Origin of the sequence: Mycolicibacterium arenosum, from assembly GCF_024320865.1 — a bacterium.
In the GTDB taxonomy this organism is placed as follows: Bacteria; Actinomycetota; Actinomycetes; order Mycobacteriales; family Mycobacteriaceae; genus Mycobacterium; species Mycobacterium arenosum.
The window spans coordinates 56,847-112,764 of record NZ_JANDBD010000003.1 but is presented as its reverse complement, the minus strand read 5'-3'; the positions used below and the strand labels follow the sequence as shown (position 1 = coordinate 112,764).

The following is a 55,918-nucleotide window of genomic DNA, read 5'->3' as shown; positions in this document are numbered from 1 at the left end:
TGTGGATGGTTGCTGAGGGGGGCCCGACATTTCGGGCACGGCAATCGACAAGGGGGGATGACGCGTGAACGCGTCTCGGGGATTTCGCAAGCAGATGGCCACGTTCGCGGTAGCCGTGAGCGTTGTGGTCGCTCTCACCACACTGCCGGGTGCGGCGCTCGCCGAGCCGGATCCTGGTGGCTCCTCGTCGTCGTCCGGTTCCTCGTCGTCCTCGGGTTCGTCGTCCTCATCCAGTTCGTCGTCGGGCACGACGTCTTCCTCTGGCACGACGTCTTCCTCCGGCACGACGTCTTCCTCCGGCACGACGTCGTCGCCCGGCACGACGTCGTCGTCGGGCACGACGTCGTCCTCCGGCACGACGTCGTCGTCCGGCACGACGTCTTCCTCCGGAACCACCTCGTCTTCGGGCACCACGTCGAGTTCGTCGTCGGGATCGTCAAGTTCGTCGTCGACCTCTTCGGGTACGCCCAACAAGACGACGCAGATTAAGAAGACCAGGGCGCCTCAGCCTCCCCCGAGCCCTGCGCCCCCGCCTGAGCCGACTCGAACACAGACGGCACCGCGCCCTGCGCCCACCACGGCGCCACCGCCGTCTCCGACACCGACACCGGCACCCGTGGCCGTTCCGCGTGTGGTACTCCCTCCGCCGCCTGCTCCGCGAATCGAGCTACTGACCGTAACCAAGGCAATCGCGGGCGTCGCAGAGGTACACGGGCAGGGGTGCGCTGCGGGCGCTCCCGTCACCGTAACGGTCAACAGCGAGCCGGTGGCTAAGACCACCGCCAACACCGACGGCGACTTCACGACGCAGTTCAGCACGGGTACGACTCCTGCCGGCCAGCACTCGGTGCAGGCGGTCTGCGGTCCAACGTTGAACGCGCTCCTCGACATCGTGCTGGTGTCCGAGGTCGGCACGCAGGGACCCGCGGTCGTAATGATCATGCTCTTCCTACTTGTTTTCGGCTGGGTGCTGCTGCGCGGCGGCGCTCCTTCGAAGAAGGGTTCGGTGCGGTGATGGTGCCAAAGTTGATCGCGGTGCTCGCGATGCTGCTGATTGGAAGTTTCTGCGGCGGCGGGGTCGCGCACGCCGCTCGCGGGGACGTGACGGTGGCCGCCACGTTCAACGACCAGAACGTCGCGACCGCGAGCACAACCGCCCCTTTGCGTCTTGAACCCGGCACGCTCGCCAGGATCGAACTCGACGTGACCAATGGCGGCAACGAGCCAGTCGTCGTCAAACGCGTGGAACTCTCCGGCAACATCCTCGGTCTGAACTTCTACCGGTACGTCGCCTCGACCGAACTCACCGTGCAGGCGGGCACGACGGGTGTGTTGAGCTACCAGGTCGACCTCACCGATCTCGACCGGCAGGCGACGGGCTTGATTCGAGCCGATCTGAAGATAAGCGATGACGCGGGCAGAACCATCACGACCATTCCCACAGTCACCGACGTCGAAGGCTCACTGTGGTCGGTCGCCGGTCTGTTCGGTCTCATCCTCGTGATCTTCACGGCCGTGGCGTTCGTTCGTGTGGCGGTAGCGGTCGCCAGTCACCGATTGCCGGCGAATCGTGCTCAGCGGGGTCTGCGCTTCCTACTGCCCGGGCTCGGACTGCTTCTCGTCCTCGGCTTCACGGCCTCGATTCTGCGACTGTGGAGTCCGTCGGCTGGGTTCTGGTACGCCGCCGTCGGTGTCGCTTCCGTCGTGTTCTTCGCGTTGGGCTTCTTCTCCCCGGCGCCGGGCGACGACGACGAATTCGACTACGACCAGTTCACCGATCAGTACACGGACCAGTACACCGACCAGGACCCCGACGGTGTGACCGACGGCCAGTTCACCGTCGACCTGTCCGATGAGGTGGCGACTGATGGATTCCTCGAAGCCGGCGTAACCACGGAAGACCGCGTCGACAGCGAGGCGGGTCAGGTGCCGTCCGACGTGATGCAGCCCGCGAAGGTCGGCGCGGGTGACGTCAACAAGACGGCCGGCGACGAGGCCGGGCCGTGACGTCGGATGTGTTCGAGCGTGTGCGTGCTGCGCTGCCGGGCTACGAGATCGGCGGTGAGATCGCACGTGGGGGCTTCGGCGTCGTGCTGTTCGGAACCCATCAGCGACTCCAGCGCAAGGTCGCGGTCAAACTGCTGCCTTCCGAGGTGGCTCACGACGTCGACATCCGACGGCGGTTCGCCGCCGAGGCGCGTCTCATGGCCGCTATCGACCACCCGCACGTCGTGCCGATCTACGACTACGTCGAAGACGAGGAGTTGTGTCTCTTCGTCATGGAGTACCTGTCGGCCGGAACCGTGCTCGATCGATTCCTGTCGCAGGGATTCGCACCCGGTCCCGCAATCGGCGTCGCACTGGCGTGTTCGTCGGCGTTGGAAGCCGCCCACCGCCGGGGAGTGCTCCATCGCGACGTGAAGCCGGCGAACCTCATGTTCGCCGCGAACGGTACGGTCAAACTCAGCGATTTCGGCATCGCGAAGATCGTCGGAGGAGATTCGGGCAAGACCCGCGCCGGAGACGTTCTAGGTACGGCGTATTACATTGCGCCGGAACAGGTTCTAGGGACTCCGGTGACGCCGGCAACCGACGTCTACGCGTTGAGCATCACCCTCTACCAATTGCTTTCGGGAACCTTACCCTTTCCGACAGAGGTGGACAGTACAGCGCTCTACATGATGCACGCCTACAGTCGCCCGACGCCCCTTATCAAGGTCGCTCCTAAGCTGCCGCCTCCGCTGTGCGACGTCGTCATGCGCGGTCTGACAACCGATCCGAGGCAGCGTTGGCAGACGGCGGAGGAGTTCGGTGTTGCTTTGGCGTCCACCGCCACCCAGTGCTGGGGGCGCAACTGGCTGGCACAAGCCGGCGTCCCGGTACTCGGTACGAATCGATCGCCGCGGCCACCGCGGCGATCAGTGTTCCGGCGACGGCGAGCATCAACGCCTGGCCGCCGGACCTCGTTGCAACGCAACGGGATTCGGCCGCGAGTAGCGAACGTCCGGGAGCGCGGACGCCGTACATCATCGCCGGGGTACTCGCTGCGGCCGCCGTTGTGGCGGCACTGGTGGGCGTGGGATCTCCTCCGCGCGGGGGCGACCTGAAGCCCGGCGAAGTGACGATCGCAGGTGTCGATCCGGTGACCGCAGGGGTGGTCGCTATCGACATGACGAAGCCGATCGAGGTGACGGTGAAGGACGTCGATGGTGACACGGTCGCGCTCGAGCAGAAGGCGCTTGGTGCCGATATCACCTCACATACCGGGCGGATCGTCCCCGACCGTGCTGGCGGGACCGCTGAGCTCGATCCGCCGAATCCGTATATCGTCGCGGGTCGCACGTCGGCCGAACTCGTCGTGAGCGATGGCGAGAAGGTCACCGCGTCATATCGATTCGGGATGCGCAGCACGCAATCTGCGTGGGCGACCGCACTAGCCGGCGGCGTCTTCTTCGTCGCCCTGTTCGCGGTGGCCTACGTCGAATCCTTCAACCGAACTCTGCGACGAGGACGCAGGGAGATGTCCGCCAGAGTGGGACTTCCGGTCGCCTCGGCTTTCCTCGCCGTTGCAATGGTCGGAGCCGTCTGGATCGCCGCGGGACGTGAGCCGACTCCGGCCACCCTCATCCTGTGCGCGCTGCTGGGCACAGGCGCCGGCGTGAGCGTCTCCATCGCGGCGATGAGACACGGCTTGGCCAACCGGAACTCCCGCAGTGGACGAGATTCTCGTCCTACCGGGCCGAACAGTCGACCGGCTCGACCGAGCGGCCCTCCCAAGGCGCAGCCGCCGAAGCGCCACGGCTCGACACCCGCTGGCGGATCGAAGCCGTCGTCCTAGGTGGACCCTGCACGTCCGCCGGACGCCGACTGGCCTCAACCGCACCCATTGCACGAATCGCGTCGCCGTCTCCGGGGAAATGAAGGCCAGGTACCCGGCGATCATCAGCAAGCCGAAGAAACCCACCATGATCGACCAGTTGATGCCCACGTGGAGCAACACACCGAGCGCCAGCACCCAAGGGCGGAATGTGCGGTTCCAGACCAGCACGCCGAGAGCGAACTCGAGAAGCAGCGTGCCGAGAGTCAGTGCGCCCGTGATGAAGACCGAGTTTGCGAGGAAACCGGGGGTGGTGAATCGGTGGATGTCCTCGACACGGAGCGCATACCACACCGCCTCCTCGTTCCTCCACAGTTGGCCGCCCGATTTCTGCCACACGGATGCCAGATACCCGACGCTGATCTGGATCTGGATGAGTCTCAGGCCCCAGGGCGAATGTAACGGGAAGTCCCAGAAGCGTAGGTGTGCAGTGCGATACCGGTCGACCGAGAGGGCCGCCCCGGCCGGCGTCAGAACGAGTAGGAATGCCAGGTTCCGAAGCAGCGAGTCACCCCCGTTCGTGATGAACACGTTTCGCTGCTCGAGGCACATCAGGCCGAGTGCGAGCATCACAGAGGCGGTGCGCGTGTACGCACCGAGCATCACCGCGGCGGCTGCGACCAGCGTGACGGCGATAACGGCGATGACCACCGGCGGGTCGGGAAACCAGAACAGGAGCCCCCACTCGAAGGGCTGTCGGGCTGGTGGGGACGGCATAACGCCCTGCGGTCCGTAGAACGCCATGGCGTTGGGCGCCAAGCTCGCGGTCCAGCACACGGCGAGGAACCCGAATGCTATTCGAAACAGTGCAAGGCTGGACGTCGACTGTGGTTCGAACCAGAACCGATTCCAGTGCTCTGTCGTTGAATGTGCGATGAAGGCAACCTTTTTCACTCGTGCAGATCCAGTACGTAGATCGGGGTCTCAGTCCAGGGGCCGCGCTGTGGGTCGCTGCCCGGCGGTAGGGTGTCGGCCGAGCGCCGAATCAGGATCACGCGCAGCGGTTCTCGTCCATCGGCACGCGCACGGTTGGCGAGGTAGGCGGCGTACGCATGCCACAGAGCGTCACCGGTCCACAACGACTCCTCGAGCTTCTGCCACCGGTAATCCACGTAGGCGCCCAGCCCGCGCCGCGTGACGATCGGATACGTGGTTGCGCCGCCGTCGACGAAGTCCACCCGCCCATCGACGTAGGTCGAGTTGGTTCGCGGATCCGGAGCGAAGGCGTCCCAGTGTTGATTCAGCCCGGTCACCGTGCGGATCGATTGGGTTGCGCGTTTAACCTTGCCCTGAAGTCCGACATCGGCAAAGTTTCCCGAGATTATCGCGGCGACGAGAACGATGATCAACGCGCTCAACGCGGTTCGCGAGGCGAGTATTTCGGTGTGGTCTCGATCGAACTCGTCGACATTCCGACTGCGCTTCACCAGACAGCCCCCCGCCTGCACCGATCCCTCGGTAACCTAACCTCCAGGGGCGGCGGACGCAATGTCCGCAGGCTGAGCTAGCTCTCCGGCGCGGGTTCGCCCGGCGCTGGTTCGCCCGGCGCGGCGCCTGCGTCCCGAGCCGCGCGGCGGCGTTTGTACCACTCCCAGCCGATCGGAGCGATGGACGCGACCACGATCAGGATGAAGATCGGTTCGAGCAGTTTCTGGATGATCTCGAACTGGCCGAGCCAGTACCCGAGCAGGGTCAGGCCGACGCCCCATACGAGGGCGCCGACGACGTTGAACAGGGTGAACACGCCGTAGTTCATCCGCGCGGCGCCGGCGGTGATCGGCACCAGCGTCCGCACGATCGGCACGAACCTGCCCAACACGACGGCGAACGGCCCGCGTTGCTCGAAGAAGAGGTGGGCCTCGTCCAGGTACTTCTGCTTGAGTACGCGATTCGTCGGCTTGAACATCGTCGTGCCGACGCTGCGGCCGATCCAGTAGCCGACCTGACTGCCCAGCACAGCGGCGATCGGGATGAACACCAGCAGCTGCCACAGGTGGAAGTTCGCCGTGGCCGCGACGTCCTGCGCCGCGGTGCCCGCCGCCAGCATGCCGGCCACGAACAGCAGCGAGTCGCCGGGAAGGATCGGGAACAGCACACCCGACTCGATGAACACCACGACGAGGATGCCCACCAGGGCCCACGTCCCGAAGTAACCGATGAGGTTGATCGGGTCCATGTAGTCGGGCAGCAACGCGAGGTTCGTGGTCGTCACGGGGCCCAAGGCTACCGAAGTTCGGTTGAGGACCCGCTCAGCCACGTTTCCCGGCGACCGCGCACCCATTCGCTCCTCTGCATGATTAGGGTCGGAGCATGCCCACTCACACCGCCGTTCACATCGCCGCAGCCGATGGCGCACTCACCCTCGCCGAGGTCGATACCGTGGCCCCGCCGCGCGACCACGTCCGCATCGCCGTCGCAGCGTGCGGCGTGTGCGGCACCGATCGCGAGTTCCACGCCGGCCACTTCCCCGGCCTGGAGTGGCCGCTCACGCTGGGTCACGAGATCGCGGGCACCATTGCGGAGCTCGGCGACGGGGTCGAGGACTTCGCCGTCGGCGACCGGGTGGCGATCGGCTGGTTCGGCGGAAACTGCAACCGCTGCATCCCCTGTCGCGGTGGCCATTTCATGCAGTGCGAACGCATGCAGGTGCCCAGTTGGCACTACCCCGGCGGCTATGCCGAATCCGTGACCGCGCCCGCCACGGCGCTCGCCCGCATTCCGGAAGGACTCTCGTTCGTCGAGGCTGCGCCGATGGGCTGCGCGGGGGTCACGACGTTCAACGGTTTGCGCAAGACGCGGGCCAAGGCGGGCGACGTCGTCGCGGTGCTCGGCGTCGGAGGGCTCGGCCACCTCGGCGTGCAGTTCTCGCGTGCCATGGGATTCGAGACGGTCGCCATCGGCAGGGGAACGGGCAAGGCCGACGAGGCGAGGACGTTCGGTGCGCACCACTACATCGACTCGACCGCGGCCGACGTCGCCGCGGAGTTGCAGAAGCTCGGCGGCGCGGCCGTGGTGCTGGCCACCGCGAACAACGCGGCGGCGATGGCCGCGACCATCGGCGGACTTGGCCCCGAGGGTGAGCTGGTGACCGTGGGCGTCACCGCCGAGAACCTGCCGATCAGCCCGCTACAGCTGATCAACTCCGGGTTGTCGGTGACCGGTCACCCGTCGGGCACCTCGCGCGACGTCGAGGAGACCATGCACTTCGCGCTGCTGTCCGGAGTGCGCGCCATGGTGGAGGAGCGACCGCTGGCCGACGCCGCCGAGGCCTTCGAGAAGATGGACACCGGCAAGGCGCGCTACCGAATGGTGCTCACGGTTTAGTCCTCCGAGTCGGGCGGCAGATTCACCCTGAGTTCGGTCCTGGTGCGGACGCCGAGCTTGCGATAGGTGCGGGCCAGAGTGGCTTCGACAGTCTTCTGGCTGATGAACAGTGCGGCCGCGATCTCGCGGTTGGTCAGCCCCCCCGCGGCGAGCCGGGCCACACGCGTCTCCTGGGCGGTCAGCGCCTGCTGCGCGCGGCCCGACGCGGTGCGGGCGAGTTCGGCCCGCGCCCGGTCCGCCCAAAGTCGCGATCCGAGCGCGTCGAAGGTCCCCAGGGCCTCGGTGAGTACGGTGGTCGCCCGGTCCTTGGCACGCCTCCGCCTCAACAATTGTCCAAGGAGCAGCTGCGTTCTGGCCCGCTCGAACGGCATCGGCAACCGGTCGTGCTCGACCATCGCCTGCTGTGCGGCGGCGATGGCGGCCGAGACGTCGCCGTTCGCAGCGGCGATCAACGCCCGTCCCCTGGCGGCCACCATCAGCATCCACGGCCGGTCGACCCGGCGCCCATTCGCCTCGACGAGCTCCACGAGCGCCGTGGCGATGTCCCGCCTGCCGGTGGCGACGGCTGCCTCGATGGCGTCCGGTAAGAATTCGGCGATGACCGCTTCCGTTGCAGTGGGCCGATTCTCGAGCGCGTTGAGGCTCAGTTGCACGGCATCCCATGCGGCCTCGTAGTTCCCGAGAGACACCTCCAGGAAGGCGAGTTGGCACTTCGCCCGCATCGTGATGAGCCGGGTCTCGGCCAACTCGGTGGCTGCGACCGCCATGCCCACGGCCTCTCTGGTGCCCGCCTCATCGCCGGTGTGGGCGGTGACCACGGCGCGCGCAGTCTCGGCCGCGACCAACGCGACGCCGCTACCGGACTGTTGGGCGCGTTCCAGTGTGGTCTCAACCGTGGCGGCCGCCTCGGCGTATGCGCCGTACATGATGTCGGCGACGACGGACATGAACGTCAGGATGTTCAGTCCGGCGTCGTCGCCCGCGTCGAGGAACCCTTGGTACATCTCGCGCAACACGTTGTGCGCATGAGGATTCCGCCCAGTCCACGCGACCAGAAACGCGTTGTGCAAGGTCGGGCGGAACGCCACGTGGATCGCGTCGGGATCGCCCTCGAGTTCGAGCGCGCGGCGCATGATCATCTCGTCGAAACCCTCACCCGCCATGAAGCCGACAGTCGCGCGCATCGCAAGCGCCTGACTGAGCAGCACCGGGTCGCCGATGCCTTCCGCGGCGGCGATCGCTTCCGAGACCGTGGCGATCGCAATGTGGACTCGACCCGTATTATATTGTGCCAAAGCGAGAGTCACGCGCATCATCACCGCAAGCGATTCGTCCTCCACGCCCTGGTCCAGCGCGTCTTGCAACACTTCGGCGGCCTCGCGGAAGCTGTCGCCGAACATCCGCACCATGCCCAACAACTGGTAGGCCCGCGACCGCACGGGTCCGGGAGGACGCTCGGCGACGAGCGCCTCGAGCAGGCTCCTGGCACGGGTGCCATCGCCTGCGTCGAAGTGATAGCGCGCCAACTGAACTCGACGTTCCGGCGTGTCCCCGCCGAGGCGTAATGCCAGCCCGGTGAGCTCGGCGGCCGCGTCGGGAGCGCCGCGGACGTGTGCCGACGTGGCGGCTTCGTCGAGCGCGTCGACCGCCATCGGATCGGCGCCCGTCGCGGCGAGCGCGAGGTGCCTGGCGCGCGGTTCGGGCTCCGTGACCGCTTCCGCCAGCCGTCCATGCGCGGTGCGTCGCCGCGTCTCGTCGGCGCTCGAGAGGACCCCCTGCGCAAGGAGAGGATGCGTGAACGTCACTCGGTCCCCGGCGAGCGACAGCACGTCGGCGTCCTCCGCGTGTTCGAGTAGAGGGATCACATCCCCGATTTCCGGCGGAGCGGCGCGCTGAACCAGTTGAGCGTCGGCGTCGTCGCGCACGCGACGATGAGCAGGGCGGCCTCGGTGTCGGCGCCGAGACCCTCGAGGCGCGTCCGGACCATCTCGGCGAGTGTGGGCGGAAGCGTGGCGTCCGGATCCGCGATCCAGTCGACGGTCCGGCTGAGTTCGAGCGCGTAGAACGGGTTCCCACCGGAGATCCGGTGGATTCGGGTCAGAGCCGGACGGGGCAGCGAATGTCCGTGCCGCCGTTGGATCATCGCGTGCATGGCGCCGAGCGTCTGTGCCGGCACGCAGATGGTGCGGACGGCGTCGGGCCAGGCCAGCGTCAGCCATCTCGCCGACGTCACCTCGTCCGACCGGACTGCGGCGAGTACGCGGACCGGCCCGCTGATCCGCCGCACCGCGAACGACAGCACCGCGGTGCTGCTGGGATCGAGCCACTGCAGGTCGTCGATCACGATCAGCACGGGCGTGCGGTCGGCGAGCGCTCTGATCGTCGAGAGGAACGCCGCGGCGACGGCGCGCTGATCGGTCGGCCCCGCGCCTCGCTCGGGGCGGCGCACCTGGCTGAGCGCATTGCGCTGCGGCGCTGGCAGCAAGCTCAGGAGGTCCTCGTCCACCGGCGCGAGCAGGTCGGCCAGTGCCGCGTACGACGGCATCGACTCGGCGACCGATCCCGTCGTCGACAGCACCGTGAATCCGAGTGCGCCGGCCTCGGCCGCGGCGGCACGAAGCAGTGTCGTCTTCCCGATGCCCGGCTCACCCTCCAGCAGGACCGCACTCGGGTGAGTGGGCGTGCCGGCGAGGAGATCGGATATCGCCCCCGCGATCGAGTGGCGCGAGTTTCCCGCGGCCACGCGGTCAGCATCGCAGCGATCCGGCGACCCGTCTACTTGAATTTTCAAGCATCCACACCGCGTGGTGCGGGATCCGGGTCCCACGGCCGGACGCTTCTTGAGATACTGCACGGAGGAATCGCCACCGGAGAACGCCGAGAGGACACGTCATGCCCATCGCCACGCCCGAGGTCTACGCCGAGATGCTGGGCCGCGCCAAGGAGCACTCGTACGCGTTCCCGGCCATCAACTGCGTCGGCTCGGAGAGCATCAACGCCGCCATCAAGGGTTTCGCCGACGCGGGCAGTGACGGCATCATCCAGTTCTCGACCGGCGGCGCGGAGTTCGGCTCCGGCCTCGGAGTGAAGGACATGGTCACCGGCGCCGTGGCGTTGGCCGAGTTCGCCCACGTGATCGCCGCGAAGTACCCGATCTCGGTCGCGCTGCACACCGACCACTGCCCGAAGGACAAGCTGGACGGCCTGGTGCGTCCGCTGCTGGCCATCTCCGCCGAGCGCGTGGCGAAGGGCCAGAACCCGCTGTTCCAATCGCACATGTGGGACGGCTCCGCGGTGCCGATCGACGAGAACCTGGAGATCGCGAAGGAGCTGCTGAAGCAGGCGGCCGAGGCCAAGATCATCCTGGAGATCGAGATCGGCGTCGTGGGCGGCGAGGAGGACGGCGTCGAGGCGGAGATCAACGACAAGCTGTACACGACGCCCGAGGACTTCGAGAAGACGATCGACGCACTCGGCGTCGGTGAGCACGGCAAGTACCTGCTGGCCGCGACGTTCGGCAACGTGCACGGCGTCTACAAGCCGGGCAACGTCAAGCTGCGTCCCGACGTGCTGGAGCAGGGGCAGAAGGTCGCCGTCGCCAAGCTCGGGCTGCCCGAGGGTTCGAAGCCCTTCGACTTCGTCTTCCACGGCGGATCGGGCTCGCTGAAGTCGGAGATCGAGGACTCGCTGAAGTTCGGCGTCGTCAAGATGAACGTCGACACCGACACCCAGTACGCGTTCACCCGGCCCATCGCCGCGCACATGTTCTCCAACTACGACGGCGTGCTGAAGATCGACGGCGAGGTCGGCAACAAGAAGGTCTACGACCCGCGCAGCTACCTGAAGAAGGCCGAGGCGTCCATGTCGGAGCGCGTCGTCGAGGCGTGCAACGACCTGCACAGCACCGGCCGGAGCGTCAGCGCATAGCGCGCCGAAATCACTACTGGCGGCTCGCTGCGGGGCGGACGATGATCTCGTTGACATCGACGTCGGCGGGTTGGGCGACGGCGTAGGCGATCGCATTGGCGATCGCTGACGCCGGCAGTGCGACCGCGCGGTAGGCGTGCATCGCCTCGCGTGCGGTCGCATCCGAAATCGACTCGGCCAGTTCGGATTCGGTGACACCGGGCGATATCAGGGTGGCCCGGATGTCGCCGGTCGATTCCTGGCGCAGTCCTTCGGTGATGGCGCGGACGGCGAACTTGGTGGCGCTGTACACCGCGGAGGTGGGCACCACCTCGTAAGCGCCCACCGACGCGACGTTGACGATGTGACCGCTGCCCTGCGCCTGCATCACCGGCAGAACCGCACTGATGCCGTGCAGCACACCTCGGATGTTGACGTCGATCATGCGGTCCCACTCGTCGGTCTTGCGTGCCGCCAGCGGTGACAGCGGCATGACCCCCGCGTTGTTGACGATGACGTCGACCCGACCCCAGCGCCGGTGCGCGGCGTCGACGAAGCGCTGCATGTCGGCGGCGTCGGTGACGTCGAGCGACTGGAACGCGGCCTGTCCGCCGGCGGCGGTGATACGACCGGCCAGCTCCTCGAGCCGGTCGGTTCTGCGGGCGCCGATGAAAACCCGATGCCCGTCTCGGGACAGCCGCTCGGCGGTGGCGGCGCCGATGCCACTGCTGGCGCCGGTGATCAGCACGACCTTCGAGGTGTCGCTCATGATGGTTGTCTCCTGTTCGGTGTGTGTGCTCAAATCGCTTGCTGGGTGGGAAGAACGGTGATCTCGGTGAGATTCACATGCCGGGGCACCGACGCGACGAAGGCCACCGTTTCGGCGATGTCGGCCGGGCTGAGCACGTCGATATCGCGGAGCAGGTCGGCCATCAGCCCGCTGGCATCCGGATCGGTGACGTGATCGGGCAGCTCCGTGTCCACCATGCCCGGTTCGATGGTGGCGACCCGCACCCGCTGTCGTCCGAGCTCCACCCGTAGCAGCCGGGTCAGTTGGCTCAGGTACGCCTTGGTGGCGGAGTACACCGAGAACTTCTCCAGCACCCTGGTGGCCGCGATGGACGAGGTGGTGATCAGATCGCTGGGCCGGCCGTCGGCCGCGGACTCCACCAGCTGGGGGACGAATGCGCCGATGGTGTTCATCACGCCGGTGATGTTGAGGTCGATCTGGCGCTGCCAGTCGTCCACCCGAAGCTCCTCGATGCCGGAGATCAGTTGAACGCCGGCGTTGGCGAACACCAGATCCGCCGGTCCGAGTTCGGCCGCCACGCGCTGGGCGGCCGCGGTCACCGCGTCGCGGTCGGTGACGTCGAGCGGGCTCGCGAGTGCGGTGCCGCCGGCGGTGGCGATGCGTGCCACCAGGGCCTGCAGCCTGTCCTCGCGGCGCGCCAGGACGGCGACCTTCGCGCCCAGTGCGGCGAGGCGTTCGGCGGTGGCCTCGCCGATCCCGCTCGAGGCGCCGGTCACCACGGCGGTCCGGCCGGCCAGCGGGGTGGATGTGATGACGGTCGACATGCCCCGTCTCCTTTCGTCGGTGTGGTGTTGCCCCCGAGACAACCACCGGAAAGTCGCTGCGGCGCCGGTCAAACGGGCCCGTCTTATCCTGGGACGAAATGGGCCACCCTCAGCGCTGCCGGCCGCCGGGACGCACGCCAGACTGTGGTGGTGGCAGGCACTCGATCCGCACTGGCCGACTTCCTCAAGACGCGACGGGCCCGGCTGGACCCCGCGGACGTCGGCCTCAACCCCGACGTCTCCCGGCGGCGGGTGCCGGGCTTGCGCCGTGAGGAGTTGGCCCAACTGGCCGGTGTCAGCGTGGACTACTACACGCGACTGGAGCAGGGCCGCAGCCGAAGCGCCTCGGTCGACGTGCTCGACGCGCTGGCCACCGCGCTGCAACTCGACGACGCCGAACGCGAGCACCTCCATCAGCTGGGTCGCCCGCAGCCCGTCGCGCGTGGCATCCGGTCGCGGCCCCAGCGCGTGCACCCGGCGACGCTGGCGTTGCTGGACAGGCTCGACCTGGTCGGCTCGCCTGCGTTCATCCTCGGCAGGCGCCTCGACGTGTTGGCGCACAACCGACTGGCCGGCGCGCTGGTCACCGAGTTCCGCCGGCTGCCGGCGCCGCAGCGCAACCAGGCGCGCTTCGTCTTCCTCGATTCGCACGCCCGCGAGCTCTATGCGGATTGGCGGCAGGTCGCCGTGGACACCGTCGCGATGTTGCGGCACGACGCCGGCCGGTACCCGGATGACCCCAAGCTGTCGGCGTTGATCGGCGAGCTGTCCATCCATTCCGAGGAATTCCGCACCTGGTGGTCCCGGCACGACGTGCAGCGGCGGACGACCGGGACCAAGGGCTATCACCATCCCCTGGTCGGCGAGCTCACCGTGCAGTACCAGGCGCTGAATCCCAGCGGCGACGAAGACCAGGTGCTGATCGTCTACACGACCGAGCCGGGCACCGCGTCGGACAACGCCCTACGGTTGCTCGCCCAGTTGCACGCACAGGACGCCGCGCCCACCGTGGCGGAACTCGACACCACCGACAGCACGGAAGGCCGCCCATGACCCACACCGACAGCGAAGCGCAGGCCATGGCGGTGGTCCGCCGCAACACCGAAAAGGTGCAGGGGGAGGGTGATTTCGCGCTGTTCGAGGAATTGTTCGCCGACGACTTCATCGACCACACGCCCCAGCCCGGCACCACCGCCGACAAGGACGGGGTCAGAGTCCTGTACCACCGGCTCCGGGAGGCGTTCCCGGATTTCTGGCCGGAGATCCACTGGCAGACGGTCGACGTCGACGTGGTGACGACGTACAAGACCTACCACGGCACCCATCGCGGCGAATTCCTCGGCATCGCGGCGACGGGCCGCACGGTGCGGTTCGACACGGTGGACGCGATGCGCGTCCACGACGGGCGCATCGTCGAGCACTGGGGCGTCGCGAACCTGTACGGGGTACTCGGTCAGCTCGGCGCTCGCATCGAGTCCTGACTTACTGGGGGGCCTGGCAGATCTTCCACTGCTCGTCGCGGAACTCCAGATCGAAGCTTCGGGTGGACTGGGTCGACGGGTCGTAGGCCATGAACACCCGCACGTTGGCCTCGGCGTGCCTGTCGTTCACCACGACCTGGTCGATGCTCGCCACCACCGGGTACTGACGGGCGGCAGCGACGCCCCGGTGGATGTCGGCCCACTGCCTGTCGTCGTACTTGATGTAGGCGTCGGCGGTCTCGCCGCAGGTGATGCTGCGCAGGGTCGCCAGGTCGCCCTTCTTGATGGCCGCGTCGAAGTTCTGAATCGCGGTGCGCACCATCTCCTCTTGCGATACCGCGGGCGTGTCGTCTCGTGTCAGCAGGACCGTGCCGAGGATCGCGACGGCCACAATGGCGGCGATCACCAGGAGGACCGCGATGACCCATCCCCAGCTGCGCCGCCGCTTGGGTGTTTCGGTGCGGCCCGGAATGACCTGTGGGGCAACGGGATTGGTCGCGACGATCGGCTCGGTTGGGGGCGTCGCGCCGGAACCGCTGCTCGACACGGGGAACACCTCGGTGGCGGGTTCGGGCGCGGTCTCGATGATCTGCGTCGAGCCCGCGTCGAAACCCGACGGCGCGGTGAAGCGTCGCTCGGCGGGCTCCTCGCTCGCCACGGACTCCACACCGGGATCGGACGACGGGATGGACACTGTCTCCGCGGCCTCCGCGGTCTCCGCGCCCTCGCCGCCGTGCTCGGGCTGCGATTCGTCAGGCCCCGATGGGTTCGACATGGCTGCTCAGTCCTCCCTCGTCTTGCTCACGTGTGAGCTTATCCATCGACCCGCGGCCGCGCGGCCGACCAGCCCGCCTCTCGGGCTCCGATGCCGCACGGCACAATAAGCGCATGACGAGGATGGGTGACCTTCTGGGGCCGGATCCGGTGCTGCTGCCCCCGGACGTCGAAGCGGAGGCCGAGCTCGGCGCGGGGGAGAAGGCGGAGATCGTCGCCGCCGCGCATCCCGCGGCGTCGATCGTCTGGGCGGCGCTCGCGGAGCGGGCCCTCGACGACGACAAGGCGATCACCGCGTACGCCTACGCCAGGACGGGTTATCACCGCGGCCTCGACAAGCTGCGCCGCAACGGCTGGAAGGGCTTCGGCCCGGTGCCGTTCGCGCACGAGCCGAATCAGGGCTTCCTGCGCTGCGTCGCCGCGCTGGCCAGGGCCGCGCAGATCATCGGTGAGACCGACGAGTACGCGCGCTGTCTCGACCTGCTCGACGACTGCGATCCGGCCGCTCGCGCGGAACTCGGCCTCGGCTAGTCACCACTCGGTGTGCTGCTCGCAGTCGCGGGCGGTCTCCGGCGGCTCGACCTGAACCGTCGCGTGCGCCAGCCCGCGCGCCGCGAGCACCGCTCGGGCGCCGGACAGCACCTTCGCCGAGTCGCCGTCGCAGTTCACGTGCACGGTGGCCATGTCCTTACCGGGTACCAGCGTCCACACGTGCAGGTCGTGCACGCCGGTGACGCCGTCGACGCCCTGCAGTGCGGTCCGCAACTCGTCGACGTCGATGTGGCTCGGCGACGATTCCGACAGAATGCGCAGCGCCGCCCTCGCCAGTGAGAACGCGCGCGGCAGCACCCACAGGGCGACGAGGACCGCGACGACGACGTCGGCGTACGGCCAGCGCGTCGTGACGGTGACGACGCCTGCGATCAGGACGCCGATGCTGCCGACGGTATCGGCCACGACCTCCATGTAGGCGCCCTTGACGGCCAGGCTCTGCTCGGACTGCGACCGGAGCAGCAGCACCACGACGAGGTTGGCCAGCAGGCCCGCCAGCGCGACGACGATCATCGGCACACCCGGCACATCCGGCGCGTTGCCCAGACGCTCCAACGCCTCGTAGAGGATGAAGCCGGCGACACCCAGCAACAGCACGGCGTTCGCGACCGCAGTGAACACCTCGGCGCGGTGCCAGCCGTAGGTGCGGGCGGCCGACGCCGGGCCGTGCCGGGCCAGCAGCACGGCCGTCAGCCCCATGAACATCGCGACCAGGTCGGTCAGCATGTGGCCCGCGTCGGCGAGCAGGGCGATCGAGTTGATCAGCAGCGCGGTCGTCAGCTCGATGACGAAGAACGCCGCGAGCACGGCAGCGGCGATGACCATCCGGCTGACGCGAACGTCGGCGCCGCCGTGATTGTGATCGTGCCCGTAACCCATGGCGAGCAATCTATGCGTAAATACGCATATGTTGCAAGGGCTTCGCTACATCCAGGCGGACCAGAACCGGGTCAGGGCGTTGCCCCAGGCCACCAATTGGTCGCTCACCCCGCTGAGCCCGACGATCCCGGACACCGCTCCGAAGAACAGCGCGTTGAGCGGCCGGATGAACAGCAGGAGCAGCAGCACCAGGAACCCCCACTGCTTCACCGGATCGAACTTGCGCTGCAGATCGTGGCTCAGATGCGGCTCGAGCGCGCCGTAGCCGTCGAGTCCCGGAATGGGCAGCAGGTTCAGCAGCACCGCCGTCACCTGCAGAAAGCCCAGGAACGCCATGCCGCCCCAGAACACCTGGTGCTCGGGGTCGTAGAACACCGCCGTGACCGCCAACAGCACGACCGCCAGCACCGCGTTGGCGAACGGACCCGCGAGGCTCACCCGCGTCCGCTGCGCCGGCGTCATGAACGACGTCCGCACCCACACCGCGCCGCCCGGCAGCCCGATCCCGCCGAGCGCGATGAACAGCATCGGCAGCCCCAGCGACAGCATCGGATTCGCGTACTTCAACGGATTCAGCGTCAGGTAGCCGCGCACCGCCACGTCGTGGTCGCCGTAGCGCCACGCGGTGTAGGCGTGGCCGAACTCGTGCAGACACAGCGACACCAGCCAGCCGAACACCACGAAGACGAACACGCCGGCGTAGGCCAGCGGGGTCGTGTCGAAACCCGCGAACCAGGCGAGGGCGCCGCCCGCGATGGTGATCGCCACGATCGCGAGGAAGATCGGGTGGGGGCGCACCGAACTGCGCAGCGGGCGGATCGTCACGATTCGACGCTACCTGCAGCGCAGGTCAGCACACGGCCTGCCAGTCGGTGACGTGCCGGTAGTACGCGAACCTCCGGACCACGCGCGTGGACGGCTCGCCATCGCGCGTCACCGACGCCCCCGTCGTCCCGAGTTGCGCGGCGCGGCCGCTCACCCAGCCCCGCGGACGCATCCGGCGACTGACCACCGACGCCCGCAGTCCGGGCGCATCACGCGTCGGTTCGATGCGCACTCCCGGCGCGACGCCGTCGAACAGCACGGTGTCGTCGGCGATCGCCTCACCGTGCAGCGGTCCTGACTCGCCGACCCAGAGCGCGGCTCCGACCAGCACGTTGCCCGACTCGTCGCGGATCAGCGGCATCGGTTGCGCGGCTCCCGTCAACGCCGCGCGCGCGGCACCGCCGCCGAAACGCAGGCCGCAGGCGCGGGTTGCGGCCGTGCGCCAGCGCGGTACGAACGCCACCTCGACGTCGAGCCTGTCGAGCTTCAGCAGCCGGGACAGCACGGTACCGAGGTCGGCGTCGGTGCCGACGACGACGAGCCGGCCGGCGTCCACATCGCCGACCCGGTCGATCGAGAGCTCAGGCAGCGCCGTCAGGCTCCGTGGGATCCGGCGCCCGCCGAACCGCAACACCGACGTCGTCAAATGGGTTCCTCGCCTGCACTGGGATAGGGTGTGTCACCGGCTGCAGCAGTATTGAGCAGGAGACAGCGGGAGATAATGCCATGCCGGCAATCGTCCTCATCGGAGCCCAGTGGGGCGACGAGGGCAAGGGTAAGGCCACCGATCTACTCGGTGGACGCGTGCAGTGGGTCGTGCGCTATCAAGGCGGTAACAACGCCGGGCACACCGTGGTTCTGCCGACCGGTGAGAACTTCGCGTTGCACCTCATCCCGTCGGGCATCCTCACCCCCGGCGTCACCAACGTCATCGGCAACGGCGTCGTGGTCGATCCCGGAGTGCTGCTGACCGAACTCCGGGGACTCGAGGATCGCGGCGTCGACACCTCGCGACTGCAGATCTCCGCTGACGCCCACCTGCTGATGCCGTATCACGTGGCGATCGACAAGGTGACCGAGCGGTACATGGGCAGCAAGAAGATCGGCACGACCGGCCGCGGTATCGGGCCCTGCTACCAGGACAAGGTCGCACGGCTCGGCATCCGGGCCGCCGATGTGCTGGACGCGGACCTGCTGGCCCAGAAGATCGAGGCGGCACTGGAATTCAAGAACCAGGTGCTGGTCAAGATCTACAACCGCAAGGCGCTCGACGCCGACGAGGTGGTGGCCAACCTGCTCGAGCAGGCCGAGGGTTTCAAGCACCGGATCGCCGACGCCCGGCTGCTGCTCAACCAAGCGCTCGACAACGGCGAGATCGTCCTGCTCGAAGGGTCCCAGGGCACGCTGCTCGACGTCGACCACGGCACGTATCCCTTTGTCACGTCGTCGAACCCGACCGCGGGCGGCGCAGCCGTCGGCTCCGGGATCGGGCCGACGCGGATCACCACGGTGCTCGGGATCCTGAAGGCGTACACGACGCGCGTCGGCTCGGGTCCGTTCCCGACCGAATTGTTCGACGAGCACGGCGCGTACCTCGCGAAGACCGGCGGCGAGGTCGGTGTGACCACCGGCAGGCCGCGGCGCTGCGGCTGGTTCGACGCCGTCATCGCCCGCTACGCCACCCGTGTCAACGGCATCACCGACTACTTCCTGACCAAGCTGGATGTGCTGTCGAGCCTGGAGACGGTTCCGGTGTGCGTCGGCTACACCGTCGACGGCAAGCGCACCGACGAGATGCCGATGACGCAGAGCGACATCGCCCGCGCCGAGCCGATCTACTCCGAACTGCCGGGGTGGTGGGAGGACATCAGCTCGTGCCGTACCTTTGACGAACTGCCCGCCAACGCCAGAGACTACGTGCTGCGTCTGGAAGAGCTTGCCGGAGCGCATGTTTCCTGCATCGGCGTCGGCCCCGGCCGGGATCAGACGATCGTGCGAAGAGACATTCTCGCGTGAGTGACCCCCATGAGATCGACCCCGATTACTCCAAGCACGGCGGCTTCCCCGACTTCGAGGCCGCGACGCCGGGACCCGGTTTCGGCCGCTTCCTGACCGCGATGCGGCGCGCGCAGGACCTCGCGGTGTCGGCGAATCCGGACAGCGACACCTGGATCGAGGCGGCCCAACTCGCCGAGCGACTCGTCGCGCTGCTCGATCCGTTCGAGGCGGCCGAGGGTGTCGGGCCCGCCAACCGCGTGCCGTCGGAGCCGGGTTCGGGCAGCCTGCTGATGCCGCCGTATCGGGTGCACAAGTTCGACGCGGAGGCCGTCGAACTGACGGTGACCTTCAGCCGCTATCACGTCGGCGGCAACTACGCCGTGCACGGCGGCGTCCTGCCGCTGATGTTCGACTCGTCGTTCGGCATGGTCATCCACGCCACCGGAAAGCCCATCAGTCGCACCGGCTTCCTGCACGTCGACTATCGCAAGATCACCCCGATCGACATCCCGCTGACGCTGCGCGCGTGGGTGCGCGAGGAGCAGGGCCGCAAGTCGTTCGTCAACGCCGAGCTGCGCGACCCCGAGGGCAATCTGCTCGCCGAGGCCAACGGCTTGATGATCATGCTGCTGCCGGGGCAGCCGTAACCGTGCCACCATGAGCCGGTGAGCGAACGTCAGGATCGCCGGCTGCACAGCCTCAACACCCCGCGGGCGGCCGCCGTGGCGGGCGTCCTGTTCGCGGTGTTGTTCGGGACGTCCCTCGTGCTGATCCGGCTCGCGCTACCCGACGGCGCCGAGCACGGGTCGCAGTGGCTGAGCGGCGAAGCGACCAAGCTGAAGATCGCCGCGATGCTGATGCCGTTCGCGGGCATCGCGTTCCTCTGGTTCATCGGCGTCGTCCGCGACGGTCTCGGCCGCTTCGAGGACAAGTTCTTCGCAACGGTGTTCCTCGGCAGCGGGCTGCTGTTCCTGGCGATGATCTTCGCGTCGTCAGCGGTGGGGGTCGCACTGATCGCCAGCCGTAAGGGTGTCGCCGACGGCCCCGAGCAGGACCAACTCGCGGCGTTCGGCGTTGGCCTGTTGACCACGTTGAGCAACACCTACGCGCTGCGCATGGGCGGGGTGTTCATGATCTCGCTGGCGACCATCTGGCTCAAGACGCGTTTGATGCCGAAGTGGCTGGTGCTCACGACGTACGTTCTGGCGGTGGGCCTTCTGATCGCCAGCGATGTCACCCTGTGGCTGACGCTGGTCTTCCCCGGCTGGGTGCTGCTGGTGAGCCTGCTCGCGTTGGTCCGGGCGGGCGTCATCGACCTGCACCGCGATGACGACGTCAGACCAGGCGCAACGCCGACGCCGGACACAGCTTGACCGCTTCGCGCGCCTTGGCCTCATCAGCCTCGGTGAGCTCGCCCGCGGTCACGACGACGATGCCCTCGTCGTCCTGATCGAAGAGATCGCCCGCCACCATGACGCAGTTACCCGCGGCGATGCAATCGTCGCGTTCCGCTTCGATGTGCACTGCTCTACCACCCGACCTTCAACGACTTCACACCGTAGATGAAGTGAAACGAGCGGAACTCGACATCGTCGAATTCCTCGGCGAGCTCGAGCGAGGGGAATCGGCGCAACAGCGCGGGCCAGGCGATGCGCATCTCCATGCGGGCCAACGGGGCGCCGAGGCAGTGGTGCACGCCGTGGCCGAAGGCCAGATGGCCCGGTGCGCCGCGCCGGATGTCGAGTTCGTCGGGCCGGTCGATGAAATCGGGATCCCGGTTACCCGCGGGCAGCGACGCCATCACCAACTGTCCGGCGGGAATGGGCACACCCGCGACCTCGGTGTCGGTGACGCAGATGCGGGGGATCGACGTCTGCACGATCGACAGCCACCTGAGCAGCTCCTCGATCGCCGGCCCGACGGCGTCGGGGTCGTCGCGCACCGCGGCCAGCTGATCCGGATGTCGTAGGAGCGCGAGGGTGCCGAGTCCCAGCATGTTCGACGTGGTCTCGTGTCCGGCGAGCAGCAGCAGCCCCGCGATGCCGACGAGTTCGTCGTCGGTCAACTCCGCGCCGTGCTCGCGGACGAGCATGCCGAGGATGTCGTCACCGGGCGCCTTCCTGGCGTCGGCGACCAGACCGTGCATGTACTCGCGGCTGCGGCGGACCACCTCGAGCCGTTCGGGGATCGGCAGCGCCAGATCGAGTTGCCGCGCTGCGCGTTTCTGGAAGTCCTCGCGGTCTGCGTAGGGGACGCCGAGCAGCTCGCAGATCACCAGCGACGGGATGGGCAGTGCGAACGCCTCGACCAGGTCCACGGGCGGGCCCGCGGCCGCCATGGCGTCGAGGTGCTCCTCGACGATCGCCGTGATGCGCGGTTCCAGCTCTTTGATCCGCCGAATGGTGAACGCGTGCGTCAGCATGCGCCGAATGCGTTGGTGCTCGGGGGGATCCAGTGCCAGCAGGTTTCCCGCGCGCGAGCGCTCCTGCTCCTCGGCGGTGATGTCGTCCGCGCCGGGCATGACGAAACCAGGGGGTCGCGAGTTCGCGAACCGGCCGTGGTCGGAGAGCACGGCCTTGACGTCGTCGTGCCGGGTGATCACCGAGATGGTCATCCCGAAGGGGTTGACGCCGGTGTGCACGCCCGAACCCTCGCGGATCCGGGACAGCTCGGAACTCGGGTCGAAGGCGTCGCGCCGCATGTGGACGGGCGGTTCGGCTGGCGGAGCACTCACCTTCTCGACCGTACGCTCCGAATTCCGCTCATCCCGGAAGGCGATCCCACTCACGGCGTTCGCGGTCAAACAGTTGAAAGCCCCAGTGATTCGGCGGCGTCGACGACTGGCGGAGGAGGTCGACGCGGTTTGGGCACGGCGAACCACCGTTGATTCCACACCCCGAGTACGGCCAGCACCGAGGCCAGGTCAGCACCGGCCGACGTGAGCCGGTAGACGGGGCGTGCGCCCTCGGAGGTGCGCTCCAGAAGGCCTGCCTGCACGAGATCGCGAAGCTTGCGCGACAAGGTGTTGTCGGACATCCCGAGCCGAGTCTGAAACTGCTCGTAACGTTCGGCACCGGCCAGCGCCTCTCGCACGAGCAGCAGGGTCCATCGATCCCCCAGCAGTCCAACGGCGTGAGCCATCGGGCAATCGGTATCGGCGTGTCGGTTCACGCATCCGACGCTACCGCCTTGACTTCCGTTACGGAAGTAGAAATACTTCCAAAATGGAAGCTAATCCGAGGGATGGTGCCCGGTGACACGACTCCGGGCGGCGAATCGATTCGCCGCACCGCGCACGCCGCGTGAGGTGGTCGACGGGGTGTGGCTGCTGGGAAGTGCTCGGGTGAACTTCTACGCCCTCACGGAGGGCAGGTCGGTCACCCTGGTTGACGCGGGGTTCTACGGCCACCTCCGGTATCTGAACGAGTGGCTGGAGTTGACCGGTCGACGCGTCGGCGACGTGGATGCGATCGTGATCACCCACGGTCACGCCGATCATCTGGGATTCGCCGGGGACTTCGACCGCCGTGGCGTTCCGGTCTACGTCCACGAGGACGATGTGGCGATCTCTCGCACCACGCGAGTCAGACGCCCGCCCGCACGGATCAGAAATCAGATGTGGCGGCCGGCGGCGCTCGGCTTACTCGCCGAAGCCGCCGTCGATTCGGTGTTCTCCCAGCCGCCGGTCTCGGGCGCTCGCCCCTTCACCGATGACGAGCGCCTTGACGTCCCCGGTCGCCTTCGGGCCGCCCACGTTCCAGGCCACTCGCCTGGCAACTGCGTCCTGCATCACCCGTCACTCGACGTCCTCTTCACCGGCGACACGCTGATGACTCGAGATCCCATGTTCGGCGGCGAGGGACCCGTGGTGTTCAGTGAGCACCCGGCACACGACGCGCTATGCCTGTCGAGCCTGCGACTCCTGCGCCCGTTCGGCTCCGCCGCCCTGCTACCGGCTCACGGCGAACCCGACCCCGCGAGCGGCGCAGTCGATGTGGCTATCGACCACGCACGGATCGCTCACGCTCGATGACCGCAAACGGTGGTTGACGCCGGCTGTCCGCCGACGCGCGGCGCTCGACCGCATGGCTGATCCGTCCAAGTCGGAGTTTGCCGCGCGCAGTGCCCCGGTTCCCGGATACGCGTGCCGGCGGTGCTGAATGCACCGCCTGCGACCAGCGGAAATCTGGACGCGATCGGGACCGGAGGGGCGTCGGGGCGCGGCGATCGACAGCGATCGACACCAGTCGTCAACTCGGTCAACCGTCAATCGGCACAGGTGATAGCGGTATCGACGTATCATCCAGCCAGCCATCCACGGGGGGAATCGAAATTGACATGCCGGAATGGACGGGTGCTGCCGAGGGCCGGATACGGCTGGAACGACGCATGGGGGCCGATCTTCGGGAGTTGACCTCCGAGTCGGACTGGATCGCCAGGGCATTTGCGGACCAGAACAACATCTCCGCGAACGAGTTTCGCGCGCTGCTGTTCGTGATGCTGGCCGAGGGCCAGGGCGTCCACCTGACCGCGGGCGATCTGCGCCGCCAGATGGGGCTGTCGGGCGCCGCGATCACCTATCTCGTCGAGCGGATGACCGAGACGGGGCATTTGCGACGGGAAACCGATCCGACGGACCGACGCAAGGTGATCCTCCGCTACGCCGACCACGGGATGGGCGTGGCGACGCAGTTCTTCCGCCGACTGGCCGAACACAACCAGCGGGCGATGGCGCACCTGCCCGATGAGGACCTCGCGGCGGCGAACCGCGTGTTCGAGGCGATGATCACGGCGATGCGGACCTTCCGCGCGGAGATGCCCGAGAACGGCGTCAAGGACACCGCTAGTTCCGGTTGAGCGCCGCCTCCTCCAGATCCAGTCCGTGCAACGCCTCGCGCAGCACCTCGTCGCTGATGGATCCCGCGTCGCGCTCGTCGATGAAGGCCTGGCGTTCGGCCGCCAGCATCTCCAGTCGCAGGCGCTTGAACGCCGCCGCGGGGCTCTCGCCGATCTCGTCCGCACCCCGGCCCAGCCGTTCCCACGCCGCCCGCTGCCTGCGTTCGTTCCAGCCGCGCAGGATCTCGGCGGCGTCCCCCACCCGTGAGCCGGCGCGCTGGTCGGCGAGCACCTCGTCGAGCCTGGCCTCGGCCGCGGCGGCCGCCTTGGTCTGTGCCGCGGCCTGCTGGAGCGCGTCGCGGTGGTCGTCGTCGGCCTGCACGTCGAGCGTTCTGATCAGCCACGGCAGCGTCAGTCCGTGGAGCAGCAGCGTGCCGATCACCACCACGAACGTCAGGAACACCAGCTGGGGCCTGCCGGGGAACGGGTCCCCCGACAGCGTCGTCATCGGGACCGCGAACGCGGCCGCCAGCGACACCACTCCGCGCATTCCGGCCCACGCGACGATGAACACCTCGGACTTGGTCGGTGGCCGGGTCTCCCGCGAACGGACCTTGGGTGAGAGCGCGCGCGGCAGGTAGGCGAACACGTAGACCCAGACGATCCGCACCGCGATGACCGTCCCGAGTACCGCGAACGACGCGATGGCGAGCGTGCCCGCGGAGATCCCCGACAGCTCACCGACGACGGTCGGCAGCTGTAAACCGATGAGCAGGAACGCGAAAGACTCGAGGATCAGTTGCACGGCCCGCCACACCGCCGCGTCCTGCAGGCGCGTCGCGTACCCCGAGTGGGCGGACAGCTGGCCCAGGATCAGCGCGGCTACCACGACCGCGATCACACCGGAGCCGTGCACCTCCTCGGCGATGAAGTAGATGAAGAACGGCGCGACGAGTCCGATGGCGCTTTCGATCATCGGATCGTCGAACCACTTGCGGGCGAACGCGATCAGCGAGCCGAGTGCGGCGCCGACGACGACGCCTCCGACCGCTGCCAGGGCGAACGTACCCAGTCCCGACTGCCATGTCGCCGCCGTGCCGACAGCCGCGGCGAGCGCCACCTTGTACGCGGTCAGCGCGGTCGCGTCGTTGAGCAGACTCTCCCCGCCCAGCAGCGTCATGATCTGCCGCGGCAGCCCCAGCCTGCGGCCGATCGCGGTCGCCGACACCGCGTCGGGCGGCGCCACGATCGCGCCGAGCGTCAGCGCCGCGGCGATCGTCAGCTCCGGCACCGTGTGGTAGGCGACGACGCCCACCGCGAAGGTCGTCGCGAGCGGTAGGCCGACGGCCAGCAGCCCGATCGGCCGGACGTTGCGGCGCATCGCCACGTAGCTGCTCTCGAGGCCCGCCGACCACAGCAGCGGCGGCAGGATCACGAACAGCACCAACTCGGGCTCGAGCTCGATACCGCGCAGTCCGGGGATCAGCCCGGCGAGCAGTCCCGCGACGACGAGTGCCAGCGGCGCCGAGATGTCGAATCGCCGAGCCAGCCCGGCGAGAGCGACCGACGCCACCAGGGCCGCGAGTAGAGACGCTTCCACGTCACCGTTCCTCCCGTTCTACGACGAGTCGCGGTGCCCGATCGTGGGCACCGCCGCCCGCCTATCCTTGACCAGCATGCGAAGGAGAACACGCGGAGGCGACCGGAAGCTTCCGGCGCAGCCGGTGTCGAACACGTGCGAGCACCTCGCCGCCGCTGCCGGGCGATCCGATCCCGAACCGCTGACGCCGGGCCGCTGCGGGGAATGCGCCGAGCACGGCCAGGATCACTGGGCGCATCTGCGGATGTGTCTGACGTGCGGCCACGTCGGCTGCTGTGACTCGAGCCCGCACCAGCACGCCACCGCCCATCACCGCCAGACCGGGCACCCGGTGATGCGCTCGGTGGAGCCGGGCGAAAGCTGGCGCTGGTGCTACCTCGATCTGCAGGTCGAGGCGGCCACGAGCTAGGAGGGCCCGGCAGGGCGGACGAGCGAGCGCGCGAAGACCACTTAGGCTGGCAGAGCGATGAGTGAATCCACGAAGGTGCTGCTGCTCGGCGCCTGTGACCGCGGCGGTGAGTTGGCGCTGGCCTTCCGGCGGCTCGGCGCGACCGTCGTCGCCGTCGAGACGTGCGCCGACGCCGCCGAGCTGGGCCGGCTGCTCGACGAGCACTCGCCGCAGTACGTCGTGGCGACGACGCCGGACGTATCGGTCGAGGTACTGATCGCCGCCGCCGAACGCGATGGCGTCGAGGTGTTCCCGACGCCGCGGGGCGCCCGCCTGAGCCACGACCGCGAGGGTCTGCGCACGCTCGCCGCCGACGAGCTCGGTCTGCCGACGGTGCCGTTCTGGTTCGCGGGCTCGGCGGCGGAACTCGTCGCCGTGGCCGGGCACGCCGGCTTCCCGCTCGCCGTCACGCCGGTCGCCGGGTCCGGCGCCGAAGGCCGGTCGGTGCTCCTGCGCTCCGACGACATCGAGGCCGCGTGGCAGGTGGCGGCCCGGTCGACGTCGTCGGGCGCGCCGCACCGGGTCCTGGCCGAGAGCGTGATCGAGGTCGACGACGAGGTGACACTGCTGACGGTGCGGACCATCGGTCAGGCGGGGCCGGCCGTGCACTTCTGCGAACCGATCGGCCACCGGGAGCTGCCCGACGGGCAGTTCGAAGCGTGGCAGCCGCACGCGATGCCGCTCGAGGCGCTCGACGCCGCGCGGTCGATCGCGGCGCGCATCGTCAACTCGCTCGGCGGTCGCGGCGTGTTCGCCGTCGAACTGCTGTTGCGCGAAGCCGAGGTGTACTTCGCGACGGTCCGGGCGCTGCCGACCGGAAGCGGGCTGGTAACCCTTCGCTCGCAAAGGCTTTCGCAATTCGAGCTGCACGCCAGGGCGATCCTGGGGCTGCCCCTGGACACCATCATGATCTCCCCGGCCGCGGTGGAGATCTCCGAGGCGGGCGGATCCGTCCCCGTCGCGGTGCTCGCGGAGGCGCTCGCGACGCAGGAGACCGACCTCCGGCTCGTCGACGGCACAGCGGTGTCGCTGGCCACCGCGCCGGACGTCGTGCGCGCCAGGGACCGCGCCCACAGGGTGGCGGCCGCGCTCGCCGGTGCCGCGTCGTGAGCGACGACAAGCCCGCCGACGCCTCCGGAGACGAACCGGAGGAGATCGAGGACAAGCCGACCATCGCGCCGTTCGTCGGCGCGTTGGCAATCGTCGTGCTCGTGGTGATCGGAATGTTCGTGATCGACGCCCTCGGCGGTGACGACCTGACGCCCGAGCAACTCGTCAGCAGAGCGGTGATCGGGCAGAACGACGCCCTGCAGCGGCAGAACTACGCGGCCTTCCGCGATTACACGTGCGCCGCCGCGCAGGGCGACGAGGCCAGTGTCATCGCTGCTCAGCGGGATTCGGTCGAGAAGAACGGCGAACGCTACGTCGACGACGTCGCCGACGTGCGGATCGACGGCGAGCGGGCGACCGCGGCCGTCACCTACAGCTTCGACAAATCCCGCGACGACAAGAAGACGTCGGATGTGTCGCTCGTCAAGGAGGACGGTTCGTGGAAGAGCTGCGAAGTCTGACGACAACACGTATGGGACACTCGCGAACGTGAGCTACGCCGGAGACATCACGCCCCAGGAGGCGTGGGAACTGCTCAGCGCCAACCCCGAAGCGGTGCTCGTGGACTGCCGAACGTCGGCGGAGTGGAAGTGGGTCGGCGTGGCCGATCTCTCCGGGCTGGGGCGCGACGTCGTCTACGTCGAGTGGAACTCGGCGAACGGAACACACAACGACGGCTTCGTCGACGAGTTGATCGCGCAGCTGAATTCGGGGGGCGATGCCCCTGCTGAGCGCCCGGTCGTCTTCCTCTGTCGCTCCGGCAACCGGTCGATCGGTGCCGCCGAAGCCGCGACGGCTGCGGGCATCGCACCGTCGTACAACATGCTGGACGGTTTCGAGGGTGACCTCGACGAGTCCGGCCATCGCGGCGCCACCGGCTGGCGCGCCATCGGACTCCCGTGGAGACAGTCATGAGTAACCCCGACGTCCCGTCGGTCAGGATCCCGGCCGCACTCCCCGACGGCGTCAGCCAGGCGACCATCGGCGTGCGCGGTGGACTGCTGCGATCGGGCTTCGAGGAGACCTCGGAGGCGCTGTACCTGACGTCGGGTTACGTCTACGCGTCCGCGGCCGAGGCCGAGAAGGCGTTCACCGGCGACATCGACCGATACGTCTACTCGCGCTACGGCAATCCGACGATCTCGATGTTCGAGGAACGGCTGCGGCTCATCGAGGGCGCGCCCGCGGCGTTCGCGACCGCGACCGGCATGGCGGCGGTGTTCACGTCGCTGGGGGCCCTGCTGGGTGCCGGCGACCGGCTGGTGGCCGCGCGCAGCCTGTTCGGATCGTGCTTCGTGGTGTGCAGTGAGATCCTGCCGCGCTGGGGCGTCGAGGTCGTGTTCGTCGACGGTGAGGACCTCGCCCAGTGGGAGGAAGCGCTGTCGGTGCCGACGCAGGCGGTGTTCTTCGAGACGCCGTCCAATCCGATGCAGTCGCTGGTCGACATCGCCGCGGTGTGCGACCTCGCCCACGCGGCGGGTGCGAAAGTGGTGTTGGACAACGTCTTCGCGACGCCGCTGCTGCAGCAGGGAATGCCGCTCGGCGCCGACGTCGTGGTGTACTCGGGCACCAAGCACATCGACGGTCAGGGCCGAGTGCTCGGCGGCGCGATCCTCGGTGGCAAGGAGTACATCGACGGTCCGGTGCAGAAGCTGATGCGCCACACCGGCCCGGCGATGAGCGCGTTCAACGCGTGGACGATGTTGAAGGGTCTCGAGACGCTCGCGGTGCGCGTCGACTACTCGAACCGGTCCGCGCATCTGGTGGCGGAGTTCCTCGAGGGGCATCCGTCGGTGTCGTGGGTGAAGTACCCGTTCCTCGAATCGCATCCTCAGTTCGATCTCGCCAAGCGGCAGATGCGCGGCGGCGGAACGGTTGTCACGTTCGAACTGGCCGGGGGGACGAAGGCGAGGGCCTTCGAGGTGCTCGACAAGCTCCAGGTCATCGACATCTCGAACAACCTCGGCGACGCGAAGTCGCTCATCACGCATCCGGCGACCACGACCCACCGCGCCATGGGACCGGAGGGTCGGGCGGCGATCGGCCTGGGCGACGGCGTCGTCCGCGTGTCGATCGGCCTCGAGGGCACCGAGGATCTGATCACCGATCTGGACCGGGCCCTGTCCTAGCGGGTTGTCGCGCCGGTTACCGCTGCTTTCGGGGTTTCCGGCTTAGCATCGACGCGTGTCCAAGTCGACGGCCGCCAAGAAGGCGCGGCGGAAGCGGCGGCTCGCCGCGCGCAACGAACGGTGGCTGACCGACGACATGCAGGCCACGGTCGCCGGTGTCGAGCTGATCGCCAAGCAGATCAACAGCCGGGGTTGGGAATTCGATCGTGAGTTCTCGACCGACGAGTTCATCACCTGGTACTACCCGCCGTCCGGCGTGGACGTCGACGACGAGTCGGCGGAACCCGTGACGCGAATCTGGGTCACCGACCCGGCCGAGCCGCACGTACTGCTGGTCGGAACCACTCCGGAGTCCGATCACGTCGAGTACGTGCTGACCGTCGAGCAGTTGTTCGCCCACCTCGCCACCATCGAGGAGTATCGGTTGGGTGACCCGCAGCCGACACTGAGCTAGCTGGCACCCCTCGGCGAGCGTGCGCGGAATCGCGGTCAAGATCGGCGTGTCGGCGCGCAGACACGCACGCTCGCCGGGGAAGGTGACACGTCGTTGAACTCGGGCATTGGGGCAACCCGACCCGGTTCGCGGGGGTATGGTTTGGCCGTGATCAGCGGGGATACGCTGACCGGGCGGGACACGGAACTAGCGGAACTGCGCCGCGCGCTGAGCGGTTCGGGTAAGTACGCGGGGGTGGTCATCGCCGGGCCGGCGGGGGTGGGGAAGACGAGGCTCGCGCGTGAACTGATGATGCGCGCCTCGGCAACAGGCACGTCCACGAACTGGGTCGTGGGCACGGCGTCGGCCCGCCCGATCCCGTTGGGCGCCTTCACCACAACGCTGAGCAGTGAAACCATGGCGGCGGTCTCCGAGCCGGCGCCGCCCAGCGTGCGTCGGGTCATCGACTCACTCGTCACCGGCCACGCCCAGGGGCGCCACCTCATCGGCGTCGACGACGCTCATCTGCTCGACGGGTTCTCCGCCCACGTCGTGCACCACCTCGCGCAGACCCGCGAAGCGCGGTTGGTCGTCACCCTCCGGACCGGCAACAGCCCGCCCGACGCCGTCACCGCGCTGTGGAAGGACGGTCTGCTGGCGCGGCTCGACCTGGAGCCGCTGACCGAGGACGGCACCCGCGCGATGGTGGAGACGGTCCTCGACGGTCCGGTCGACGCGCGCAGCGCCAAGCGGTTCTGGCGGCTCACCGGCGGCAACCCGCTGTACCTGCAGCAGCTCATCCGCGACCAGGTGGCTGCCGACCGGCTGCGACAGGCCGCGGGCATGTGGATCTGGGACGGCGACGTGGCCGTGTCGCAGAGCATGAGCGACCTGCTCGGTGACCAGTTGAACCGGCTGCCAACCGAACTCGCGCTCGTCGTCGACACGCTGTCGCAGTGCGAGCCACTCGAGCTCGACGTGCTCGCCGACGTCGTGGGCCGCGAACAGATCGAGGCCGCAGACGCGCTGCACCTGATCACCGTCGAGCGCACCGGCGACGCGCTGATGGCACGGCTCGCGCACCCGCTGTACGGCGAGCTGCGCCGCGCCACGGCCGGCGAGATGCACCTGTCCAGGGTGCGCGGAAGGGTCGCCACCCGGCTGGCGGCGCGCCCCGATCGCGATCCGCAGGCCACGGTGCGGCGCGCGTTGCTGGTGCTGCAGTCCGATTTGCCCGCCGACCCGGATCTCTATCTCGATGCGGCCCGCCACACGATGCAGCTTCTCGATCTCGAGCTCGCCGACCGGTTCGCCGCGGCCGCGGCGGCGATGGGCGTGGTCGACGCCGTCGAACTGCAGGCGCTCAACCGGGTGATCGCCGGTCAGGGCGAGCGGGCCGAGGAGCTGCTGCGCGAGCTCGCGGCGCGCGACTGCCCGACCCGTCATCGGTGGGCGACGATTCGGGCGGCCAACCTGATCTGGATGCTCGGCAGGCCGGCCGAGGCCGCCGCCGTGCTGGCGAGCCTCGCGGAATGCCCGGAGACCGACGCCGAACGTGCGGAGCGGTTGGCGGTCGAAGCGTGCGTCGACGCGGTGTTCGCCCGGTGCAGTGACGCCGAGAAGAAGGCAAGGGCCGCACTGGAATCCGGGTTGTCCGACATCTTCGCGATGCTCGCCTCGGTGGCGCTGGTGATGGCCTGCGGCGCGCTCGGTCACACCGACGACATCACGCCGGTCGCGCGCGCCGCGCTGGACCGCGCGACGAACTCACACGAGACGTCGCACATGCGCTTCTGGTTCGGCGGCGTGTACGCCAGGGCGTGCCGGCTGACGGGCCGACTGCAGGAGTGCCACGACGCGGCCAGCGCCCTGGTCCTGATGGCCAAGGACGCGCCGGGTCTCGCCTACGCGAACCTGGTGTTCCTGATGGGCAACGCGGAACTGATGCGCGGCGATCTCGCCGCCGCGGGACCGCTGCTGCGGGAGGCGCTCGCGGGCGTCGAGAACCACGGCATCACCACCGGCCTGCGGCCCGCCTGCACGTTCGCGCTCACCGAGATGTACGCCAAGCTGGGCGACACGTCGGCGGCGGTCCCCATGCTGGTGGAGGCGCGTCGCGGGGTGCCGCCCGACTTCCTGTTCATGCAGACGGGTCTGGCGATGGCCTCGGGGTGGACCCTGGCGTCGGGTGGCCGGCTCGCCGAGGCCGTCGGCACCGTGCTGACCGAAGCCGCCGCCGCCCGCGAGCGCGACCAGCCGACGCACGAACTGTCCTGCCTGCAGGCGGCGCTGCAGTGGGGCGCCGTTGACGAGCTACCTCAGATCGTGGCTCGGACAACCGAACTCGCGGAGGTTCTGCAGCTGCCGATCGCCGACGCGGTCGCGGCGCACGCCGCGGCCCTCGCCGCGGGAAACGGGGATGAGCTGCTGACGGCGTCGCAGGCCTACGAGTCGCTCGGCGATCGGTGCACGGCGGCCGACGTCGCAGCGCAGGCGGCGACGGTGTTCCTGGCCGGGCAGCAGCGCGGCCGCGGGTCGCTCGCTCAGTCGGTGGCGGACAAGCTGGCGACCGAGTGCGGCGGGTTGTGCACGCCGGCGACCCGAAGTGCCACCGCACCCGTCCCGTTGACGGCCCGGCAGCGCGAGGTGGCCGAGTTGGTGGCGGTCGGACTGTCCAACAAGGAGATCGCCGACAAACTCGTCACCTCGGTGCGCACGGTGGAGGGCCACCTGCTGCGGGCGTGTCAGCGCCTCGGCGTCACCACGCGGGGCGAACTGCGCAGGATCATGCGCGGCCGCTAATCCTTCTCGATGACCCCGGTCGCCGCCTGGGCGCGGTCTTCGTAGCCCTTCCGGGCTGCCGTGTCGTAGGACAGGAACACCTGGTCGAGGCCGAGCTTGCGGTTCAGCCAGCGGCGCCCCCGCGGTCCCAGCATCGACGCCGCGGCCGCCGTGAACCGCAGCGGAGTCGGGACCGACACGTGCGTCTTCGGCTTGTCGAGGGTTTTGACGATGGCGGCCGCGATGTCCTCGGGCTCAACGGGTTTCGTGCCGGGGGTTTCGGCGGTGCCGGAGATCAGCTGGGTGTTGGTGAACGGCGGCATGATCACCGACACCTCCACGCCGTGCGGTGCCATCTCGTCGGCGAGTGCCACCGTCAGTCCGACCACCGCGTGCTTGGCGCCGACGTACACGACCTGGCCCGGCACCGGGATGAGCCCCGACATCGACGCGATGTTGATGATGTGGCCGCGGCGGCGCTTGACCATCTCGGGCAGCACCAGCTGGCAACCGGTCAGCACACCGTAGAAGTTGACCTCGATCGACGAGCGGATCGACTGCTCGGACTGTTCGAGGAAGGGCCCGATGGGCATGACGCCCGCGTTGTTGATCAGCACGTCGATGTGGCCCGCCCCGTCGGTGCGCGCCTTGTCGAGGAACATCGCGAACGACTCGCGGTCGGTGACGTCCAGGGGATAGCCGGTGACCTGGCCGAACCTGCTGAGGCCGGTGACCGCCTCCTCGAGCACGGCGACGTCGCGGTCCCCGATGACCACGCGTGCGCCCCTGGCCAGCAGTGCCTTCGCGGTGGCATGACCGATGCCGCGCGCGGCGCCGGTGATCGCGATGGTCTTGCCTCGGATGTTGTCCATGCGGCCAAACTTTACACGTGTCAAGTTTTTCTCGGAAGGGTGGTCGAACAGGGGTTAATTGCACTCGTGCTGACGCGATGTGCGGCGTGGGGAATACCGGGGGGCGGGAGACGGTAGACCTGAGGCGTGGCAGGTCACTCCGTACCCCTCTCGATCCTCGACCTCGCCCCGATCAGCGCGGGCGACGACGCCGCGACGGCGCTGCGCAACACCGTGGACCTCGCCCGGCACGCCGAGCGCTGGGGCTACAAGCGCTACTGGCTGGCCGAGCACCACTTCGTCGCCGTCGCCAGCTCGCAGCCCGCCGTGCTGATCGGGCAGATCGCCGCCGCGACCGAGCGGATCCGCGTCGGCGCCGCCGCGGTGCAACTTGGTCAGACGACGGCGGTCGCCGTGGCGGAGAGCTTCGGCATCCTCGACGCGTTTTTTCCGGGCCGTATCGACCTCGGCGTCGGCCGGTCCGGTCAACGCCGCAGGGAGGCGCTGGCGAAGGCCGGCCCCGCCCCCGCCCCGGCGCGGCAGGAGTGGCGGGAGATCGACGGCGTCGTGCTGCCACCGCCGTTCGACGTCAGCGCACTGATGCGCAACCCCCGGTTGCGGGCGCGGATGTCGGTGCTGACCCAGCCCGAGGCCGTGCCGCCCGACTTCGACGACCAGGTCGGTGACATCCTCGCGATGATCGGCGGTTGCTATCGTGCCGACGGCGTCGAGTCGCACGTCGTGCCCGGAGAGGGCGCCGCGTTGACGCCGTGGGTGTTCGGCAGCGGCAAGGGGCAGGGCGCGCAGGTCGCCGGGGCTCGCGGGCTGCCCTTCGTCGCGAGCTATCACATCACCCCGGCGACCGCACTCGATGCGATCAGTTTGTACCGCAACGCTTTTCAGCCGTCGGCAGCACTCGCCGAACCCTACGTGGTGGTGTCGGCCGACGTCGTCGTCGCCGACGACACCGCGACTGCGCGACACCTCGCGTCGAGCTACGGGCACTGGGTGCACTCCATCCGCGCCGGGGACGGTGCGGTGCCCTACCCGGATCCGGACACCGTCGATCCGCTGACACCGGAACAGGTCGAGGTCGTGAAAGACCGCACGGCAACGCAATTCGTCGGCGATCCCGACGAGGTCGCCCACCGGCTCGACGCCCTGCGCCGCGTCGCCGACGCCGACGAACTCGTCGTCACCTCGGTCACGCACCGGCACGCGGATCGGCTGCGGTCACACCAACTGCTCGCCGAGCGCTGGGGCACAACCGCCTGAGCGGGGGCGCTGCGGCGGATACGCTGGCGCCGTGACGCACGCGGAGGTGGGTTGGCTGCTGCTGGCCCTCGCCGTGCTGGTCTTCGTCGGCGGAATCGGGACGCGGGTGCTCATCGGGCGCAACCGCAAACGCGCCGCCGTCCGTCGCGTCGTCGGCGGTTTCCGGATGTCGCGGGTGGCGCGCTTCCTGTTCGGCGCTGTGGAACGCGACGCCATGCACGACGACGAACTGGACGGGATGTTCGTCATGCCGGCGATCATCATCGCCTGCGGGTTGTGCCTGACCGCGGTGTTCCTGCTGGGCTACGGCGTGCTCACCTGACGGCGGCCCGCTCCGAAGTCTTATCGAGCGGCCCGCTCGGCCGCCTCGCGGATGGGTCCGCGCCAGACCGGGCCGTGCCCTGGCAGCAGCACGTCGGTGTCGAGCATGCCGAGCGCGGACAGGCTGCGCTCACAGCCCGCCTGGTCGTGATTGAACAGGTCGGGCAGCAGCTGCGGGCCCGTGCGTGTCGACACGGGGTGGGCGGTGACCAGTGCGTCGCCGCTGACGAGCACGCCGTCGACGACGTAGGAGCAGTGCCCGCCGGTGTGGCCGGGTGACGGGATGGCCATGGGGCTGCCCGGCAGCGCCGCGGCCACCTCCTCGGTCAGCGCGTGAGCGGTCGGGATGCCGTCACGGACCAGCGCGCCCTTCACGCCGATCGTGGCCGACCACACGACGTACCGCGGCTGCCACATCTTCATGGCCAGGTCGAGCAGCGACACCTGCTCGAGGTACTCGCGGTGCGCGTGGCCGACCTCGGCCGCGTGACAGAAGACGGGCGTGCCATGGTTTTTCGCGAACCAGATGGCACTGCCGAAGTGGTCGACGTGGGCGTGGGTCAGCAGGAACGCGTGGATGTCGTCGATGTCGTAGCCGAGTTCCCGCACGGACGCGAGCACCTCGTCGCGCTGGCCGGGGAAGCCGGCGTCGATGACCAGGATCCCCGTGTCGTCGGTCACCAGGGTCCAGTTGACCAGTTCGGTGCGGGCGAAGTGGACGGTGTCGGTGATGGCTGTCAGCTCCGCCATGGGGGGAGTCTATCGACACGGGTGGAATACACCGGACGGCGCAGGAGTAGAAAAGAAACGTGGCTGAACTCAAACTCGGATACAAGGCGTCGGCTGAGCAGTTCGCGCCGCGTGAGCTCGTCGAACTGGCCGTCGAGGCGGAAGCCCACGGCATGGACAGCGCAACCGTGAGCGATCACTTCCAGCCGTGGCGGCACGAGGGCGGGCACGCGCCCTTCTCGCTGGCGTGGATGACCGCCGTCGGGGAGCGCACCAAGCGACTCGTGCTCGGCACGTCGGTGCTGACGCCGACGTTCCGCTACAACCCGGCGGTGATCGCGCAGGCCTTCGCCACCATGGGCTGCCTGTACCCCGACCGGATCTTCCTCGGCGTGGGTACCGGTGAGGCCCTCAACGAGATCGCCACCGGCTACGAGGGCGAGTGGCCCGAGTTCAAGGAGCGGTACGCCCGGCTGCGCGAATCCGTGCGGCTGATGCGCGAGCTGTGGCTCGGCGACCGCGTCGACTTCGAGGGTGACTACTACAAGACCAAGGGCGCCTCGATCTACGACGTGCCCGAGGGCGGCATCCCGATCTACATCGCCGCCGGCGGTCCGCAGGTGGCCAAGTACGCGGGCCGTGCCGGTGACGGCTTCATCTGCACCTCCGGCAAGGGCGAGGAGCTCTACAAGGAGAAGCTCATCCCGGCGATGCGGGAGGGCGCGGAGGCGGCCGGTAAGAACCCCGACGACGTCGACCGGATGATCGAGATCAAGATCTCCTACGACACCGACCCCGAGCTGGCGTTGGAGAACACCCGGTTCTGGGCCCCACTGTCGCTGACCGCGGAGCAGAAGCACTCCATCGACGACCCGATCGAGATGGAGAAGGCCGCCGACGAACTGCCCATCGAGCAGGTCGCGAAGCGCTGGATCGTCGCCTCGGATCCCGACGAGGCGGTCGCGAAGGTCAAGGACTACGTCGACTGGGGCCTGAACCACCTGGTGTTCCACGCCCCCGGCCACGATCAGCGGCGGTTCCTCGAGCTGTTCCAGCGCGACCTGGAGCCGCGGCTGCGCAAGCTGGGCTGATCGTCTAACGCGCGAGAGCCGTTGCGGCCCTGCGATGATGGGCCGCGATGAAGCCGCCCGACAATCACGTCCACACCAGGTGGTCCTGGGACACCGCGTCGTCGTCGACCATGGAGCTCGCCTGTGAGCGGGCCCGCGATCTCGGGTTGCCCGGCCTCGCGTTCACCGAACACGTCGACTTCACGGCGTGGGGCGACGGTGACGGCGGTGCCACCGCACCCGCCGACGTCGGGGCGCGCCCGCGGGTGACGCCGATGAACGTCCAGGGCTACCTTGCGGATCTCGCCCGGTGCCGTGAGCTGTACCCCGAGTTGCGCCTGCTGTCCGGGATCGAGGCCGGCGAGCCGCATCTGTTCGCGGGCAGCGTGGCCGCGGTGCTGGCGGCCGGGGAGTTCGAGCGCGTGCTCGGCAGCCTGCACGCCGTCGAACACCGGGGCGGGTTGGAGTACGTCGACTCGTCGCTGCTCGCCGACGTCGACCCGCACGACCTGATGCGCCGGTATCTGACGGACATGGTCGAGCTCGTCGCCGGTTCGTCGGTGTTCGACGTGCTGGCGCACTGCGACTACCCGCGTCGATACTGGCCGACGGATCGTGCCGGTGAGTACTCGGAGGCCGACTTCGAGGAGGAGTACCGGACGGTGTTCCGCGAGTTGGCCTCATCGGGGCGAGCGCTGGAGATCAAACACCAGGAGCCCGCTGGCATCGGCGGAGCTGATGCGCTGGTGGTGGCAGGAGGGCGGTGACGCGGTGTCGTTCGGCAGCGACGCGCACACGCCCTTCCGGATCGGCGCCAAGTTCGACATCGCGGTCGACGTGGTCGAAGCCGCCGGGTTCCGCCCTGGCCGCGACCGGCTGGACTTCTGGCGGCGGTGACTGCCGCGGACGTCCATGGCAGGCTGGGCAGCGTGCAACCGGTTGCCGCGTCCGCCAACTCCGCGATCTACGTAGCCTCCCCGGAGGGGGACACGGGCAAGTCCACCATCGCGCTCGGGATCCTGCACCGGCTCGCGGCGACCGTCGCGAAGGTCGGGGTGTTCCGGCCGATCACCCGGCTCGGCGAGGACCGCGACTACATCCTCGAGCTGCTGCTGGCTCACACCACGGCCGGCCTGGCCTACGAGGAGTGCGTCGGCGTCGGCTATCAGCAGCTGCACGACGACCCCGACAACGCGCTGGCCGAGATCGTCGACCGCTACCACCAGGTGGCCGAGCAGTGCGACGCCGTGCTGATCGTCGGCAGTGACTACACCGACGTGGCTTCGCCCAGCGAGCTGAGCGTCAACGCGCGCATCGCCGTGAACCTCGGCGCCCCGGTGGTGCTCGCCGTCCGCGCTGCGGGCCGTACCCCCGACGACGTCGCGCACGTCGTCGAGCTGTGCCTGGCCGAAATCGCCGGCCAGCACGCGCACACCGCAGCCGTCGTGGTGAACCGCTGTGCGCCGGATGAAATGGACGCGGTGTCGGAGGTACTGCGGCGCAGCGCCCCGGACGGGGTGAAGTGCTACGTGCTGCCGGAGGAACCGCTGCTGATCGCGCCGTCGGTGGCCGAACTGCAGCAGGCGGTGCACGGAACGGTCATCAGCGGCGACGAGGACCTGCTGACCCGCGAGGCGCTGGGCGTGCTGGTCGCGGGCATGACCGCAGAGCACGTCCTCGAGCGACTCACCGACGGCATGGCGGTCATCACGCCCGGTGATCGTTCCGATGTCGTGCTGGCGATGGCGAGTGCCCATGCGGCAGCGGGCTTTCCGTCGCTGTCCTGCCTGATTCTGAACGGCGGACTGGCCCTCCATCCCGCGATCGCCAAGCTGGTCGAGGGGCTGGGGTTGCGGCTGCCGATCGTCGCCACCGACCTGGGAACCTACGACACGGCGAAGGCCGTCGCGCTGAGTCGCGGCCGGGTGACCACCGGATCGTCGCGCAAGATCGACACCGCGCTGGAGCTGATGGAGACCTACGTGGATACGTCGGATCTGTTGGCGCAGCTGGCGATTCCGATTCCAACGGTCGTCACACCGCAGATGTTCACCTACCAGCTGCTGGACCGCGCCCGCGCGGACCGCAAGCGCATCGTGCTGCCCGAGGGCGACGACGACCGCATCCTGAAGGCGGCGGGTCGGCTTCTGCAGCGCTCGGTGGCGGAGCTGACGATCCTGGGTGACGAGCCCTCCGTGCGGGCCCGCGCCGCCGAACTCGGCGTCGACCTGTCGGACGCGAAGGTGATCAACCCGCAGACCAGCGAGCTGTGCGATCAGTTCGCGGCGCAGTACGCCGAGCTGCGCAAGCACAAGGGCGTGACGGTCGAGCAGGCCCGCGAAACCATTCACGACGTGTCGTACTTCGGCACGATGCTGGTGCACAACGACATGGTCGACGGCATGGTCTCCGGTGCACGGCACACCACCGCCCACACGGTTCGGCCCGCCTTCGAGATCATCAAGACGCTCCCGGACGTGTCGACGGTGTCGAGCATCTTCCTGATGTGCCTCGCCGACGAGGTGCTCGCCTACGGCGACTGCGCGATCGTGCCGGATCCGACGTCTGAGCAACTCGCCGACATCGCGATCTCGTCGGCCCGCACCGCCGCCCAGTTCGGGATCGAGCCGCGAGTGGCCATGCTGTCCTACTCGACGGGCACCTCGGGCACCGGCGCCGACGTCGACAAGGTCCGCGCCGCAACCGAACTCGTCCGGCAACGCGAACCGTCGCTGTTGGTCGAGGGCCCCATCCAGTACGACGCCGCCGTGGAGCCCTCGGTGGCGGCCACCAAGATGCCGGAGTCCGACGTGGCGGGGCACGCGACCGTGCTGATCTTCCCCGACCTCAACACCGGCAACAACACCTACAAGGCGGTGCAGCGCAGCGCGGGTGCGATCGCCATCGGCCCGGTGCTGCAGGGCCTGAAGAAGCCGGTCAACGACCTGTCTCGCGGAGCACTGGTGGAGGACATCGTGAACACCGTGGCGATCACGGCGATCCAGGCGCAGGGCTCATGACCGTTCTCGTTCTGAACTGCGGATCGTCCTCGCTGAAGTACGCGGTGGTGGAGCCGGATTCGGGTCGGCAGCTGGCCGACGGCATCGTCGAGCGCATCGGTGACGACGGGGGCCCTGCGGACCACGAGGCCGCGCTGCGCCTCGCGTTCGACGCGTTGGCGGGGGCCGGCCACGATCTGGACGGGCTGGGGCTGGTCGCGGTCGGGCACCGCGTCGTGCACGGCGGGCCCGATCTCCACGAGCCGACGATCGTCGACGACGCGCTGCTGGAGAGGATCGAGCAGCTCTCACCGCTGGCGCCGTTGCACAATCCGCCTGCGCTGCTCGGCATTCGGGTGGCTCGCCGCGTGCTGCCCGACCTGCCGCATGTGGCGGTGTTCGATACGGCGTTCTTCCACGACCTGCCGCCCGACGCGGCCACCTACGCCATCGACCGGGAGATCGCTGCGCAGTGGCACATCCGCCGGTACGGGTTCCACGGCACGTCGCACGCGTTCGTCAGCAGGCAGGCCGCCGAGTTCCTGGAGGAGCCGCTCGAGTCGCTGAGTCAGATCGTTCTGCACCTCGGCAACGGGGCGTCGGCGTCGGCGATCGTCGGCGGCAGGCCGGTCGACACGACGATGGGCCTGACGCCGATGGAGGGGTTGGTGATGGGCACGCGGTCGGGTGACATCGACCCCGGCGTGATCATGTATTTGTGGCGCACGGCGGGAATGACCGTCGAGGACATCGAGACGCTGCTGAACAAGCGCTCCGGAGTATCGGGCCTGTGCGGCGAGATCGACTTCCGCGAGTTGCACAAGCGCATCGACGCCGGTGACGAGTCCGCCCTACTGGCCTACGACGTCTACATCCACCGGCTGCGCAAGTACATCGGCGCGTACCTCGCGCTGCTGGGGCGCACCGACGTCATCACGTTCACCGCGGGGGTGGGGGAGAACGACGCAGCGGTGCGACTCGATGCGCTCAGCGGGTTGGCTCCGCTGGGCATCGAGATCGACGAGCACCTCAACGAGAGCCCGGCCAGGGGACCACGGCGCATCTCGGCGGAGATGTCGCCGGTCACGGTGCTGGTGATCCCGACCGACGAGGAGCTCGCGATCGCGCGCGACTGCGTCCGGGTGATCTAGCGGCCCGCGAGTTCTTCGACTCTGCTGCGTTCGATCGCGGGATCACGACGCGGGTGTAGAACTCGCGATATCCCGACTAGTCGCGGATCCAGACGGCGACGAAGCTGATCGGAATGCCGGTGCGCACGGCGATGCACTCGCGCGCCGCGCTCTCGGCCTCGGCGCGGCGGACGACGTGAACCTCCGCGTCGAGCTCGGGAATCGAGACCGTCCAACCGGTGACATCACGGGCGATGGTCGCTTCGAACAGCTGGCCCGCCATCGGGCGCAACGTGCGGTGGCGGACGGGACGGGTGCGGGTGACGACGCTGGCGCGCATGAGGAGCTTTCACGGTCGAGGAGACTTGGGCCGTCGGCAAAAATACTGCGCTTGGGACGGTAATACCAAATCCGGTTGACAGGTGTGCTTTGACCTAAAAGGTGCTCATCGGGCGGACGCTGTTGGCCAGGTCGACCAGGGCGTAGCGGTGCGCCTGGGTCGGTGCCACCCGCGCGAGCCCGCGCAGTGACGACTCAACGCCCAGCCGCAACCCGTGCTCGGTGAAGGGGAAGCCGAGAATGTGGTTGGTGCTGGCGGTGTTGTCGGCCAGCCAGTCCATCGCGGTGCCCAGGACGAGCGCCCTGATCTGCAGCACGCGCGGCTCGGTGTCGGGCAGCGCTTCGACGCGGTGGGCGGCGTCGCGGATCTGCTGTTCGGTGACCTCGCCGCCGCTTCGGCCCGACAGCAGTGTCACCGCGCTGGTGAGCCGGGCGGTGGTGAAGTGCCGCGACGTGGCCGGCACCTGGTCGAGGGTCTTGACCGCCGCTTCGCGCTGTCCGTCGGCGGACTGCGCACGCGCCAGGCCGAAGCCGGCGGAGATCACGCCGTTGTCGGTGTTCCACACGGTCTTGTAGAACGTGCTCTCGTCGGCGGTGCCGCACAGTTCGGCCGTCGCGGCGAGGGCCAGCTTGGGCGCCAGCTCGCCGGGCACCGTGTCGAGCACCTCGGTGAAGTGCTTCGTCGCCGACTCGTAGTCGGCGGACAGCAGGTCGGCGACCGCCTTGAACCACAGCAGCCGCCAGCGCCACCCGACCCGATCGGCGAGGTCGTCGAGCTTGCGGTTCGCCTTCGCCACGTCGCCGAGGTCGAGCAGCGCCCGGACCTCCATCAGCGGTAGCTCGACGGACTCCGACAGGTCGATGCCGTCCGAGTCCAGGGCGCCGTGGCGAGCGGCTCGCAGCGAGTCCAACGTCTGCACGGGTTGGCTCAGCACGTTCGCCGAGATCACGGCGGCGCCGACGTCAGCGGGATCCACCAGCGGCACCTGCAGCGCCTTCACGATCTCCTGCGCCGTGAGCTTCTCGCTGTGCACCTGACCGTCGAGGTAGACGTCGGTGTGCGCGACCAGCAGGTCGACGCCGAACGTCGAACGCGACGGGCTGAACACCGTCGACAGGCCGGGGCGGGGCACACCGGTGTCCTTGGCGACGACCTCGCGCAGTACACCCAGCAGCTGGCCCGCCATCTCGTCGGCACTGGCGAAGCGGCGGCGCGGATCGGGGTCGATGGCGCGCCGCAGTAGCCTGGCGAACGAATCGTATTGCGCCAGAAGCGGATCCTCTTCCGGGAGCCCGTCGACGTACCTGCCGTTCTTGGTCCGCAGGTTCAGGGTGAGGGCGGCGAGCGTGCGGCCGACGGTGTAGACGTCTGTGGCCACGGTGGGGCCGGTCTTGACGATCTCGGGCGCCTGGTAACCGGGTGTGCCGTACAGGTAGCCGAAAGAGTTGATCCGCGACACGGCGCCGAGGTCGATGAGCTTCAGCTGCTCCTCGGTCAGCATGATGTTCTCGGGCTTGAGGTCGTTGTACACCAGCCCGACCGAGTGCAGATAGCCGAGCGCGGGCAGGATCTCGAGCATGTAGGCGATCGCCTGGGCCACCGGAAGCTTGTCACCCTTGGCCTGTTTCAGCGACGTACCGCCGACGTACTCCATCACGATGTAGCCGACGGGCTCACCGTGCTTGTCGTCGTGCTCGACGAAGTTGAAGATCTTCACGATCACCGGGTGGGTGACCTCGGCCAGGAACTGGCGTTCGGCCATCGCGATGGCCTGCGCCTCGGCGTCGCCGGAGTGCACCAGTCCCTTGAGCACCACCGGCCGGTCGTTGACGTTCTTGTCGAACGCCAGGTAGATCCAGCCGAGGCCGCCGTGTGCGATGCAGCCCTTGATCTCGTACTGCTCGGCCACCATGTCGCCGGGACTCAGCTGTGGCAGGAAGGAGTAGGCGCTGCCGCAGTGCGGGCACCAGCCCTCGGACTGCGCCGCACCGTCCGATGTCGACCGGCCGACCGGTTTGCCGCAGTTCCAGCAGAACCGCTTGGCTTCGGCGACAACCGGATTCGTCATCAACGCGTCGAGCGGATCGCGCGCAGGCACTCGGGGGACCTCGACGAGTCCCCCGCCGAGCCGTCGGATCCGGCGCACGGTCCGCATCGGGGGAGTGAGGTGTTCGGTGGGTTCGGTCTCCGCGGTCGGCACCGAAACGCCCTCGGAGTCGTCGAAATCCGGCCGGAACACGGCCTGGGTGGCCATCGGTCGCATCGTGGCCAGCGAGTCGTACGTCATGGCCTCCGCGGGCTGGGTGCCGGGCGGCTCGTCGTCGGCCTCTGCACGCTGTTCCGCCGTCATGCCGAGTACCTCGGGACGGGCGGTGACGGCGCCGGGCCCAGCACCGTCAACCACTTGCGGTACAACGTGTTCCACGTGCCGTCATTGCGGATGCGCTCCAGCGTGCCGTTCACGAAACGGGTCAATCCGGTGTTCTCCAGATTGATGCCGATCCCGTAGAGCTCCTCGTTCATGCTCGGCCCGACGATGTGCAGATACGGGTCCTGGGCGACGAGGCCGGCGAGGATCGTGTCGTCGGTACTGACGGCGTCGACCTGGCGCTGCTGCAGTGCGACAAGGCAATCCGCCCACGTGATCACCTCGACGACGTCGGCGGGCGGGGCGATCTGCTGAATGCGGCTCAGCGACGTGGTGCCCTTCACCGCGCACACCCGCTTGCCCGGGAGATCGGCGGCCGTGGCGATCGGGGTGTCGCGCGCCGTCATGATCCGCTGGTTGGCCGTCAGGTATCCGGTCGAGAAGTTCACCAACTCGCGCCGCTCGCACGTGATGCTCATGGTCTTCACCACGATGTCGACCTGATTGTTCTGCAGCGCGGTGATGCGATCGTTGGAGGTGAGGATGCGGTACTCCACCTGAGAGGGCGTGCCGAAGATGTCGCGCGCCACCTCGCCGGCGATGTCGACGTCGAAACCGGTGATCTCGCCGGTGATCGGGTCGCGGAAGCTGAACAGGTTGCTGCCGATGTCGAGTCCCACGATGAGACGTCCCCGCGTGCGGATGTTCTCGACGGCCTCGTCGGCCATGGCCCTGGTGGGGAAGGGGCGCAGACTCGCCGTGCACCCCTCGTTGTCGGGTGGCGGTGGTCCGGGCGGAGCGGGCGGCAGCTGCTCCATTCCGGCGGGTGTCGGCGGCGCGAGCGTCACGCCCGGCACCGAGTCGATCGGAGCGACCTGAGTGCAGCCGGCCAGCACCGTCACGGCGGCGAGCCATCCGATGGTCCTACATGTTGAGCGCATCACCATCATCTGTACTCGCTCAACCGGGGCCACAGCCCCAACGTCACGGCGATGGCCGCGATCACGCTCAGTGCGGCGGCGCCGACGGTGGCGCCCGACAGCACCGTGCGGGCGCTGACTATGTCGTTGCGCAACTGCTGCCGACTCTCCTCGATGCCCTTCGACAGCGCGGCGTCGAGCTTCTCGAACGCCGGCGTGGAGTCGTCCTCGCCGGTGCCGAGCGCGACCTGGGTGGCCTTCTGGTAGTCACCGACCGCGATGTAGGCGTTGATGCGGTCGTCGGCGGCCCGCCAGCGTCGCAACAGCTGTTCGGCGTCGGCCAGGTCGGCCTTGTCGATCGCGTCCTCGCGGCCGAGGTAGTCCGACAGCTGCTGCTGCATGACGTCGATGCGCTGGTAGTACGACTGCTTGCGCGCGCCCTCGTCGCCCCGCCGGATCAGCGACAGCGTCTCGTCGGCGCGCGCCTGCTGCGCGGTGATCGCCATTGAGGTGATGGTCTTGAGCGACTCGGCCGCGGTGCTCTTGGCGCTGCGGCTCGCCGAGGTCGAGATCACCAGGGCCGTGCCGACCCACAGGATCATGATCAGCACCGCCATGCCGCCCGCGACGAAGCCGATGTTCACCCGGCGCCGGGTGCGACGCGCCAGCCACCGGTTGGCGAATGCGCCGAACAGCAGCGTCGCCAGCACCACCAGGATCACCGGTGCCGGGATGCGCGTCGACGCCGTGGTCTCGACGTCGACCTGCTTCGACGTCTCCTCGTACAGCCGCTGCGCGTCGGGCAGGATCTCCGTCTGCATGAGCCCAGACGCCTCCGACAGATACGACGAGCCGACCGGATTCCCCGCCCGGTTGTTCGTACGCGCCGTCTCGACCAGGCCGGTGTACACCGCGAGTTGGCCGTTGATCTCGCCGAGCAGGTGGATCATCTCCGGGTCGGTGAGCCCGCTCGAGGCCAGCGTGACGGAGACCGCGGCGTCGGTGATCGCCTGCTCGTAGCGCTGCCGCACCGGCCGCGGCTCGGTGCCCGCGATGAACGCCGTCGCCGCCGCGGCGTCCGCGACGGACAGCGTCGTGTAGAGCCGGCCGGCCGCCGACGCCAGGGGTTCGGTGTGCTCGAGCACGGTGGTGAGCGCCTGCTGGCGGTTGTTGATGGTGGTCGACGTCGCGAACGCGCATGCGATCACCAGCGCCGACAGCACGACGCCGATGGTCAGGATCCGACCGGGCGTGGTCCAGAGGAACCACCAGCGAGGGTGCGCGGGACTGGTCGGCGACCGCGACGCCATCGGCTCGGTCGAAGGGTGCGCCAACTCCACAGTCACCTGTGCGCGGACCTCATCTTCCCGTCTCCTCCACCTTGTATGAAGAAAGTCTAAGAGCAGATTGCTGGAAAGGGCTGCTTATCGGGAAGCGCGATGTCGCGCAGTCGCGAGCGGCGCCCGTTCCCTATCCTGAACAACGTGCGCGGGGACGGTGATGGATGGGTGTTTTCCGAAGACGGCGGCCACTTCTGGGGCGTCTACGGTGCGGCGGGTCTGCTGCTGCGCGCACCGCTCGCCGACGGAACGCCGGCGGTGCTGCTTCAGCACCGCGCGCCGTGGAGCCATCAGGGTGGCACGTGGGGCCTGCCCGGCGGGGCGAGGGACAGTCACGAGACCGTCGAGGAGGCCGCCGTGCGCGAGGCGCACGAGGAGGCGGGCCTGGCCGCCGACATGATGACCGTGCGCACCACCGTCGTCACCGCGACCGCGTCGGGCGGTGAGTGGACCTACACGACCGTGATCGCCGACGCGGCCGAGATGCTCGCCACCGTGCCCAACCGGGAGAGCTCCGAGCTGCGCTGGGTGGCCGTCGACGAGGTGGCCGCGCTGCCCCTGCACCCCGGCTTCGCGGCCAGCTGGGACGCGTTGCGCGCGGTGCTCCAGGGCGACCAACAGCACTAACCCAGCGCCGCCACCAGTGCCCGCGCCGCGGCGGCGGGATCGTCCGCGCCGGTGATCGCGCGGACCACCACGATGCGCGTCGCGCCCGCGGCCACCACCTCGGGAACGCGCTCCAGGTCGATGCCCCCGATCGCGAACCACGGAACGGCCGGGGCGCTCGCTGCGGCGGCCCGCACCAGATCGAGGCCGGGTGCGGTTCGGCCCGGCTTCGTCGGGGTGGGCCAGCACGGGCCGACGCAGAAGTACTCGACGTCCTCGGCGCCGGCCGCGGCGGCCTGGGTCTCGTCGTGCGTCGAGCGTCCGATCAGCACATCGGGTCCGACGATGTCGCGCGCGACGGCCAGCGGCAGATCGTCCTGACCGAGGTGCAGGACGTCGGCGCCCGCCGCTTTCGCGACGTCGGCCCTGTCGTTGACGGCCAGCAGCGCGCCGTGCCGCCGCGCCGCGTCGGCGAGCACCTCGAGCGCGGCCAGTTCCGTGCGCGCCTCCAGGGCGCCGAAGCGCTGCTCGCCGACGGAGCCCTTGTCGCGCAGTTGCACGATGTCGACACCGCCCGATAGCGCGGCGTCGGCGAACTCGGCCAGATCACCGCGTTCCCGGCGGGCGTCGGTGCAGAGGTAGAGCCGGGCGTCTGCGAGGCGATCGCGGGGATGCTGCACAACGCGAAGGCTAGCGATCGGCGGGTACGCTGGCTCACGCGACACGGGAGTCCCGAGGACCGGGGACTGAGAGTGGGCTGCGCCGCCCTTACCGTCACACCTGATCCGGGTCATGCCGGCGAAGGAAGGAGAACATGAAGTCGGGTTCGTTGGCCGTCATCGGCGGTGGTGTCATCGGGTTGTCGGTGGCACGGCGCGCCGCGCTCGACGGCTGGTCGGTGCGGGTGCACCGGACCGAGGACCGCGGCGCCTCCTGGGTGGCAGGCGGCATGCTCGCGCCCCACAGCGAGGGCTGGCCCGGCGAGGAGCACCTGCTGCGGATCGGGCTGGAGTCGTTGCGGCTCTGGCGTGAGGGCTTTCTGGACGGCCTGCCACCCGAGGTGGTGACGGCACGGGAGTCACTGGTGGTCGCCGTCGACCGCGCCGACGCCGAGGACCTCAGAACCGTGGCGACGTGGCTCGCCGCGCAGGGCCACCCCGTCGAACCCACCACCGCCGCCCGCGACCTCGAACCGCTGCTGGCCCGTGGCATCCGGCACGGTTTCCGCGCGGAAACCGAACTGGCCGTCGACAATCGGGCTCTGGTGGCCGCGCTTGCCGAGCAGTGCGAGGCGCTCGGCGTGGTCTGGGCACCGCCCGTCGATTCGGTCGACGAGACACGCGACGCCGATGTCACCGTGCTCGCCAACGGCATCGACGCACCCGCGCTGTGGCCCGGACTGCCGATCCGGCCCGTCAAGGGCGAGGTGTTGCGGTTGCGGTGGCGACGCGGCTGTATGCCGGTGCCGCAGCGGGTGATCCGAGCCCGCGTGCACGGTAGGCAGGTGTACCTGGTGCCGCGCCCCGACGGCGTGGTGGTCGGCGCAACGCAGTACGAGCACGGCCGCGACACCGCACCGTCGGTGTCGGGCGTGCGGGATCTGCTCGACGACGCGTGTGAGGTCGCGCCCGCCCTCGGGGAGTACGAACTCGCCGAGTGCGCGGCGGGCCTGCGTCCGATGACTCCGGACAACGTGCCCCTCGTCGGTAGGCTCGACGAGCGCACACTGGTGGCGGTGGGTCACGGCCGGTCGGGCTTCCTGCTCGCGCCGTGGACCGCGGAGCGCATCGCGGCGGAGTTGAAGGTGGGAGTGCTCGCGTGAAGGTCATCGTCAACGGCGAGACGGTCGAGCTCGCCGAGCACACGACCGTGGCGGGACTGCTTGATGCACAGGGTTTTCCGGAGAAGGGCATCGCGGTCGCGGTCGACTGGTCGGTGCTGCCGCGCTCGGAGTGGGAGCTGCCGCTGAGTGACGGGGCCAGGGTCGAGGTCGTGACGGCGGTGCAGGGTGGCTAGACCGGCGGGCAGGAGCGAAGCGACCGGGGAATTCGCCGAGCACGCGTTGACGATCGCCGGCCGCGCGTTCGGCTCGCGACTCATCATGGGCACCGGCGGCGCGGCCAACCTGGCGGTGCTCGAAGCGGCCCTCGTCGCATCGGGCACCGAACTGACCACCGTCGCCATGCGCCGGGTCGACGCCGACGGCGGCACGGGGGTGCTGGATCTGCTGAACCGCCTGGGCATCACGCCGCTGCCGAACACCGCGGGCTGCCGCGGTGCCGCCGAGGCGGTGCTGACCGCGCGGTTGGCGCGTGAAGCGCTCGGCACGGAGTGGGTCAAGCTCGAGGTGATCGCCGACGAGCGCACGCTACTGCCAGACGCGATCGAATTGGTCAGGGCGGCAGAACGACTGGTCGACGACGGTTTCGTCGTGCTGCCCTACACCAACGACGACCCGGTCCTCGCCCGCAGACTCGAGGACATCGGCTGTGCGGCGGTGATGCCGCTCGGTTCGCCGATCGGCACCGGCCTCGGCATCGCCAACCCGCACAACATCGAGCTGATCGTGGAGCGCGCGGGCGTGCCGGTCATCCTCGACGCCGGTATCGGCACCGCCAGCGATGCGACGCTCGCGATGGAGCTGGGGTGCGACGCCGTGCTGTTGGCCACCGCGGTGACCAGGGCCGCCGACCCGCCGATGATGGCCGCGGCGATGGCGGCTGCGGTCACCGCGGGCCACCTGGCGCGGCGGGCGGGCCGCATCCCCAAGAGATTCTGGGCCCAGGCGTCCAGCCCGACCAGCCCGTGACGGCGGGCAGGCGCTACGTCGCGCTCGGTTCCTCGATGGCGGCAGGACCGGGAATCCGACCCGAGGCCGACGGCGCGCCCCGCGGCTCCGGGCGATCAGCCCGCAACTACCCGCACCTGGTGGCAGAGCGGTGCGGCTACGACCTCGTCGACGTCACGTTCTCGGGTGCGACGACGGCGCACGTGCTCGCCGACTCGCAGCGCGGCGCACCCCCGCAGATCGCCGCTCTCGACGGCTCGGAGACCCTCGTCACGATCACGATCGGCGGGAACGACGTGAGATACGTCCCGCTGCTGTTCGCGGCGAGCCTGCCTCGAGTGCTGCGGTCGGTGCCCGTCCTCGGCAGGACCGTGCGAGACCTGCTCGACCCCGGAGCCAGGGACGCTGCGCTGGGCGTCGTCGCGGAGTCGCTGCGGACGGTCGGGCGCGAGATACGCCGCCGCGCACCGGAAGCCAGGGTGCTGTTCGTCGACTACTTGACGCTACTGCCGCCGCCCGGCACACCTGCGGCACCGCTGTCCGACGCCGACGCCGATCTCGGCAGACACGTCGCCGCGACGCTGGCACGGCATACCTCCGAGGCCGCCGCGGAGACGGGATGCGAGCTGGTGAGCGTGGACGCCGCGAGCGGTGACCACCACGCCTGGTCGGCCGACCCTTGGACCACGCGGCCGGGGCTGCCGTGGCCGGGCCGGGTCGCGCCGCTGCACCCCAACGCGGCGGGGATGGCCGCCGTCGCCGACCTGGTGGTCGCTAAGGTGAGCGGCGACTCGTGATCATCGAATTATCCGGCTTGACCAAGACTTTCGGCCGCATCCGTGCGGTCGATGATTTGAGCTGCACGATCGAGCCGGGTGTGGTGACCGGGTTCCTGGGTCCCAACGGTGCGGGCAAGACGACCACGATGCGGATGATTCTGGGATTGGACCGTCCGACGTCGGGCACCGCGACGATCGGCGGCCGCGTCTACCGCGAACTCGACGAGCCGCTGCGTACCGTCGGCGCGCTGCTCGACGCCAAGCAGGTCCACCCGAACAGGTCGGCGCGCGACCATCTGCGATGGCTGGCGGCCACCAACCGGATTCCCGTCACCCGCGTCGACGAGGTGCTCGACATCGTCGGGCTCGCGTCCGCCGCCGATAGGAACGCGGGCACGCTGTCGCTCGGCATGAGCCAGCGGCTCGGAATCGCCGCGGCACTGCTCGGCGACCCACCGGTGCTGTTGTTCGACGAGCCGGTCAACGGCCTGGACCCCGAGGGCATCCGGTGGGTGCGCACCCTGATGCGCACGCTGGCGGCCGACGGCCGAACCGTGTTCGTGTCGAGTCACCTGCTGGCCGAGATGTCCAGCACCGCCGACCGGCTCGTCGTCATCGGCCGCGGCCGGTTGATCGCGTCGACGACGGTCGCCGACTTCGTCAGCCACTCCGGCGTCGACGCGGTGCGGGTGCGCAGCCCGCAGTTGGACACGCTGAGCAGGCTGCTGGTGGAAGCCGGCATCGAGGTGACTGCGGAGACGGACGGTTCCGGGGTGTCGGTCCGCGGTGCGGCGATCGAGGTCATCGGCGAGGTCGCGGCGCGGAACGGGATCGTGCTGCACGAGCTCAGCGTGCGGCACGCCTCGCTCGAGGACGCGTACATGCGGCTCACCGAGGCGGACGTCGAGTACCGCTCGGGAGGCCCATCGTGACGATGCTCGCAGTCCTCAACGCCGAACGGATCAAGCTGTCGACCATCCGGTCGCCCCTGTGGTCCGCATTGCTCGCCGCGGTGTTGAGCATCGGGGTCGCGGCGCTGCAGGGAGCGGCGGCCTACGGAACAGCGGGACTGGCTCCCGAACAGGTGAGCATCGGCGTGGCCGTATTCGGGGTCCCCATTCTCATGATCTTGTCCGCCATGGTCGTGACGGGGGAGTATCGAACCGGCATGATGCGGACGACGTTCGCTGCGACGCCGAACCGGACGATGGTGCTCGCGGTGAAGGCTGTTGTGGCGGCTGCGCTTTCGAGTGTGTACTCGGCGGCGCTCGTCCTCGCGGCGGTCGTCATGGCGCGGCTCACCTCCGAGCCGCTGCAAACGACGCGACTGTCGTTGACCGACTCAGGGGTGTGGCGGGTGGCGGGTGCGGTCGCACTCTACGCGGCACTTGCCGCGGTGCTCGGCGTATCCGTCGGTGCCCTGTTGCGTCACACCGCTGGCGCCGTTGCGCTGCTACTGCTGTGGCCGCTGGTGGTCGAACCGGTGGTCGGTAATCTGCCGAACTTCGGCACCGAGGTGGGCCCCTTCCTGCCGTTCGTCAACGCGTTCATCTACACCGATGTGCCCTGGTTGTTCCCCACGTACGTGATGCCGTGGGGGCCGGTGGGATCTCTGGTGTATTTCGCGGTGATCGTCGGGGCTGCCGCAGCAGCGGCGGTCATCGTGGTGAATCGTCGCGACGCCTGACGGGATCGGACCGCGATCCGGCGTTGCTGAGCTGGCTCTCAGGTGAGAATTCAGCAAAAACCTACTGTGGTGTAGGTCACATCTGGCTCGGGGCGGAGCGGCTTGCCCTTCGCGAGGCCTGCGTACTGCAGCGATGTCGCTTGAGCGAGCTTGGCAGCCTCCTGTAAGGACCCTGCTGACGTGTTCGTCGATTGCAGTTTTGGCAACCACTTTCCACGGTGCCTGAATGCCCTATGGCTAACTTTCTGGCTAAGTCCGAATCGCGCGAATCACCTTTCAAAGAGAACCTAATCAATTGGTGTCCAGGTCGACTCCCAGGCCGCCGACGGGAGTGGATCGCATTACTGATATGACGGTTTTAACAGCACAATCAGCACGCAGTGTGGACAACGGCTGTAGGCCGCATGGGGTCGAAATCCGCTTCCGTCAGCGACAGTTTCGGCCCGATGTTCGCGCTCTGCAGCGGTCGCGATGTGGCCGATACGCGCAGCGTGGCGAATATTGACTTCCGTGAAAGCAAAGTCCTACATTTGACCCTCGGCCACCGAGTAGCCGGCGTTGAGGAGGCATTTCGGGCATGGGTAAGCACTCCAAGAAGAATGTGCGCAAGCCGGCGTCGACCACGATGCGCTCCTCCACCCGGACGGTTGGCGCCTCGGTGGTGGCGGGTGGCTTGGCGTTCTCGCTTGGCGTTGCGACTCAAGCGCCGCCCCAACCGGACGTCGAACTGGCGGTGATCGGGGTGCCCGTTCCGCTCGGACCTGTTGGGGATACCTCCGGTGACGGCACGACCGGGGGAACGACGAGTGATTCCACGACGGCGGACTCCACGACGGCTGGTTCCACGACCGACTCCACGACGACCGACTCCACGTTCGGTGGCGCCGAGACCACTGGGACCGGGGACGGCACCGGCACCACGTCGGGGAGCACGACGGACGGAACGACCTCGGGTACCTCGGGTGCCGTGGTGAGTACGACGGGCGGCGCGGGCGGACGCATCTCGGGGTCCGAGGAGTCCGGTCTTTTCGGGCTCACCGGCCTGACATCGCTGACGGGTCTTACCACCGATCTGGCGACGACGGAGTCGACGTTGACGGGGTTGACCACCGACGTGACGGGGCTGACCACGGACCTGGCGACCACGGAGTCGACGTTGACGGGGTTGACCACCGACGTGACGGGGCTGACGACGGACCTGGCGACGACGGAGTCGACGTTGACGGGGTTGACCACCGACGTGACCGGGGTGACCGGGTTGACCACGGATCTGGCGACGACGGAGTCGACGTTGACGGGGTTGACCACCGACGTGACCGGGGTGACCGGGTTGACCACGGATCTGGCGACCACGGAGTCGACGTTGACGGGGTTGACCACCGACGTGACGGGGCTGACGACCGATCTGGCGACCACGGAGTCGACGTTGACGGGGTTGACCACCGATGTCACCGGGGTGACCGGGTTGACCACGGATCTGGCGACGACGGAGTCGACGTTGACCGGGTTGACCACCGATGTGACGGGGCTGACCACCGATCTGGCGACCACGGAGTCGACGTTGACGGGGTTGACCACCGACGTGACCGGGGTGACCGGGCTGACCACGGATCTGGCGACCACGGAGTCGACGTTGACCGGGTTGACCACCGACGTGACCGGGCTGACCACCGATCTGGCGACCACGGAGTCGACGCTGACCGGGTTGACCACCGACGTGACCGGGGTGACCGGGCTGACCACGGATCTGGCGACCACGGAGTCGACGCTGACCGGGTTGACCACCGACGTGACGGGGGTGACCGGGCTGACGACGGATCTGGCGACGACCGAGTCGACGCTGACCGGGTTGACCACCGACGTGACCGGGCTGACGACCGATCTGGCCACCACCGAGTCGACGTTGACCGGGGTGACGTCCCTGACGGGTGTCACCACCGCCTCGACTCTCACCGGGTCGACCACCGACGGGCCCACTCCGGGCCCGATCGCGCGGTTCTTCCAGTTCCTCTCGACGCTGATCGGCAACGTCATCAACTTCGTCATCAACCTGGTGACGTCGGTGGTCAATCTGATCTTCGGCGGCGGCACCGGCGGCGGCAGCAGCAGTTCCACCACCTCGGGCTGGTGGCTGACCTGAGATGGTGACCTACGCGCGCCGGCCACCGAAGGAGGTGGCCGAGGACGGCGTCGAGGAAGGTGCCGTAGAGGAACGACCGCGCTCTGATCGCTGGTCGCGCCTCCGAGAGGTGATGGTCAGCGGGTTCATCATCATCGCGCTGATTGTGGCCGCCGTGTGGAGCATTCCCGACTCGCCGATCAAGAGGGCGCTGAACCCGTCTCTGCTGCCGGTCGCACGCGCGACCGGATTGGATCAGAGCTGGCGGATGTTCTCTCCCGATCCGCCCAGGGCGGTGTCCGAGATCGAGACCTACGTGCAGTTCGACAGCGGGCTACGGCGCGTGTGGACGTTCGACCGCGACCGCGACATCCTCGGGTCGTTTCACTACGACCGCTGGCGCAAGCTGAAGGAGCAACTCCTCAACGAAGCGCAGCTGCGGCCCGCCTTCGCTATGTGGGTGGTGCGTCAGCTGACTCAGCCGGGCGAGAAGCCGCTCCGCGTGTGGATGGTGCGTGACACCCGGACGACGCCGGCACCCGGTGCCGACGGCCCCAACAAGAGGGAACGGAAGTTGTTGTACGACCGCATCTTCGAGAAGGCGTCGTGAACAGTCCGATGACGGCGCTGAGGGTCCGGGCGCAGGCCGGGGTCGCAGCGTGGCGAGGCTTCTGGTTCACCGTGCAGCCGGCCTACACGCTGGGGATCGTCCGGATGGCGTTCGGCGTCCTGGTCTTCTTCTGGGCGCTGGAGGTGGGTCGGGACCTTTACGTGCGATTCGGCAGCAGCGGCTTCTATCCGGTGCCGCCGAACGTCCCGTTCATGTGGTCGGTGTTCAAGCTATTCCCGTCCGATAGCGCCTTGCTGGTGGGTTGGCTGGCGTTGATGATCGCCTCGGTTGCTCTGATCTTCGGCTGGCACAGTCGATTCGCTGCGATCGTCGTATTCATCCTGATCTTCTCGTTCGAACGACGGAACCCGTGGATCTTCAACGCCGGTGACGGACTCATCCGGATCGAGGCGCTCCTGATGGCGCTGTCTCCCTGCGGTGCGGCCCTGTCGCTGGATCAGCGTAGGCGGACCGGTTCGTTCTGGACCTCGCAGGAGAAGTCGCTCTGGGCACTGAGGTTGATGCAGGTGCAGGTCTCGGTGATCTACATCTCGACCGTCATCGCGAAGTTGCGTGGCGAGACGTGGCAGTCCGGCACCGCCGTCGGGTACACCCTGCGCTTGGACGACATGCTGATCCTGCCGGTGCCGTGGTTCGTCTCCGACACGCCCGTCATCGCCAACGCGATGACGTGGGGCACGCTGGCGGTTGAAATCGCGATCGGCGTGCTCGTATGGAACCGGCGATGGCGGGCGAAGGTGCTGTTCGCCGGAGTGGTGCTGCATCTGTCGATCATGCTGACCGTCGTCGTGGGGTTCTTCTCGCTCGCGATGTTCGTCATGTACCTGGCGTTCGTCCCGACGGAACGTGCGCAGGCGATCGCGGATGCGATGGCACGTCGGTCGGCCGCGTTCACCGCGCGCTTCCGCAGGCGCAGGCAGCCCGCCGACACTCCACCGTCGACGCCGGAGCCGGTGCACGCCGCCGAGCCCGCCCCGGTGTTCGTCGTGCAGCGGCCCCCTGCGCCGGAACAGGAGGCCGAGCCCGTGTCGACTGGCAGGCACGCCCGCCGCGAACCGGCCGACGCCGCCGCCCCGGCACCTCGATAATCTGGGCCGCCTCGGCATGGTCCGTGCCCACCGGCGTCATGCGTGACTAATCTGGGGCAAATGCGTTGCAGCTCTCGAATGGTGTCGGTGTTCACGGCGGTGGTACTGGTGGTTGCCGCGTGCGGCACCAAGAGCACGCAGCCCGACGCCTCGACTCCCGTACCGCAGCCCTCCACACCCGCCACGGAGTACGCGGCCGGCATATCGGGGATGGTGCGCGCCGACGCCATGCTGGGGCACCTGCGCAAGCTCCAGGAGATCGCCGACGCGAACGGCGGCAATCGCGCGCTGGGCAGCCCCGGCTACGCCGCGAGCGTCGACTATGTGGCGGATACGCTGCGGGACAACG

61 protein-coding genes, 1 pseudogene and 1 riboswitch (2 of these 63 only partly in view) are annotated in these 55,918 nt (G+C 68.6%); of the genes and pseudogenes, 39 read left to right on the top strand and 23 right to left on the bottom strand.

Annotated features, from left to right (window positions below; translation table 11 throughout):
- Window positions 1-474, bottom strand: partial view of a hypothetical protein gene (locus NM203_RS07785; RefSeq protein ID WP_255059256.1) — the 5' portion only. It extends 60 nt beyond the left edge of the window; the window shows 474 of its 534 coding nt (coding positions 1-474); it begins with the start codon at window positions 472-474; the stop codon falls past the left edge of the window.
- A gap of 292 nt (window positions 475-766) precedes the next feature.
- Between NM203_RS07785 and NM203_RS07780 the strand changes: the two genes are divergently transcribed.
- From NM203_RS07780 to NM203_RS07765, 4 genes are read left to right on the top strand one after another with little or no spacing between them, the layout of a single operon-like run.
- Window positions 767-1,015: a hypothetical protein gene (locus NM203_RS07780; RefSeq protein WP_255059255.1), complete on the top strand. Its 249-nt coding sequence runs from the start codon at window positions 767-769 to the stop codon at window positions 1,013-1,015.
- Window positions 1,015-2,007 (top strand): hypothetical protein, encoded by a 993-nt coding sequence (locus NM203_RS07775; protein WP_255059254.1) that lies wholly within the window; start codon window positions 1,015-1,017, stop codon window positions 2,005-2,007. Before NM203_RS07780 ends, NM203_RS07775 begins: the two co-directional genes overlap by 1 nt.
- A complete protein-coding gene (locus NM203_RS07770; RefSeq protein WP_255059253.1) occupies window positions 2,004-3,107 on the top strand; it encodes a serine/threonine-protein kinase in 1,104 nt (367 codons plus the stop codon). The genes NM203_RS07775 and NM203_RS07770 overlap by 4 nt, the downstream gene beginning before the upstream one ends.
- Complete coding sequence (locus tag NM203_RS07765; RefSeq protein ID WP_255059752.1) at window positions 3,077-3,838, top strand: hypothetical protein; 762 nt, start codon at window positions 3,077-3,079, stop codon at window positions 3,836-3,838. Before NM203_RS07770 ends, NM203_RS07765 begins: the two co-directional genes overlap by 31 nt.
- Window positions 3,839-3,922: 84 nt before the next feature.
- Here NM203_RS07765 and NM203_RS33485 read toward each other — a convergent pair.
- The 3 genes and pseudogenes from NM203_RS33485 to NM203_RS07755 all read right to left on the bottom strand — a co-directional run.
- Window positions 3,923-4,771, bottom strand: a pseudogene (locus NM203_RS33485) (HTTM domain-containing protein); the annotation flags it as partial.
- The gene (locus tag NM203_RS07760) at window positions 4,768-5,304 is read right to left on the bottom strand and encodes a hypothetical protein (RefSeq protein ID WP_255059252.1); all 537 of its coding nucleotides are present in this window, start codon (window positions 5,302-5,304) and stop codon (window positions 4,768-4,770) included. The gene NM203_RS07760 and the pseudogene NM203_RS33485, both read right to left, overlap by 4 nt.
- Window positions 5,305-5,381: 77 nt before the next feature.
- Window positions 5,382-6,053, bottom strand: a complete 672-nt coding sequence (locus NM203_RS07755; protein ID WP_303624346.1) for a DedA family protein — start codon at window positions 6,051-6,053, stop codon at window positions 5,382-5,384.
- 134 nt (window positions 6,054-6,187) lie between these two features.
- On the opposite strand from NM203_RS07755, the gene NM203_RS07750 reads away from it, so the two are divergent.
- Complete coding sequence (locus NM203_RS07750; RefSeq protein WP_255059250.1) at window positions 6,188-7,201, top strand: alcohol dehydrogenase catalytic domain-containing protein; 1,014 nt, start codon at window positions 6,188-6,190, stop codon at window positions 7,199-7,201.
- Here NM203_RS07750 and NM203_RS33290 read toward each other — a convergent pair.
- Window positions 7,198-9,126: a helix-turn-helix transcriptional regulator gene (locus tag NM203_RS33290; protein ID WP_255059249.1), complete on the bottom strand. Its 1,929-nt coding sequence runs from the start codon at window positions 9,124-9,126 to the stop codon at window positions 7,198-7,200. The two genes, NM203_RS07750 and NM203_RS33290, sit on opposite strands and share 4 nt — an antisense overlap.
- On the bottom strand, window positions 9,063-9,944 hold the full coding sequence (locus NM203_RS07740) for an AAA family ATPase (RefSeq protein ID WP_255059248.1): 882 nt from the start codon (window positions 9,942-9,944) through the stop codon (window positions 9,063-9,065). Before NM203_RS07740 ends, NM203_RS33290 begins: the two co-directional genes overlap by 64 nt.
- A gap of 149 nt (window positions 9,945-10,093) precedes the next feature.
- On the opposite strand from NM203_RS07740, the gene fbaA reads away from it, so the two are divergent.
- The gene (gene fbaA, locus NM203_RS07735; protein ID WP_255059247.1) at window positions 10,094-11,128 is read left to right on the top strand and encodes a class II fructose-bisphosphate aldolase; all 1,035 of its coding nucleotides are present in this window, start codon (window positions 10,094-10,096) and stop codon (window positions 11,126-11,128) included.
- Window positions 11,129-11,141: 13 nt separating this feature from the next.
- Here fbaA and NM203_RS07730 read toward each other — a convergent pair whose 3' ends face one another.
- Together NM203_RS07730 and NM203_RS07725 are read right to left on the bottom strand one after the other, a co-directional pair.
- Window positions 11,142-11,876 carry an SDR family oxidoreductase gene (locus tag NM203_RS07730; protein WP_255059246.1) on the bottom strand — a complete coding sequence of 245 codons (735 nt, stop codon included), beginning with the start codon at window positions 11,874-11,876 and terminating at the stop codon, window positions 11,142-11,144.
- A 29-nt stretch (window positions 11,877-11,905) separates the two neighbouring features.
- On the bottom strand, window positions 11,906-12,682 hold the full coding sequence (locus tag NM203_RS07725; RefSeq protein WP_255059245.1) for an SDR family oxidoreductase: 777 nt from the start codon (window positions 12,680-12,682) through the stop codon (window positions 11,906-11,908).
- Window positions 12,683-12,832: 150 nt separating this feature from the next.
- Here NM203_RS07725 and NM203_RS07720 point away from each other — a divergent pair, with 150 nt between their 5' ends.
- Window positions 12,833-13,735, top strand: a complete 903-nt coding sequence (locus NM203_RS07720; RefSeq protein ID WP_255059244.1) for a helix-turn-helix transcriptional regulator — start codon at window positions 12,833-12,835, stop codon at window positions 13,733-13,735.
- Window positions 13,732-14,163: an ester cyclase gene (locus NM203_RS07715; protein ID WP_255059243.1), complete on the top strand. Its 432-nt coding sequence runs from the start codon at window positions 13,732-13,734 to the stop codon at window positions 14,161-14,163. Before NM203_RS07720 ends, NM203_RS07715 begins: the two co-directional genes overlap by 4 nt.
- Before the next feature lies 1 nt (window position 14,164).
- Here NM203_RS07715 and NM203_RS07710 read toward each other — a convergent pair whose 3' ends face one another.
- On the bottom strand, window positions 14,165-14,938 hold the full coding sequence (locus NM203_RS07710; protein WP_255059242.1) for an Rv0361 family membrane protein: 774 nt from the start codon (window positions 14,936-14,938) through the stop codon (window positions 14,165-14,167).
- A 113-nt stretch (window positions 14,939-15,051) separates the two neighbouring features.
- Here NM203_RS07710 and NM203_RS07705 point away from each other — a divergent pair, with 113 nt between their 5' ends.
- A complete protein-coding gene (locus tag NM203_RS07705; protein WP_255059241.1) occupies window positions 15,052-15,468 on the top strand; it encodes a DUF3151 domain-containing protein in 417 nt (138 codons plus the stop codon).
- Here the strand turns inward: NM203_RS07705 and NM203_RS07700 are convergent, their stop codons facing one another.
- From NM203_RS07700 to NM203_RS07690, 3 genes are read right to left on the bottom strand one after another with little or no spacing between them, the layout of a single operon-like run.
- Entirely contained in the window at window positions 15,469-16,368 is a 900-nt protein-coding gene (locus tag NM203_RS07700; RefSeq protein ID WP_255059240.1) for a cation diffusion facilitator family transporter, read from the bottom strand.
- A gap of 45 nt (window positions 16,369-16,413) precedes the next feature.
- The gene (locus tag NM203_RS07695) at window positions 16,414-17,193 is read right to left on the bottom strand and encodes a site-2 protease family protein (RefSeq protein WP_255059239.1); all 780 of its coding nucleotides are present in this window, start codon (window positions 17,191-17,193) and stop codon (window positions 16,414-16,416) included.
- 25 nt (window positions 17,194-17,218) lie between these two features.
- Window positions 17,219-17,839, bottom strand: a complete 621-nt coding sequence (locus NM203_RS07690; RefSeq protein WP_408633313.1) for a peptidase M50 — start codon at window positions 17,837-17,839, stop codon at window positions 17,219-17,221.
- Between the two features lie 80 nt (window positions 17,840-17,919).
- Between NM203_RS07690 and NM203_RS07685 the strand changes: the two genes are divergently transcribed.
- The 3 genes from NM203_RS07685 to NM203_RS07675 are packed head-to-tail and all read left to right on the top strand — an operon-like array spanning window position 17,920 to window position 20,564.
- Entirely contained in the window at window positions 17,920-19,209 is a 1,290-nt protein-coding gene (locus NM203_RS07685) for an adenylosuccinate synthase (protein WP_255059238.1), read from the top strand.
- On the top strand, window positions 19,206-19,838 hold the full coding sequence (locus tag NM203_RS07680) for a PaaI family thioesterase (RefSeq protein WP_255059237.1): 633 nt from the start codon (window positions 19,206-19,208) through the stop codon (window positions 19,836-19,838). The genes NM203_RS07685 and NM203_RS07680 overlap by 4 nt, the downstream gene beginning before the upstream one ends.
- 18 nt (window positions 19,839-19,856) lie before the next feature.
- On the top strand, window positions 19,857-20,564 hold the full coding sequence (locus NM203_RS07675; protein WP_255059236.1) for a hypothetical protein: 708 nt from the start codon (window positions 19,857-19,859) through the stop codon (window positions 20,562-20,564).
- Here the strand turns inward: NM203_RS07675 and NM203_RS07670 are convergent.
- From NM203_RS07670 to NM203_RS07660, 3 genes are all read right to left on the bottom strand, one after another.
- On the bottom strand, window positions 20,527-20,715 hold the full coding sequence (locus NM203_RS07670) for a ferredoxin (RefSeq protein WP_255059235.1): 189 nt from the start codon (window positions 20,713-20,715) through the stop codon (window positions 20,527-20,529). The genes NM203_RS07675 and NM203_RS07670 overlap by 38 nt on opposite strands.
- A 4-nt stretch (window positions 20,716-20,719) precedes the next feature.
- Window positions 20,720-21,892, bottom strand: coding sequence for a cytochrome P450 (locus NM203_RS07665; protein WP_255059713.1), 1,173 nt, complete (start codon window positions 21,890-21,892; stop codon window positions 20,720-20,722).
- 98 nt (window positions 21,893-21,990) lie between these two features.
- The gene (locus tag NM203_RS07660; protein WP_255059234.1) at window positions 21,991-22,332 is read right to left on the bottom strand and encodes a winged helix-turn-helix transcriptional regulator; all 342 of its coding nucleotides are present in this window, start codon (window positions 22,330-22,332) and stop codon (window positions 21,991-21,993) included.
- 112 nt (window positions 22,333-22,444) lie between these two features.
- Here NM203_RS07660 and NM203_RS07655 point away from each other — a divergent pair, with 112 nt between their 5' ends.
- The gene (locus NM203_RS07655) at window positions 22,445-23,224 is read left to right on the top strand and encodes an MBL fold metallo-hydrolase (RefSeq protein ID WP_255059233.1); all 780 of its coding nucleotides are present in this window, start codon (window positions 22,445-22,447) and stop codon (window positions 23,222-23,224) included.
- Window positions 23,225-23,529: 305 nt separating this feature from the next.
- On the top strand, window positions 23,530-24,048 hold the full coding sequence (locus tag NM203_RS07650) for a MarR family winged helix-turn-helix transcriptional regulator (RefSeq protein ID WP_255059232.1): 519 nt from the start codon (window positions 23,530-23,532) through the stop codon (window positions 24,046-24,048).
- On the opposite strand, the gene NM203_RS07645 is transcribed toward NM203_RS07650, so the two are convergent.
- Window positions 24,035-25,627, bottom strand: coding sequence for a Na+/H+ antiporter (locus NM203_RS07645; RefSeq protein ID WP_255059230.1), 1,593 nt, complete (start codon window positions 25,625-25,627; stop codon window positions 24,035-24,037). The two genes, NM203_RS07650 and NM203_RS07645, sit on opposite strands and share 14 nt — an antisense overlap.
- Before the next feature lie 76 nt (window positions 25,628-25,703).
- Here NM203_RS07645 and NM203_RS07640 point away from each other — a divergent pair, with 76 nt between their 5' ends.
- From NM203_RS07640 to NM203_RS07610, 7 genes are all read left to right on the top strand, one after another.
- Window positions 25,704-26,036 carry a UBP-type zinc finger domain-containing protein gene (locus tag NM203_RS07640; protein ID WP_255059229.1) on the top strand — a complete coding sequence of 111 codons (333 nt, stop codon included), beginning with the start codon at window positions 25,704-25,706 and terminating at the stop codon, window positions 26,034-26,036.
- A gap of 57 nt (window positions 26,037-26,093) precedes the next feature.
- Window positions 26,094-27,185 carry an ATP-grasp domain-containing protein gene (locus NM203_RS07635; RefSeq protein ID WP_255059228.1) on the top strand — a complete coding sequence of 364 codons (1,092 nt, stop codon included), beginning with the start codon at window positions 26,094-26,096 and terminating at the stop codon, window positions 27,183-27,185.
- Window positions 27,182-27,646 carry an Rv0361 family membrane protein gene (locus NM203_RS07630; protein WP_255059227.1) on the top strand — a complete coding sequence of 155 codons (465 nt, stop codon included), beginning with the start codon at window positions 27,182-27,184 and terminating at the stop codon, window positions 27,644-27,646. The genes NM203_RS07635 and NM203_RS07630 overlap by 4 nt, the downstream gene beginning before the upstream one ends.
- 28 nt (window positions 27,647-27,674) lie before the next feature.
- Window positions 27,675-28,100, top strand: coding sequence for a rhodanese-like domain-containing protein (locus tag NM203_RS07625; protein WP_255059226.1), 426 nt, complete (start codon window positions 27,675-27,677; stop codon window positions 28,098-28,100).
- Entirely contained in the window at window positions 28,097-29,314 is a 1,218-nt protein-coding gene (locus NM203_RS07620) for an O-succinylhomoserine sulfhydrylase (protein ID WP_255059225.1), read from the top strand. The genes NM203_RS07625 and NM203_RS07620 overlap by 4 nt, the downstream gene beginning before the upstream one ends.
- Window positions 29,315-29,369: 55 nt before the next feature.
- Window positions 29,370-29,768, top strand: a complete 399-nt coding sequence (locus tag NM203_RS07615; RefSeq protein WP_255059224.1) for a hypothetical protein — start codon at window positions 29,370-29,372, stop codon at window positions 29,766-29,768.
- Window positions 29,769-29,915: 147 nt separating this feature from the next.
- Window positions 29,916-32,549, top strand: a complete 2,634-nt coding sequence (locus NM203_RS07610) for an AAA family ATPase (protein ID WP_255059223.1) — start codon at window positions 29,916-29,918, stop codon at window positions 32,547-32,549.
- On the opposite strand, the gene NM203_RS07605 is transcribed toward NM203_RS07610, so the two are convergent.
- On the bottom strand, window positions 32,546-33,400 hold the full coding sequence (locus NM203_RS07605; protein ID WP_255059222.1) for an SDR family oxidoreductase: 855 nt from the start codon (window positions 33,398-33,400) through the stop codon (window positions 32,546-32,548). The genes NM203_RS07610 and NM203_RS07605 overlap by 4 nt on opposite strands.
- Window positions 33,401-33,526: 126 nt before the next feature.
- Between NM203_RS07605 and NM203_RS07600 the strand changes: the two genes are divergently transcribed.
- Window positions 33,527-34,654: an LLM class flavin-dependent oxidoreductase gene (locus tag NM203_RS07600; RefSeq protein WP_255059221.1), complete on the top strand. Its 1,128-nt coding sequence runs from the start codon at window positions 33,527-33,529 to the stop codon at window positions 34,652-34,654.
- 31 nt (window positions 34,655-34,685) lie between these two features.
- Window positions 34,686-34,976 (top strand): hypothetical protein, encoded by a 291-nt coding sequence (locus NM203_RS07595; RefSeq protein WP_255059220.1) that lies wholly within the window; start codon window positions 34,686-34,688, stop codon window positions 34,974-34,976.
- A gap of 20 nt (window positions 34,977-34,996) precedes the next feature.
- On the opposite strand, the gene NM203_RS07590 is transcribed toward NM203_RS07595, so the two are convergent.
- Window positions 34,997-35,725 (bottom strand): MBL fold metallo-hydrolase, encoded by a 729-nt coding sequence (locus NM203_RS07590; RefSeq protein WP_255059219.1) that lies wholly within the window; start codon window positions 35,723-35,725, stop codon window positions 34,997-34,999.
- A gap of 59 nt (window positions 35,726-35,784) precedes the next feature.
- Between NM203_RS07590 and fgd the strand changes: the two genes are divergently transcribed.
- From fgd to NM203_RS07565, 5 genes are read left to right on the top strand one after another with little or no spacing between them, the layout of a single operon-like run.
- The gene (gene fgd, locus NM203_RS07585; RefSeq protein WP_255059218.1) at window positions 35,785-36,795 is read left to right on the top strand and encodes a glucose-6-phosphate dehydrogenase (coenzyme-F420); all 1,011 of its coding nucleotides are present in this window, start codon (window positions 35,785-35,787) and stop codon (window positions 36,793-36,795) included.
- A 47-nt stretch (window positions 36,796-36,842) separates the two neighbouring features.
- Complete coding sequence (locus NM203_RS07580) at window positions 36,843-37,541, top strand: PHP domain-containing protein (protein WP_255059217.1); 699 nt, start codon at window positions 36,843-36,845, stop codon at window positions 37,539-37,541.
- A complete protein-coding gene (locus NM203_RS07575) occupies window positions 37,513-37,671 on the top strand; it encodes a hypothetical protein (RefSeq protein ID WP_255059216.1) in 159 nt (52 codons plus the stop codon). Before NM203_RS07580 ends, NM203_RS07575 begins: the two co-directional genes overlap by 29 nt.
- Window positions 37,672-37,703: 32 nt before the next feature.
- Window positions 37,704-39,794 (top strand): phosphate acetyltransferase, encoded by a 2,091-nt coding sequence (gene pta, locus NM203_RS07570; protein WP_255059215.1) that lies wholly within the window; start codon window positions 37,704-37,706, stop codon window positions 39,792-39,794.
- Window positions 39,791-40,924, top strand: coding sequence for an acetate kinase (locus NM203_RS07565; RefSeq protein WP_255059214.1), 1,134 nt, complete (start codon window positions 39,791-39,793; stop codon window positions 40,922-40,924). The genes pta and NM203_RS07565 overlap by 4 nt, the downstream gene beginning before the upstream one ends.
- 76 nt (window positions 40,925-41,000) lie before the next feature.
- On the opposite strand, the gene NM203_RS07560 is transcribed toward NM203_RS07565, so the two are convergent.
- The 4 genes from NM203_RS07560 to glnX form a co-directional block, all read right to left on the bottom strand.
- Window positions 41,001-41,243, bottom strand: coding sequence for a long chain fatty acid-CoA synthetase (locus tag NM203_RS07560; protein WP_255059213.1), 243 nt, complete (start codon window positions 41,241-41,243; stop codon window positions 41,001-41,003).
- Between the two features lie 94 nt (window positions 41,244-41,337).
- Complete coding sequence (locus NM203_RS07555; RefSeq protein WP_255059212.1) at window positions 41,338-43,593, bottom strand: serine/threonine-protein kinase PknG; 2,256 nt, start codon at window positions 43,591-43,593, stop codon at window positions 41,338-41,340.
- Window positions 43,590-44,552 (bottom strand): glutamate ABC transporter substrate-binding protein, encoded by a 963-nt coding sequence (locus tag NM203_RS07550; RefSeq protein WP_255059211.1) that lies wholly within the window; start codon window positions 44,550-44,552, stop codon window positions 43,590-43,592. The genes NM203_RS07555 and NM203_RS07550 overlap by 4 nt, the downstream gene beginning before the upstream one ends.
- A 5-nt stretch (window positions 44,553-44,557) precedes the next feature.
- Window positions 44,558-45,877: a protein kinase G-activating protein GlnX gene (gene glnX, locus NM203_RS07545; RefSeq protein ID WP_255059210.1), complete on the bottom strand. Its 1,320-nt coding sequence runs from the start codon at window positions 45,875-45,877 to the stop codon at window positions 44,558-44,560.
- A gap of 138 nt (window positions 45,878-46,015) precedes the next feature.
- On the opposite strand from glnX, the gene NM203_RS07540 reads away from it, so the two are divergent.
- Complete coding sequence (locus tag NM203_RS07540; protein ID WP_255059209.1) at window positions 46,016-46,498, top strand: NUDIX hydrolase; 483 nt, start codon at window positions 46,016-46,018, stop codon at window positions 46,496-46,498.
- On the opposite strand, the gene thiE is transcribed toward NM203_RS07540, so the two are convergent.
- A complete protein-coding gene (gene thiE, locus NM203_RS07535; protein ID WP_255059207.1) occupies window positions 46,495-47,157 on the bottom strand; it encodes a thiamine phosphate synthase in 663 nt (220 codons plus the stop codon). The two genes, NM203_RS07540 and thiE, sit on opposite strands and share 4 nt — an antisense overlap.
- Window positions 47,158-47,190: 33 nt before the next feature.
- Window positions 47,191-47,301, top strand: a riboswitch (TPP riboswitch).
- Here thiE and thiO point away from each other — a divergent pair.
- The 10 genes from thiO to NM203_RS07485 form a co-directional block, all read left to right on the top strand.
- A complete protein-coding gene (gene thiO, locus NM203_RS07530; protein ID WP_255059206.1) occupies window positions 47,292-48,299 on the top strand; it encodes a glycine oxidase ThiO in 1,008 nt (335 codons plus the stop codon). (Overlaps the previous riboswitch by 10 nt.)
- Window positions 48,296-48,493 carry a sulfur carrier protein ThiS gene (gene thiS / locus NM203_RS07525; RefSeq protein ID WP_255059205.1) on the top strand — a complete coding sequence of 66 codons (198 nt, stop codon included), beginning with the start codon at window positions 48,296-48,298 and terminating at the stop codon, window positions 48,491-48,493. Before thiO ends, thiS begins: the two co-directional genes overlap by 4 nt.
- A 46-nt stretch (window positions 48,494-48,539) precedes the next feature.
- A complete protein-coding gene (thiG, locus tag NM203_RS07520; RefSeq protein ID WP_255059712.1) occupies window positions 48,540-49,286 on the top strand; it encodes a thiazole synthase in 747 nt (248 codons plus the stop codon).
- Window positions 49,283-50,062: an SGNH/GDSL hydrolase family protein gene (locus NM203_RS07515; RefSeq protein WP_255059204.1), complete on the top strand. Its 780-nt coding sequence runs from the start codon at window positions 49,283-49,285 to the stop codon at window positions 50,060-50,062. The genes thiG and NM203_RS07515 overlap by 4 nt, the downstream gene beginning before the upstream one ends.
- Complete coding sequence (locus NM203_RS07510; RefSeq protein WP_255059711.1) at window positions 50,062-50,976, top strand: ABC transporter ATP-binding protein; 915 nt, start codon at window positions 50,062-50,064, stop codon at window positions 50,974-50,976. Before NM203_RS07515 ends, NM203_RS07510 begins: the two co-directional genes overlap by 1 nt.
- Window positions 50,973-51,731, top strand: coding sequence for an ABC transporter permease (locus tag NM203_RS07505; RefSeq protein WP_255059203.1), 759 nt, complete (start codon window positions 50,973-50,975; stop codon window positions 51,729-51,731). The genes NM203_RS07510 and NM203_RS07505 overlap by 4 nt, the downstream gene beginning before the upstream one ends.
- A gap of 577 nt (window positions 51,732-52,308) precedes the next feature.
- Window positions 52,309-53,871 carry a beta strand repeat-containing protein gene (locus tag NM203_RS07500; RefSeq protein ID WP_255059202.1) on the top strand — a complete coding sequence of 521 codons (1,563 nt, stop codon included), beginning with the start codon at window positions 52,309-52,311 and terminating at the stop codon, window positions 53,869-53,871.
- A gap of 1 nt (window position 53,872) precedes the next feature.
- Complete coding sequence (locus NM203_RS07495; protein ID WP_255059201.1) at window positions 53,873-54,460, top strand: hypothetical protein; 588 nt, start codon at window positions 53,873-53,875, stop codon at window positions 54,458-54,460.
- A complete protein-coding gene (locus tag NM203_RS07490; RefSeq protein ID WP_255059200.1) occupies window positions 54,457-55,569 on the top strand; it encodes an HTTM domain-containing protein in 1,113 nt (370 codons plus the stop codon). Before NM203_RS07495 ends, NM203_RS07490 begins: the two co-directional genes overlap by 4 nt.
- A gap of 60 nt (window positions 55,570-55,629) precedes the next feature.
- A protein-coding gene (locus NM203_RS07485) for a M28 family metallopeptidase (RefSeq protein WP_255059199.1) crosses the window boundary here: on the top strand, window positions 55,630-55,918 show its 5' end (the start). Its footprint extends 1,208 nt past the window's final position; the window shows 289 of its 1,497 coding nt (coding positions 1-289); the start codon lies at window positions 55,630-55,632; its stop codon lies beyond the right edge, outside the window.

What these genes read in the sequence shown, in the direction of transcription:
- NM203_RS07775 (WP_255059254.1), top strand. Translation starts at nt 1,015, where the DNA reads ATGGTGCCAAAGTTGATCGCGGTGCTCGCGATGCTGCTGATTGGAAGT.
- NM203_RS07755 (WP_303624346.1), bottom strand. Translation starts at nt 6,053, where the DNA reads ATGGACCCGATCAACCTCATCGGTTACTTCGGGACGTGGGCCCTGGTG.
- NM203_RS07750 (WP_255059250.1), top strand. Translation starts at nt 6,188, where the DNA reads ATGCCCACTCACACCGCCGTTCACATCGCCGCAGCCGATGGCGCACTC.
- fbaA (WP_255059247.1), top strand. Translation starts at nt 10,094, where the DNA reads ATGCCCATCGCCACGCCCGAGGTCTACGCCGAGATGCTGGGCCGCGCC.
- NM203_RS07730 (WP_255059246.1), bottom strand. Translation starts at nt 11,876, where the DNA reads ATGAGCGACACCTCGAAGGTCGTGCTGATCACCGGCGCCAGCAGTGGC.
- NM203_RS07725 (WP_255059245.1), bottom strand. Translation starts at nt 12,682, where the DNA reads ATGTCGACCGTCATCACATCCACCCCGCTGGCCGGCCGGACCGCCGTG.
- NM203_RS07715 (WP_255059243.1), top strand. Translation starts at nt 13,732, where the DNA reads ATGACCCACACCGACAGCGAAGCGCAGGCCATGGCGGTGGTCCGCCGC.
- NM203_RS07710 (WP_255059242.1), bottom strand. Translation starts at nt 14,938, where the DNA reads ATGTCGAACCCATCGGGGCCTGACGAATCGCAGCCCGAGCACGGCGGC.
- NM203_RS07705 (WP_255059241.1), top strand. Translation starts at nt 15,052, where the DNA reads ATGACGAGGATGGGTGACCTTCTGGGGCCGGATCCGGTGCTGCTGCCC.
- NM203_RS07700 (WP_255059240.1), bottom strand. Translation starts at nt 16,368, where the DNA reads ATGGGTTACGGGCACGATCACAATCACGGCGGCGCCGACGTTCGCGTC.
- NM203_RS07685 (WP_255059238.1), top strand. Translation starts at nt 17,920, where the DNA reads ATGCCGGCAATCGTCCTCATCGGAGCCCAGTGGGGCGACGAGGGCAAG.
- NM203_RS07665 (WP_255059713.1), bottom strand. Translation starts at nt 21,892, where the DNA reads ATGCGGCGCGACGCCTTCGACCCGAGTTCCGAGCTGTCCCGGATCCGC.
- NM203_RS07660 (WP_255059234.1), bottom strand. Translation starts at nt 22,332, where the DNA reads ATGGCTCACGCCGTTGGACTGCTGGGGGATCGATGGACCCTGCTGCTC.
- NM203_RS07650 (WP_255059232.1), top strand. Translation starts at nt 23,530, where the DNA reads ATGCCGGAATGGACGGGTGCTGCCGAGGGCCGGATACGGCTGGAACGA.
- NM203_RS07640 (WP_255059229.1), top strand. Translation starts at nt 25,704, where the DNA reads ATGCGAAGGAGAACACGCGGAGGCGACCGGAAGCTTCCGGCGCAGCCG.
- NM203_RS07635 (WP_255059228.1), top strand. Translation starts at nt 26,094, where the DNA reads ATGAGTGAATCCACGAAGGTGCTGCTGCTCGGCGCCTGTGACCGCGGC.
- NM203_RS07620 (WP_255059225.1), top strand. Translation starts at nt 28,097, where the DNA reads ATGAGTAACCCCGACGTCCCGTCGGTCAGGATCCCGGCCGCACTCCCC.
- NM203_RS07605 (WP_255059222.1), bottom strand. Translation starts at nt 33,400, where the DNA reads ATGGACAACATCCGAGGCAAGACCATCGCGATCACCGGCGCCGCGCGC.
- NM203_RS07590 (WP_255059219.1), bottom strand. Translation starts at nt 35,725, where the DNA reads ATGGCGGAGCTGACAGCCATCACCGACACCGTCCACTTCGCCCGCACC.
- NM203_RS07580 (WP_255059217.1), top strand. Translation starts at nt 36,843, where the DNA reads ATGAAGCCGCCCGACAATCACGTCCACACCAGGTGGTCCTGGGACACC.
- NM203_RS07575 (WP_255059216.1), top strand. Translation starts at nt 37,513, where the DNA reads ATGCGCTGGTGGTGGCAGGAGGGCGGTGACGCGGTGTCGTTCGGCAGC.
- NM203_RS07565 (WP_255059214.1), top strand. Translation starts at nt 39,791, where the DNA reads ATGACCGTTCTCGTTCTGAACTGCGGATCGTCCTCGCTGAAGTACGCG.
- NM203_RS07560 (WP_255059213.1), bottom strand. Translation starts at nt 41,243, where the DNA reads ATGCGCGCCAGCGTCGTCACCCGCACCCGTCCCGTCCGCCACCGCACG.
- NM203_RS07555 (WP_255059212.1), bottom strand. Translation starts at nt 43,593, where the DNA reads ATGACGGCGGAACAGCGTGCAGAGGCCGACGACGAGCCGCCCGGCACC.
- NM203_RS07550 (WP_255059211.1), bottom strand. Translation starts at nt 44,552, where the DNA reads ATGCGCTCAACATGTAGGACCATCGGATGGCTCGCCGCCGTGACGGTG.
- thiO (WP_255059206.1), top strand. Translation starts at nt 47,292, where the DNA reads ATGAAGTCGGGTTCGTTGGCCGTCATCGGCGGTGGTGTCATCGGGTTG.
- NM203_RS07500 (WP_255059202.1), top strand. Translation starts at nt 52,309, where the DNA reads ATGGGTAAGCACTCCAAGAAGAATGTGCGCAAGCCGGCGTCGACCACG.
- NM203_RS07495 (WP_255059201.1), top strand. Translation starts at nt 53,873, where the DNA reads ATGGTGACCTACGCGCGCCGGCCACCGAAGGAGGTGGCCGAGGACGGC.